Genomic DNA, 57671 nt, shown 5'->3' with positions numbered 1-57671 from the left:
CGACCATCAGGATTGGACGCTGCGGCGCTCTGCAGGCCGCGCCGCGCCGCACACCGAAGTCCGCATTGTCGACGAGAACGACGTCGAGGTGCCCCGTGGCACGGTCGGGGAGATCATCGTGCGCGGCGACAACGTCATGCTGGGCTACTGGAACAAACCGGAGGCCACCGCTGACGCGGTGCGCAACGGTTGGATGCATACCGGTGACGGTGGCTATATGAACGACGCCGGCTATGTCTTCGTGGTCGACCGGATGAAGGACATGATCATCACCGGTGGCGAGAACGTGTACTCGGCGGAAGTCGAAAACGCCGTGTCCAAGCATCCGGCTGTCGCACAAGTGGCGGTCATCGGTGTGCCGGACCCGAACTGGGGCGAGCGGGTGCACGCCGTCGTGGTGCTCCGCGACGGACATAGCGTCGAGGCCGAGGAGCTGCGTGCGCATTGCAAGGAACTCATCGCGAACTACAAGGTGCCGCGCAGCGCAGAATTCGTATCAGAACTGCCGATATCCGGGGCTGGGAAGATCCTGAAGAAGGAACTGCGCAAGAAGTATTGGGACAAGGCCGGGTCGGGCGTGTCCTGAAGGGCCTTAACCTGCACCTGCTTGGTGCCCTCGGTGAGACTCGAACTCACACTGGACGGGTTTTGAATCCGTTTCCTCTGCCAATTGGGATACGAGGGCATGGCGCGGCGGCGCGCCGGTACACCACTGTAGAGAATGCGCCCGCGCAGTCAACCACCGGTACCCTTGCATATCGCGTGTGTTCGGCTTCGCGCCGATGATCTAGAGGGGACGAGGCAAATGACCGCTGCAGAAGGTGTTGGGGCTGCCACCAAGGCCGGCAAAGGACCGCGGCGCGTCGTTATCGCCGAAGACGAAACCCTGATCCGGATGGACCTGGCCGAGATGCTCGCCGAAGAGGGCTACGAGGTGGTCGGGGAGGCCGGCGACGGTCAGCACGCCGTCGATCTCGCCGAAGAACAGCGTCCGGATCTCGTCATCATGGACGTGAAGATGCCGCGTCGCGACGGTATCGACGCGGCCGCCGAGATTGCGTCGAAGCGAATTGCGCCTGTTGTCATCCTGACGGCCTTCAGCCAGCGTGACCTGGTCGAACGCGCCCGTGACGCTGGCGCTATGGCCTACCTAGTCAAGCCGTTCTCCAAGACCGATCTGGTCCCGGCCATCGAGTTGGCGGCCAGCCGATTCTCCGAGCTCACCGCCCTCGAGGACGAGGTACGCGGCCTGAACGACCGCCTGGAGACCCGCAAGCTGGTCGAGCGCGCCAAGGGCATTTTGATGCGCAAGCAAGGCCTCAGCGAACCGCAAGCGTTCAAGTGGATTCAGCGCACCGCCATGGATCGCCGCACCACGATGAAGGCGGTCGCCGAGGTCGTCCTGGACAACCTCGGTACCGACTGACGCCGGACGAGTTCGGCCGAAGCGGGACCTGTCGGTATGTGTTTCTAGACTCGACTGCGTGAGCCCAGCCACCGCCACCGGTCCGCGGTCGACAAGTTCGACCACCCCCGTCGCAGAACCCGCCCAGCCGACTCTGATGCTGCTCGACGGCCACTCACTGGCATATCGAGCGTTCTTTGCGTTGCCGGCGGAGAACTTCAAGACGCAAAGCGGCCAGACCACCAACGCGGTCTACGGGTTCACGGCCATGCTCATCAACATCCTGCGCGACGAGCAGCCCACCCACATCGCCGCTGCGTTCGACGTGTCGCGGCAGACGTTCCGGTCGGAGGCTTATCCGGAGTACAAGGCCAACCGCAGCCGCACCCCGGACGAGTTCAACGGCCAGGTCGAGCTCACCAAAGATGTGTTGGGTGCCTTGGGAATTCCGGTGATGGCGCTGTCGGGCTATGAGGCCGATGACATCATCGCCACACTCACCACCCAAGCCGTGCCGATGGGCTTCAAAGTCCTAGTGGTCACCGGTGACCGGGATTCCATCCAACTGGTCAACGAGAATGTCACGGTCCTCTACCCGCGCAAGGGCGTTTCGGACCTCACCCGATTCACTCCCGAAGAGGTGTTCAGCAAGTACGGACTGACGCCGACGCAGTACCCCGACTACGCGGCGCTGCGCGGCGACCCGAGCGACAACCTGCCCGGCATCCCGGGCGTCGGGGAAAAGACCGCGGCCAAGTGGATTCGCGAATTCGGTGACCTGAATGCGCTGGTGGACCGCGTCGACGAGGTGCGCGGCAAGGTCGGCGACGCGCTGCGCGCAAACCTGTCGAGCGTGTTGCTCAACCGCCAGCTCACCGAGATGGTCCGTGACGTGCCGCTGCCGTACACACCGGATCAACTCGAACACGGCGCGTGGGACCGCGATCGCATCCACCGACTCTTCGACGACCTCGAGTTCCGTGTGCTACGGGACCGACTCTTCGAGACACTTGCGTCCGCGGAACCTGAAGCCGACGAGGGTTTCGAAATCAGCGGCGGTGCCATCAGCCCGGGATTACTCGCAGACTGGTTGAAAGCCCACGGGAGTTCCGGTCGGCGCAACGGACTTTCGGTGGTGGGGTCCGGTGTCCCATACGGCGGGGACGCGACGGCGATCGCGATCGCGGCGGCCGATGGTGAGGGTGGCTACGTCGACCTGACCGCGCTGACCCCGGAGGACGAGCGGGCGCTCGGCACGTGGCTGGCCGACCCGGAACAACCCAAGGCTTTGCACGAGGCGAAGGCTGCGATGCACGCCCTGCGTGGTCGCGGATGGACGCTCGCCGGGCTCACCACCGACACGGCGCTTGCCGCATATCTGGTGCGGCCCGGACAACGGACGTTCAACCTCGACGACTTGTCCTTGCGCTACCTCAAACGTGAGTTGCGCGTCGAGAAATCCGAGCAGGGGCAGCTCTCGCTGTTCGATGACGATGACCAGTTGCGCGCCGAAACCGCCGAGACCGAGATTCTGCGATCGCGTGCAGTCGCCGATCTCGGTGACGCGCTGGACACCGAACTCGACGAGATCGAATCCAAGCCGCTGTTGTCCGACATGGAACTGCCGCTGTCCGCCGTTCTCGCGGACATCGAGTCGTTCGGCATTGCCGTCGACATCGATCACCTCGAAGCGCTGCAATCCCGATTCGCCGCCGAGATCCGTGACGCCGCCGAGGCCGCCTACAGCGTGATCGGTGAGCAGATCAATCTGGGGTCGCCGAAGCAGTTGCAGGTGGTGCTGTTCGAAAAGCTGAACATGCCCAAGACCAAGCGCACGAAAACCGGTTACACCACCGACGCCGACGCGCTGCAAGGCTTGTTCGAGAAGAACCCGCACCCGTTTCTCGAACACCTCCTGCGGCACCGGGACGTCACCCGGCTCAAGGTGACCGTCGACGGCCTGCTCAAGGCGGTCGCCGACGACGGCCGGATCCACACGACGTTCAACCAGACCATCGCCGCGACCGGTCGGTTGTCGTCGACCGAACCGAACCTGCAGAACATTCCGATTCGGACCGACGCCGGCCGCGAGATTCGCGACGGCTTCGTGGTCGGCCCGGGTTACGACATGCTGATGACCGCCGACTACAGCCAGATCGAAATGCGGATCATGGCTCACCTATCCGGCGACGAGGGGCTCATCGAAGCGTTCAACACGGGGGAGGACCTGCACAACTTCGTTGCGTCCAAAGCCTTTTCGCTGCCGATCGACCAAGTGACGCCGGAACTGCGCCGCCGGGTCAAGGCCATGTCCTACGGCCTCGCGTACGGCCTGAGCGCCTATGGACTCTCGACACAGCTGAAGATCACCACCGAAGAAGCCAAAGACCAGATGGAGACGTACTTCGCGCGCTTCGGCGGAGTCCGCGATTACCTGCGCGAGGCTGTCGACCAGGCCCGCAAAGTGGGTTACACGTCCACGCTGTTCGGCCGGCGCCGCTACCTGCCGGATCTCACGAGCGACAACCGGATGCGACGCGAGTCAGCCGAGCGGATGGCGTTGAACGCGCCGATTCAGGGCACCGCAGCCGACATCATCAAGGTCGCGATGATCAACGTGCACAAGGCGCTGGCCGAAGCCGGACTACGGTCGCGCATGCTGCTGCAGATCCACGACGAATTGGTGTTCGAGGTGGTCGCCGACGAGCGCGAAGCCGTTGAGGCGCTCGTGCGCGACAAGATGGCCTCGGCGATTTCGATGTCGGTGCCGCTGGAGGTGTCGGTGGGCACCGGACGCAGTTGGGATTCCGCGGCGCACTAGGCGCCGCGGCACCGACAAACTACTTGGCCCCGTCCTGCTGACTGGCGATTTGCTCGCGCACTTTCTCCATGTCGAGGCCCTTGACCTGGGTGACCAGGTCCTCAAGGGAGGCGGGTGGCAACGCGCCGGGCTGTGCGTAGACGAGCACACCTTCGCGGAACGCCATGATCGTCGGGATGGACCGGATGTTGGCCGCAGCCGCGAGACCCTGCTCGGCCTCGGTGTCCACCTTCGCGTGCACCACGTCGGGGTGCTTGTCCGAGGACTGTTCAAACGTCGGTGCGAAGCTGCGGCACGGCCCGCACCAGGAAGCCCAGAAGTCGACCAGCACGATGTCGTTGCTGGTGACGACCTCGTCGAAGTTGTCCTGGGTCAGGGTCATGGTTGCCACGGTGGTCCCTTTCGGTTGTCGTATCGGGCTGCGACATGCGTTCCAACGCTCGTCGAGCCGCGTTTCTTCCGGTGAACCGCCAGGCTCAGCCGGAGGCGATCAGCCATTCTCGGCGATTTTCGCCATCCCAGCGCCGGATACCCACGACGCTACCGGCCATGTCCCGCGCGCGCAGGACCGTGCTTACCGCTGGGCCGATCTGCTCCGGCCCGACGCGGCGCGCGAGCGTGATGTGCGGTGTCCACTCACCGGGTGCGGTGTGCGCGGCTACCCCGCGGCTGGTGCGAACAAGTTCGTAGATCTGGCGGTGCAATTGCAATAAGGCTTCGGACGGCACGACCAACCGCACAAGGATCGCGCGGTGTCCGCCGAACACCACCACACCGCCGAGCCGGACGGGGATGGGGGAGAACTCCAGCGACCGCTCCAATGCGCGGTCCACCCGTGGCCAGATCTCGTCAGCCACCGCGGCGGTGATATGCGGGCGGTTGGTTTCGGCCTGGTTGCGGGCGAGGCTCGGTAGCCCGGCCCGGGCGAGCGCCTGCCACTGGGCGCGAATCTTCGCGTCGGTGGCGTCGTCGAGCAGCAATTCCACCGACTGCACCATGATCAGCAATGATGGTCCGGTGAGTGCTCAGCGAACAAGCGGCGGAGTGCGACTCGGGCTCATCGAGGGTGACGGCATCGGTCCCGAGATCGTCGACGCGACCCGTCGGGTGGTCGACGAGGCGCTGTCGGTCGTCAGTGCCGATCCGGTGCGGTGGGTCCCTTTGCCGTTGGGGCACAAGGCAATAGCCGAGCATGGGGTTCCGGTGCCGGACTTCACCCTCGATCAACTCGAGGAGTTGCCAGGCTGGGTGATGGGCCCGCACGACAGCGCGTCGTACCCGGCGCAGGTGCGCGGCAAGGCGCCCGGCGCCATCATCCGCAAGCGCTTCGACCTGTTCGCCAACATTCGGCCGGCGCGGGCCTTCCGTGGGGTGCGCGCGGTGACGCCCGGCATGGACCTCGTGATCGTGCGGGAAAACAGCGAAGGCCTGTACGGCGACCGGAACATGTATGCGGGGGCGGGGGAGTTCATGCCGACGCCGGATGTCGCCATGTCAGTTGGTGTCGTCACAAGAACCGCGTGTGAACGCATCGCGCACATGGCCTGTCGGCTCGCAAAGGATCGGCGCAAACGGGTGACCGTTGTGCACAAGGCCAACGTTCTTACCCTCACTACCGGGTTGTTTCTCAACGTCTGCCGGGAGGTGGCGCAGCACTACCCGGACGTCGCTGTCGACGACGAGCACGTTGACGCGATGGCCGCGCACCTCGTCCGCCGCGGCGACACGTTCGACGTGGTGGTGACCGAGAATCTGTTCGGGGACATCCTGTCGGACCTGGCTGGCGAGCTCAGTGGGTCGCTCGGTCTGGCCGCGTCGCTGAACTGTTCGGAGAATCGGGCGATGGCCCAGGCCGCGCACGGGGCTGCGCCAGACATCGCCGGACACAATCGAGCCAACCCGACCGCACTGATGCTCTCGGCCGCGATGCTGCTGCGCTGGCTGGCCGAACACGGTCACGGTGCGTCGCTCGGTTTGGCGGCGAAGCGCATCGAGCACTCGATTAGCGAAACATTCGCAGCCGGTGTCGCGACGGCAGACCTCGGCGGAAGGGCGTCGACGAGTGAATTCACTGAGCGCGTGCTCGCCCAGTTGCGGCGGCTATAAGTTGCACTGAACCAACGACAGGGGAGGCTGCCGTGGCAATGGATTCCACGTTCGTTCGCTGCGCGGCGATCACGGTCACCGCCGCAGTGGCGACCATGCTGACCGGCTGTGTGACCAACAACGAGGACGCCGCCACGATCCCGAAGGTCAACGTCAATGTATCCAAGGTCAATTCCATCGCTGCGGTACTGCCGACGGAGATCAGGGACTCTGGCAAGCTCGTAATCGGCGTGAATATTCCTTACGCGCCAGACGAATTCAAGGACTCCGCCGGCAACATCGTCGGGTTCGACGTCGACTTGATGAATGCGGTCAGCAAGGTGCTCGGCGTGACGCCGGACTACGTCGAGTCGGACTTCGACAAGATCATTCCGGCCATTCAGGCCGACACCTATGACATGGGGATGTCCTCGTTCACGGATTCGGCGGAGCGGGAAAAATCCGTCGACTTCACTACATATTTCCGCGCCGGTGTGCAGTGGGCCCAACGTCCAAGCAAACCGGTAAACCCGAACGACGCCTGTGGCAAAAAGGTCGCCGTGCAGACCACCACCGTCGAGGACACCGACGATGTGCCCGATCGCAGCGCTAGATGCGTCGCCGCCGGCAAGCCGCCGATTGACAAGGTCAAATTTGATCGGCAGGACGATGCGACGACGGCGCTGATTCTCGGCAAGGTGGATGCGATGTCAGCGGACTCGCCGGTCACCGCGTACGCGATCAAACGCAGCGGCGGGAGGATCGAGGCGGCCGGTCCGATTTTCGATTCCGCGCCCTACGGGTGGCCGGTCGCCAAAGGCTCGACGCTAGCCAGAGCACTGCAACAGGCGCTACAGCACCTGATCGACGACGGCACGTACAAGACCATCGCGACCGCGTGGGGAGTGCAGCAGGGCATGATCGTCAAGTCCGAAATCAACGGCGCCACACAGTAAGAGAGGTCAACGGTGACCGAGGTCAGCACCCGCACGACTGAGCCGGCAGCAATCGAGGCAGTACCGTTGCGACGGCCGGGACGATGGATTGCGGCGGCTGTCGTCGTGATCCTGGCTGGGCTGTTCGTCTATGGCGCCGCGACCAATGCGGCCTACGGTTGGGACATTTACGGCCGCTACCTGTTCGACCGCAGGATCTCCGCTGGTGCCTGGCGCACAATAGAATTGACGGTACTGGCCATGGCGATCGCCATCGGGCTCGGCATTCTGCTGGCCGTGATGCGCCTCTCGCCGAATCCAGTGCTGCGCTGGGCAAGCTGGGTGTATCTGTGGATCTTCCGCGGCACCCCGGTGTATGTGCAGCTGGTGTTCTGGGGCCTGTTTCCGTCGCTGTACAAGACGATCACCCTGGGCGTGCCGTTCGGACCACAGCTGGCGCACTTCGATATTCAGGACCTCGACGCCGCCTTCTTTTTTGCGATGATCGGGCTGGGGCTCAACGAAGCGGCATATATGGCCGAGATCGTTCGCGCGGGAATCAATTCCGTCAGCGAAGGTCAGACCGAGGCGTCTATGGCGCTCGGCATGTCATGGTCGCTGACGATGCGCCGCACCGTGTTGCCGCAGGCGATGCGGGTGATCATTCCGCCTACCGGCAACGAACTCATCAGCATGCTCAAGACCACGACCCTGGTTACCGCCGTGCCCTACAGCAAGGAACTCTACGGCGTCGCTCGCGACATCTCCGGCGTGAACTTCGAGCCAATTCCGTTGCTGCTGGTTGCCGCAACCTGGTATTTGGCCATCACCAGCGTGCTCATGGTCGGCCAGTACTATCTGGAACGCTATTACTCCAAGGGCATTTCGCGCCGACTCACCACAAAACAGTTGCAGGCCCTGGCCGATGCGCAGGGTGAGCACCAATGACGCCGATGGTGCAAGCCGAACAGGTCTGCAAGAACTTCGGGGCATTGCAGGTGCTGAAGGGCATCACGCTGCAGGTCGAGCGCGGTCAGGTGCTGTGTCTGGTCGGTCCGTCCGGCTCGGGGAAGTCGACGTTTCTGCGGTGCATCAACCACCTCGAGCAGGTGAACGCCGGGCGGCTGTACGTCGACGGCGAACTGGTCGGCTACGCGGAACGCAACGGCAAGCTCTATGAATTGCATCCGCGCGTGGCCGCCCGCCAGCGCCGCGACATCGGCATGGTGTTCCAGCACTTCAACCTCTTTCCGCACCGCACGGCGCTGGAGAATGTGATCGAGGCGCCCGTCCATGTGAAGCGGGTCCCGAAGGACAAGGCAGTGCGGCATGCTCGGGAGCTGCTGGATCGAGTCGGCTTGGCGGACAAGGCCGATGCCTACCCCGCGCAGCTCTCTGGCGGTCAACAGCAGCGTGTTGCGATCGCCCGTGCGCTGGCGATGGAGCCGAAGCTCATGTTGTTCGACGAGCCGACGTCGGCACTGGACCCGGAGCTCGTCGGCGAAGTTCTGCGGGTCATGCGCGAGCTTGCGCGCGAAGGGATGACCATGGTCGTCGTCACCCACGAAATGGGATTCGCCCGCGAGGTCGCCGATCAATTGGTCTTCATGGACGGTGGTGTCGTCGTAGAAGCGGGGGATCCGCGTGCGGTGCTGTCCAATCCGCGGCACGAGCGCACGCAGGCCTTCTTGTCCAAACTTCTCTGACTAGCTATCGTCGTGATATCACTTCGATAGCTAGGAGCTGAGATGGAGCGTCGTGCCCTGCGGGTGAACGGGTTTGTGGTGCTGGGCCTGTGGGTTCTCGTGGCGATCGCGATCGGCGTTGCCGCCGGGGTCACCCAGAGCCCGGTCGCGGCAATCGTCGCGGTGGTGGTTGGGGTGATCCTCGTGCTGACCGCGACGGGTTTCGTGATCATCAACCCGAACGAGGCCAAGGTCGTGCAGTTCTTCGGCCGTTACGTCGGGTCGGTGAGTGACGCCGGCTTCCAGTGGGTGGTGCCGCTGAGCACCAAGCGGCGAATCAGCCTGCGGGTACGCAACTTCGAGACCGCCAAGCTGAAGGTCAACGACGCCGATGGCAACCCGGTGGAAATCGCGGCTGTGGTGGTCTACAAGGTCACCGACACTGGCAAGGCGGCGTTCGCCGTGGACGACTACGAGCTGTACGTGGCCATTCAGTCCGAAGCGGCGGTGCGCCACCTCGCCACCACGCATCCGTACGACTCGCACGACAACGAGCGGACCAGCCTGCGCGACGGCGCTGAGGTCGCCAGCGAGCTCACCATCGAACTGCGTGAGCGCACGGAAACCGCGGGTGTGGAGGTCATCGAGGCGCGGATCACGCACCTGGCGTACGCACCGGAGATTGCGCAGGCCATGTTGGTGCGCCAGCAAGCCTCCCAGGTGGTGGCGGCCCGCTCGCGGATCGTCGAGGGCGCGGTCGGCATGGTGGGCATGGCGTTGGACAAGCTGGCCGAACAGGGCGTGGTCGAACTCGACGAGGAACGCAAGGCGTCGATGGTGTCGAATCTGCTGGTGGTGCTGTGTGGCGACCGGGCGACGCAGCCGGTGGTCAACACGGGAACGCTCTACGCCTGAGCTCGTGGTCGATCGAAAGAAACTGCTGCTGCGGCTGGATCCGGCCGTCTACGACGCGATGGCGAAGTGGGCGGCCGACGATCTACGCAGCGTCAACGCGCAGATCGAATACGCGCTGCGGCGGGCGTTGGACGAGGCGGGGCGCAAGATTCGGTGAGTGTTCGCGGCTCCAGTGCACACTTCGCGTTTCGCGCACGGGGAGCGAACTGCTCAGTCGAAACGCGAAACTAGGGCAGCTGGCACACAAAGATGGCCGTCCCCGGAAACAGCTCGCCGCGCAGCGGCGACCACTGCCCCCATTCCCGGTCGAACCCCTCGGGCCACTCCGGTTCGATGATGTCGAGCAACCGAAACCCGGCGCCGACGATCTCGCGCACCCGGTCGCCGATGGTGCGGTGGTGCTCCACGTAGGTGGGGACGCCATCGGCGTCGACCTCCACATACGGTGTCCGGTCGAAGTACGGAATGGTCGCGGTCAAACCGGCCGGGCCGGGGTCGTCGGGAAAAATCCAGCGGATCGGGTGGTTCACGGCGAAGACCCAGCGTCCGCCCGGTCGCAGCACCCGGGCGACCTCCCGCATCACGCCGGCCGAGTCGGCCACAAAGGGGATCGCGCCGAAGGCCGAGCACGCCGCGTCGAAGCTCGCGTCTGCAAAAGGCAACGCCTCGGCGTTCGCCTGGACCAACGGCACACCTCCGGCGCCGAATGCAAGCATCCGCATGGAGATGTCGATGCCCACCGGCGAGGCACCGTGGGCCGCGAGCCAACGGGAGCAGGGCGCCGAACCGCACCCGACCTCCAGGATCCGCTTGCCGACGACGGGCCCCAGAAGTTCCACATCCTCCTCGTGCAGACCTTCGGGGCACCAGACGAACTCGCCCTCGGCGGTATCGACGCCGAGAAACTCGCCGTGGGTGCGGTGATAATCGGCCGCATCGGCGTCCCACCAGGCCCGGCTGGCACGCGCACTGGCCTGCGAATCGAGTGTGCGCCGATCCACACCGACCGCGCCCAACAGGGCGTTTGCCTGCGCATGCCGGTCTTCGCGCGCATCGTGTGGTGGCTCCTCGACGGACATGCGCTTACGATAGATCTTTGGGCGCGTCCCGGTTTGCCCAGCTTGAACGGGGTCGCGTACCCTGATCCGCGCGAGTGTGATCGCGCTGCGCTGATGTTGGTCGCTGATTGTTGGTTGCTGGTGTTGGTTCAGAGCGCATGCCCGCGCAATGAACTGTCCATCTATCGACCCACAACCTGTCCGGAGCAACCCAACACATGCCCTCCACCACCGTCACCTCGCCGCAGGTAGCCGTCAACGACATCGGCTCCGCCGAGGACTTTCTCGCCGCCATCGACAAGACGATCAAGTACTTCAACGACGGAGACATCGTCGAAGGCACCATCGTCAAAGTCGATCGGGACGAGGTTCTGCTCGACATCGGTTACAAGACCGAAGGCGTCATCCCGTCTCGCGAACTCTCCATCAAGCACGATGTCGACCCGAACGAGGTCGTTTCCGTGGGCGATGAGGTCGAGGCCCTTGTTCTCACCAAGGAGGACAAGGAAGGCCGGCTGATCCTGTCGAAGAAGCGCGCGCAGTACGAGCGGGCGTGGGGCACCATCGAGGAGCTCAAGGAGAAGGACGAGGCCGTCAAGGGCACCGTCATCGAAGTTGTCAAGGGTGGTCTGATCCTGGACATCGGCCTGCGCGGCTTCCTGCCCGCGTCGCTGGTCGAGATGCGCCGGGTCCGTGACCTGCAGCCGTACGTCGGCAAGGAGATCGAAGCCAAGATCATCGAGCTCGACAAGAACCGCAACAACGTGGTGCTGTCGCGGCGGGCTTGGCTCGAGCAGACCCAGTCCGAGGTCCGCAGCGAGTTCCTGCACCAGCTGCAGAAGGGCCAGGTCCGCAAGGGTGTGGTCTCCTCGATCGTCAACTTCGGTGCGTTCGTCGACCTCGGCGGTGTCGACGGTCTGGTGCACGTCTCCGAGCTGTCCTGGAAGCACATCGACCACCCGAGCGAGGTTGTTCAGGTCGGCGACGAGGTCACCGTCGAGGTGCTCGACGTCGACATGGACCGCGAGCGCGTGTCGCTGTCGCTGAAGGCCACCCAGGAAGACCCGTGGCGTCAGTTCGCCCGCACCCACGCGATCGGCCAGATCGTGCCCGGCAAGGTCACCAAGCTGGTGCCGTTCGGCGCGTTCGTCCGCGTCGAGGAGGGGATCGAGGGCCTGGTGCACATCTCCGAGCTGGCCGAGCGCCACGTCGAGGTGCCGGACCAGGTCGTTGGCGTGGGCGACGACGCGATGGTCAAGGTCATCGACATCGACCTCGAGCGTCGCCGTATCTCGCTGAGTCTCAAGCAGGCCAACGAGGACTACCACGCCGACTTCGACCCGTCGAAGTACGGCATGGCCGACAGCTACGACGAGCAGGGCAACTACATCTTCCCCGAGGGCTTCGATCCCGAGACCAACGAATGGCTCGAGGGCTACGACAAGCAGCGGGAAGAGTGGGAGTCGCGCTACGCGGAGGCCGAGCGGCGCCACAAGATGCACACCGCGCAGATGGAGAAGATGGCCGCCGACGCCGCCGCCGAGGCCGCGGCCGGTGGTTCGGGCAACTACTCCTCGGAGAGCGCCGAGCGGGCCGAGACCGGCGCCGCCCCGACGGGTGGTTCGCTGGCCAGCGACGCCCAGCTCGCCGCGCTGCGTGAGAAGCTGTCCGGCAACAGCTAAATAGCGGACGAAAAGGTCCCGGGTCGCAAGAGCGCGGCCCGGGACCCTTTGTCTCGGTTGAAAACTGTGTCTCGGTTGAAAACTGTTTCTCGGGTGGAAACCGGAGGCGAGATCAGCCGACTGGCGCCGGTACCCAGCGCTGTGCGGGAGCCGTACTGGCGCGTTTGCGAATGGCGGCGAAGCTATGCCGTGCCGGATTGACCAACGCCGACACCCAGTTTCGGCGATGCGCGGCCAATGCCGCTGCAACCTCGGGAATCTGAATGCAATGCACACCGTGTTCCATGCCTAGACGGTGCTTGCCACCGTGGATCGTGCTGCGCATGCGATTCCCTTTGCTCTTCGCCACTCCGCCAAATATTTCCGATAGGAATTGCCGAGCTGAAGATAACCGAGTGACTGTCGCATCCGTTGTATTTGCGCGCTAAGCCCGTTCGGCGTGTTGTGCCTGGTAAGCACGAGATCGTCGGGCGCGCCCGTCGGTGGTTGCGGCGGGAGTTGTGTATACGAGTGTGTGCCGGAGCCGCTGGTTGCGGCGCGAAATATGTATGGTCGCTTCTCCCGCGCGGGCGCTCATTCGCTCCGGATGATATCCACACCCGCCCGCCGACTTTTTCGGCGCAACCTATTCCGCCGCGCGGTAAACAGTGGTCTGCTCTGGGGATGAATCAGGTTCATCTCGGACATATCTTCCATATTGCGGGCAACCCGCAGGTCACGGAGGCCGCGGCTGCGCTCGCGTCGTTTCCGGATGGCGCACTGGTCATCGACGAGTCCGGCCGGATCACCTATTGCGGTGCGCGAGAGAATGTTCCGCCGCAAGACAATGCCACCGTCTTCGATCATCATCCGGGGTTTTTGCTGCCCGGCTTCGTCGATACGCACATCCACTTTCCGCAAACCTATGCCGGCGACTCCTATGGCGGCGGTCAGCTGCTCGAATGGCTGACGCTGTGCATGTTTCCGTCGGAGGCTCGATTCGCCGATCCAGGGTTCGCGCAGCAGGCAGCGGTGCAGTTCTGCTCGCGTCGCATCGCCGTCGGGACCACCGCGGCCATGGTCTTCGGGTCGGCCTTTCTGCATGCACAGGACGCTCTGTTCACCGAGACCCAGCGAGTGGGCCTGCGTATCGTCAGCGGGCGCGGGATCCAGACGGTGGGCCCGGAATCCGCGGAGCCGTTGATGACCTCGGAAGCCGATGCCATTCGGCTCACCACGGAGGAGATCGACAAATGGCATGCCGCCGACACCGGCGATGTCGCTACTGCGCTGCTACATGTGGCGATCGTCCCCCGGTTCTCGTTGTCGGTAACCCCGGAGACGCTGAAAAGCCTTGGCGACCTATATGATTCGGTTCGCGACCGGGGGGTGTACTTCCACACCCACCTCAACGAAAACAACCGGCCCGGCACCGGGGAGGTCGACTCCACGAAGCAGGCCTACCAGGTGGACAGCTACCTCGACACCTACGACGGCAAGTTTCTGCCGGGGTCCAGTGTCGGCGGAAAGAGCCTGTTGGGCAGGCGCTCGATTCTCGCGCACTGCGTGCACTGTCAGGACGTCGAGCTCGAGCGGATGGCTGAAACGGGCACGTCGGTGGCGCACTGCCCAGTGTCGCAGCAGTTCCTCGGCTCCGGCACCATGCCGTGGCTGCGCACCGTCGCATCCGGGGTGAACGTCGCCGCGGGCACCGACTTCGGCGGCGGCGACGAATGGGGAATCTTCCGGGTGCTCGCCGAGGCGTTCAAGGTGCACATCTCCGAGCCGGGTGCTGCCGGAGTGTCGATGCATCCAGCCGAGATGCTGTTCACCGGAACGCTCGCCGGGGCACGCGCATTGGATATGGAAGACCGGTTCGGCAACTTCGATATCGGCAAGGAGGCCGACTTCGTCGTCATCGAGCCGGCCGCGGTTCCGGCACTGCAGGCGGCGCTCGACTACGGCGTGCGCTCGGACGATCCGGGCCTCGCGCGTGACCAGACGCTGTTTGCGCTGCTGATGGGACTGCGTGAACCCGCGGTAGCCGAGGTGTACGTCCAAGGCCGCCGGGTGCGGGCAGACTAGCAGCTGGATCTGGAGAACCTCGCGAAATGCACACTGCCACTGCGATTTCGATGTTCCACCCGGTGCCAGATCGCGCGGGGTTCGCGGCGTGGCTCGACGACTGTGCCGCCGATGCGCACGCCGCTGGATGTCTGGAGGCTCGCTGCGCCGTTACCGGTGAGGCAATGCTCGATTGGGGTTTCGCGACTACGTTCGCGACTGAGGACCAACTCCATGACTGGCTCGACAGCCCGGCGTGGAAGCGGCTGGTCACGATGGGTGAGACGCGAGGCTATCTGCGCAAGACGACCGACCTCGTTGTCGTCGACGGTGGTCTGCCCCCGGCTGGCGTGGGTGTCTTCCGCCACCGCGTCTCTTCCGGAAAGGAGGCCGAATTCCTTGCCGCTCAGCACGAGTTGATCGAGCTCACCACCGGCTTCGCGGGATTCGAGGGCACCGGGGTTTTCCCGCCGGAAACGGGCGGGGAGTGGTTGTCGGTGTTGCGGTTTCGCACCGGTCACCAACTGCTCAACTGGTTGCGGTCACGCGAGCGCGCTGCGGCGCTGCCCGGGCTGCGGCGAAATCTGGTCGAGGACTTCGCCGAGGTCACTCACACCACCACGCCGTTCGGTTCGACGGTGCGCACGGAGAATGGCGCCACCAAGGTCACGCCGCGGTGGAAGACGGCGATGATCGTGCTGCTGGTCCTGTACCCGACGGTGTTGACGCTGTCGCGATTTCTCGGCCCGGTCATGGACGGCGCCGGCATCCCGCAATGGCTTGCGCTGTGGCTCAGCCAAATATGCAGTGTGGCGGTGATGACGTGGTTCCTCATGCCGCTGGTCTCGGGCTGGTTCGGCAGATGGCTCGATCCCATCGAGGGTGCGGGGGTGAAGGCGAGCGTCCTGGGCGCGGGAGTTGTACTGGTTGTCTACGGTGCTTGCCTGCTGCTGTTCGGGTCGGTGAAGTGGTTGCAGTTCTGGGATTACAACCATTGAGTGCGACACTGTTTCAGTGCTACGAATTGGGCTGACCGGTGGGATGGGCGCGGGCAAGTCGACGGTCGCGACAGCACTCGCCGAACATGGTGCGGTGGTTGTCGATTCAGATCGCATCGCCCGCGAGGTGGTCGAACCCGGCACACCGGGACTGGCGGCGCTGGTGGAGGCGTTCGGTCCAGACATCCTCGACGGCGACAACCTGGACCGAGCCGCATTGGCGGCCAAGGCCTTTGCTGATGACGCCGCGCGGCTGCGGCTGAATTCGATTCTGCATCCGCTGATCGGGCAGCGCACCGCCGAGACCATTGCCGCCGCGCCCGCGGATGCCATCGTGGTGCAAGACATTCCGCTGTTGGTCGAGAACCACCTGGCGCCGCTGTTCAACCTCGTCATCGTCGTGCACGCTGACGCGGACGTTCGCATACATCGACTCGCCCAGCACCGGGGCGTCACCGAGGCCGACGCGCGGGCGCGAATCGCCGCGCAGGCCAGCGACGAGCAACGCCGCGCTGTGGCCGATGTGTGGCTGGACAACGGTGGTGCGGCGGCGGCGCTGCGTGCACACATCGACGAACTGTGGCACGAGCGACTGGTGCCTTTCGAGCAGAATGTCCGGCTGCACAACGTCGTTGAGCCCGCACCGGAACTTCGGCAGCCGAACCCGGACTGGGCGGTGCAGGCCGAGCGTCTCATTGCCCGGCTCCGGCTGGTGTGCGCCGATAAGGCGCTACGGGTGGACCACGTCGGATCCACCGTGGTGCCCGGGCTGCCAGCGGTCGACATGATCGACCTACAAGTCACCGTTGCTGATCTCGAGACCGCCGATGGCTTGGCACCTGTGTTGGCGGAGGCCGGGTTTCCGAAGATCGACGACGTCACGGAGGACTCGACGGAGCCGTCGCTGGGTGGCGAAGTGGACCCCGGAGTGTGGGCGCTACGCCGGCACGGCGGCGCAGATCCGGCGCGTCCGGTCAGCATCGACCTGCGGGTGGCAGGCTGGCCCGGCCAGCAGTTTGCACTGCTACTGGCTGATTGGCTACGCGCCGACGCCACGGCCCGCGACGATTACGCCGCCCTGAAACGAACAGCGAGCGGCGCCCACGCCACGCTGCCGGACTACCGAGCGGCCAAGCAGCCGTGGTTCGACACGGCGTACCGGCGTGCGTGGGACTGGGCCCGGCAAACCGGTTGGACTAGTGCCAGGTGAGTTGCATGTCCATGGAGGCCAGCCACCTGTCGAGGCGGTAGCCGTGCTGGGCCAATCCGGCCACCGCGGCGAACGCATGCTCGAATGCCTTCGAGGCGGACTTGATGTCCAAGTAGCCGAGCTTGACCGCCGCGAGCAACTCGTCGGTGTCGAGAACCTCCACATCCTGCATGCGGTGCACGACGATGTCGAGGTAGTGGTCGACGGACGTCCACGACTTCTCTCCCGGGGTGAACTCGCCAACGTCCAGGTAGAAGTTCTTGTGCAGGTCGTTGTAGTGATAGTGGAAGACCGACGCCCGTAGCCCTAACGACGGAATCAGCCAGGACTCGAGGTAATGAAAGCGGGGATGGTCGGCGGTTCTGGCCATGTACAGACCCCACGGGGTCACCTTGAATTCCTGGACCGGTCGCACGAATCCTTTGGGATCGGTATTCGTGCGTTCGACGAGGTTGAACACCTCGGTTTTGGGTTGGTGTACGTGCAGCTCTTCGTCTTCGAGAGCAGTATCGACCGATCGATCCACGCGCTTCATATCGCCAACTTACCGCTACACCGGCCGGGTTGGGGGCTGCTCGGCGAGCAGTACTTGTCGGTGTCTCGACCTAGTCTTGTCACATGGCGTTTGCAACGGAAATTCCGCAATCCGACGATGCGCATACCGAGCTGCCGGTGGCCCATTCGGAGTTCCGGCCAGTCGGACAAATCGAGCGAACCGAGGGCCGGTTCCAGGTGGTCAGCGAGCATCAGCCCGCCGGTGACCAACCGGAGGCCATCGCCGAACTCGAACGGCGAATCCAGGCGGGTGAAAAGGATGTAGTGCTGCTCGGCGCCACCGGCACGGGTAAGTCGGCGACCACGGCATGGCTCATCGAGCGGCTGCAGCGCCCGACGCTCGTGATGGCACCGAACAAGACGCTCGCCGCCCAGTTGGCCAACGAGCTACGAGAGATGTTGCCGCACAACGCAGTCGAGTACTTCGTGTCGTATTACGACTACTACCAGCCCGAGGCCTACATCGCGCAGACGGACACCTACATCGAGAAGGACTCCTCGATCAACGACGACGTCGAGCGACTGCGGCATTCGGCGACGTCGAGCCTGCTGTCCCGACGGGACGTGGTGGTGGTCGCGTCGGTGTCGTGCATCTATGGCCTAGGTACGCCGCAGTCGTACCTGGATCGTTCGGTCCAATTGGAGGTCGGCCGCGAGGTGGACCGCGACGCGCTGTTGCGGCTGCTCGTGGATGTGCAGTACACGCGCAACGACCTGTCGTTCACTCGCGGTTCGTTCCGGGTGCGCGGGGACACTGTCGAGATCATTCCGTCCTACGAAGAGTTGGCGGTGCGGATCGAGTTCTTCGGCGACGAGATCGAGGCGCTCTATTACCTGCATCCCCTCACCGGCGACGTGGTCCGCAAGGTGGACATGCTGCGGATCTTCCCGGCAACCCATTACGTGGCCGGCCCGGAGCGGATGGAGCGGGCGGTTCGTGACATCGAGGCCGAACTCGAACAGCGCCTCGCCGAGCTCGAGCGGCAGGGCAAGCTGCTCGAGGCCCAGCGGCTGCGCATGCGCACCCAGTACGACCTCGAGATGATCCGCCAAGTCGGCTTCTGCTCAGGCATCGAAAACTATTCGCGCCACATCGACGGCCGCCCGGCAGGCTCGGCGCCGGCGACGTTGATCGACTATTTTCCCGACGACTTCCTGCTCGTCATCGACGAGTCGCACGTCACCGTGCCGCAGATCGGTGGCATGTACGAAGGTGACATGTCGCGCAAGCGCAACCTGGTGGAGTACGGGTTCCGGTTGCCTTCGGCGGTCGACAACCGGCCGCTCACCTGGGAAGAGTTCGCCGACCGGATCGGCCAGACCGTTTACCTCTCGGCCACTCCGGGGCCTTACGAGCTCGGCCAGACCGGTGGCGAGTTCGTCGAACAGGTGATCCGGCCCACCGGCCTGGTCGACCCCAAGGTGGTGGTGAAGCCGACGAAGGGCCAAATCGATGACCTGGTGCACGAGATCCGGCAACGCACCGAGCGCGACGAGCGGGTCTTGGTCACCACGCTGACCAAGAAGATGGCCGAAGATCTCACCGACTATCTGCTCGGCTTGGGCGTGCGGGTGCGCTACCTGCACTCCGAGATCGACACACTGCGCCGCGTCGAACTGCTGCGGCAACTGCGGCTCGGTGAGTACGACGTGCTGGTCGGCATCAACCTGCTCCGGGAAGGCCTCGACCTGCCGGAGGTGTCGCTCGTCGCGATTCTGGACGCGGACAAGGAGGGCTTCCTGCGCAGCAGCACCAGCCTGATCCAGACCATCGGCCGCGCGGCCCGGAATGTGTCCGGCGAAGTGCACATGTACGCGGACAAGATGACCGACTCGATGAAGCACGCCATCGACGAGACCAAACGCCGTCGCGCCAAGCAGATTGCCTACAACGAAAAAATGGGCGTCGATCCACAACCACTGCGCAAGAAAATTGCCGACATCCTCGACCAGGTCTATCGGGAGGCGGACGACAGCGAGGTGGCCGTCGGTGGCTCAGGTCGAAACGCCAGCCGCGGCCGACGTGCCCAAGGTGAGCCGGGCCGCGCGGTCAGCGCCGGCGTATATGAAGGGCGCGATGTGAAATCGATGCCGCGGGCCGAACTCGCGGATCTGGTCAAGGAGTTGACCGACCAGATGATGAGCGCGGCGCGAGACTTGCAGTTCGAACTTGCCGGCCGGTTGCGGGACGAAATCGCCGACCTCAAGAAGGAGTTGCGCGGAATGGACGCCGCGGGCGTGAAATGACCAGCTAATCGCCGTGTGTGTTCTCCCTCAAATCCGCCTATAGCGGTGCCGATGCCGATATGGTCAGCAGGATCGCATACTTGCCCAATTGGAGGAATGAATGAGCGCCTACCGGACCATTGTCGTAGGTACCGATGGCTCCGAATCGTCGTACAAGGCCGTCGAAAAGGCTGGTTCGCTGGCTAGTGACGCGGATGCCAAGCTGATCATCGCCTGCGCGTACTTTCCGACCGACGAGCGTGAAGTCGGCGCGGCCGCCGATGTGCTGAAGGACGACGCCTACCAGGTTCGGGGTTCCGCCCCGACCAACGAGATTCTGCGCACGGCCAAGGAGAAGGCCACTGCCGTTGGCGCGAAGAACATCGTGGAACGGCCGATCGTCGGCGCTCCGGTGGAGGCGCTGCTCGAACTCGTCGAAGAAGTTGACTGCGACCTGCTGGTGATCGGAAACCGCGGGCTCAACAGCTTCACCGGTCGCCTGCTCGGCTCCGTGCCCTCCGATGTCGCGCGTAAGTCCAAGTCCGACGTTCTGATCGTGCACACCGTCCGCTAGTTCAGCGGGCGGAGTCCCGAGAGAACCTCCGGCAGTTCGCCGGAGTAGACAACGCCCAGACGTTGCGTCGCGCGGGTGAGCGCCACATAGAGGTCGTTCATCCCGCGCGGCGATTCAGCGAGAATGTGTTTCGGCTCGACGATCAGCACCGAGTCGAATTCCAGGCCTTTGGCGTCGCGGACCGTGGTCACTCGCACGTCATCGCTGGCGAGGTCGGCCAGCTTCGCGACATCAGCATGCGATGCAATAACCGCGGTGAGTCCGGGCTGTCGCTCATCCTGGAGACGTCGCCGCGTTTCTGCCGCGATCTCCTCTTGCGCTACCTGGCGGGCCCACGGCTTGATGCCGGTGTCGCGCACCGACTTCGGGACTTCGCTCGCCGGGTCGATCGCGCGCAGCACGTCGGCGGCCACCGCCATGATTTCGCCGGGCGTACGGTAATTCACCGTGAGTTCGGTGAGCTTCCAGCGTTGCGCCACATACGGTTCCAGCGACCTGCTCCACGCGGACGACCCCGCCGGATCACCGGTCTGCGCGACGTCGCCGACTACTGTCAGCCAGCGATTCGGTATGCGGCGCATAACCATTCGCCAGGCCATCGCCGACAATTCCTGTGCCTCGTCGACGATGACATGGCCATAGGTCCAGCTTCGATCGCCGGCGGCGCGCTCGGCGGTGGTCAGCCGCGAGCCCACGGTATGGCGTTGAGCTAGCTGGCTGGCGTCGATGAGGTCGTAGGCCATCAAGATTTCCGGATCCAGTTCGTCCTCCAGATCCTGCGGCGCCGATCCGGTGAGGATGTCCAATGCGCCCTGCGCTTCGGCGATCTGGGCGCGCCAGCGCCGTCGGGCCCGCTCGCGCTCCGCCGTGTCGTCCACACCCAACAGTTCGGCGAGCTCGTCGAGCAGGGGTGCGTCGGAGCCACTGAACTGACCATCGTTGCGGAACAGGCACTCGCGATCCGCGGGGGACAGGTCCGGGGCCGCGGCGGCAAGCAGTTCCGGCGAACTGAACAGATCGATGAGGACCTGCTGCGGGGTGAGCTCCGGCCACAACTCGTCGATAGCGGCCATGACGCGCGCATCGGAGCGCATCTCGGCCCGAATGTCGGCGATGTCGTCGCGGCTGAGCAGATTCGTGCCACCGACGACGTTTTCGCCCAAGGTCGCCGCGAGCTGGTCCGCGAGCGCATCCACGACCGCCGTGATGAAAATCGGCCGGGCCAAATTGTGCGGCCGCCGTGACGACCGCGCCCGACCCCGGGCCCTCGAGACCGTTTTGCGGTCCAGCGTCACCACATACGAGTCGAAGCGCAGCGGTATCGCGGCATCGGGTAGCCGCTGATACTCCCGCACCGCATTCTTGAGCACATCGATGAAGGCGAGCGAGCCCTTCAGTTCGCTGCCCCGCAACGACTCTTCGACGGTCGCCTGCACGCCCGGATACAAGTCACCGATCGTCGACAGCAGCACCCCCGTTTCGCCGAGCGACGGCAGCACCTGACTGATGTAGTCGAGGAACGTCGAGTTGGGACCGATGATCAGTACGCCGCTCTTGGCCAACTGTTGCCGGTAGGTATAGAGCAGGTACGCCGCGCGGTGCAGCGCGACGGCGGTCTTGCCCGTACCTGGTCCACCCTGCACCACCAAAACGCTCTTGTGCTCGGAGCGAATGATCGCGTCCTGCTCGCGCTGAATGGTTTCGACAATGTCGATCATGTGGCCCGTGCGGGCCGCATTGAGTGCCGTCAGCAGCGCACTTTCGCTGCCGACGCCACCGTCGGCCGTGGACATCCCGGCCAGTTCGGCAGCGTCGAGATCCAGATACTCGTCGGTGACTCGGGTGACCCGCCGGTTGCGGCTGCGGATATGCCGGCGCCGGATTACCCCGTCCGGGGCGGCTGTCGTAGCCAGGTAGAACGGGCGGGCCATCGGCGCACGCCAGTCGAGCAGCAACGTCTCGAAATCGTTGGCTTCGTCGAGAATGCCGAGCCGGCCGACGTAGCGGCGTTCGCCGTCCACGAGATCGATGCGGCCGAAGCAGAGGCCGTTCTCCGCCGCGTCGTACTTGGCCAAGTCGTCCGAGTACAGGTGGGTGAACGATTCCCGCTCACTGCGAGCCTGCGGAGTGCCGCCCCGCTCCAGCAGGACCTCGCTCAGCCGCTTCTCCGCGTAGGCGCGCATGCCGTCGAGATGCTCGTACAGATTCGACACGTACGCCTGTTCATGGGCCTGCTCGCGTTCGAGTAGCTCGTCGCGGCGGTCCTGCACCAACACGTCTCCTCGGTAGCTTCGGCTTGAAAAGTGCCTTGCGGAGTCTAGTGCGAATCCGCTCAGCGCGCCGAAGCAGCAGCTAAACCGGCTAGCGTTGCCAGCGCGACTTTGCCTTCTTGCGCGCCGTGTCGGCCAAGTCGACACCGCGTTCACGAGCGAGGTCGGCGAATTCGGGCCCGCGGTCTCGGGCCGTCTCGGCTAGCTCCCGGCCGCGGTCGCGGGCGAGTTCAGCGAATTCCGGCCCGCGTTCGCGCGCGACTTCGGCGAGCTTGGCGCCGCGTTCGCGAGCCAGGTCGGCGAATTCGGGCCCGCGTTCCCGCGCTATCTCCGCCAGTTCGCGGGCGCGCTTCCTGGTCACCTCGGCGAGTTCCGGCGCGCGATCGCGGGCGGCGTCGGCCAGTTCGGGTGCCCGGTCTCGGGCAGCATCGGCCAGTTCGGCGGCGCGCTGTCGGGCTATTTCGGCGAGTTCCGCGGCGCGCTCACGTGCAGCGTCCGCGAGGCCCGGTGCGTGCTTCTTGGTCGCCTCGCCAAGCTCGGCTCCGCGCTTTCTGGTCACCTCGCCAAGCTCGGCTCCGCGCTCCCTTGCTACCTCGGCGAGCTCAGCTCCGCGCTTCTTGGTCGCTTCGCCAAGCTCGGCTCCGCGCTCCCGGGCGGCGTCCGCAAGCTCAGGTCCCCGCTCGCGCACGACTTCGGCCACGTGGTGCAGCCGCTCCCGCAACCGCTCGGCATTGTCACCGTCGGCCGCCATCCCCGCCGGCAACGCCGCAGACACCGCCGCAGTGGCCCGACCCGCGGCCTTCCGTCCGCGCCACGCCAGCGATGGCTTGCCTTCGGTGTCAGCCGCCGCGATCATCAGTCCACCGAGCAGGCTGACGCTCTTGATGAACTCTGAACGCTTCTCGGCCTTGCGGACCGGGTCCTTTTCCTGCCAGAAGTCATGTTCGGTGATCGCTGTCGGGATAACCGTTCCAGCGAGTGCGAGCGACGCCAGCCGCGGCGCCTTGCCGAGCGCGAGAAGCGCGCCGCCACCGAGTTGGACGGCGGCGTTGATCCGGACGAGAGTGACGGGATCGGTCGGCACCTTTGCGGTGACGTTGCTGGGCAGCGACTGCTCACCCTTCTGAACGATCGGGGCGGCCGCTTCGGCGCGCTGCTGCGGATTGCGCAGTGCCTCAATACCTCCGGCGATGAACACGGACGACAGTAGCGGACGGGCGATGCGGCGGACGAGCATCTGGCAACCTCCATCGTGAGTCACACGGACCGTCCCCGCATTCCCCGACAGCTCCGCAACGAAACGTTCAGCGCAGGCTGCGGACATCGAGTTGATGCAGCACCCGGTCCACCAACTCCGGATCGCTGCCCGGCTGATGACGAGCCGCGAGTACGGCTTGCCTTGCGGCCGACATGATCTCGGATTGGGCGCGCCGGAAGGCGCGAACGCGGGCCAGGCGTTCCCGGTGGCTTTCCCGCCGTTCGTCGTCGCCGATGTCCGGGTCGATTCGGACACCCATCTCGATGATGCGCCGGGTGAGCAACTCGACAAGGTCATCGGGCAGCTCTTCCGACTCGGCGAGTTCGTGCAGCCGAGTTCGGGCCGCACTCATAGCGGATTGCGCGAGCTGGCTCTCCAGGGCACGTTCCCGCGCGGTGTCGGCGGTGACGCGGAGTGTCCTGACCAGCCAGGGCAGCGTCAGGCCCTGCACCACCAGTGTGGCGATGATGACCGTGAAGGCGATGAAGATGATCTGATTGCGCCCAGGAAACGCCGAGCCCTTGTCGATCTGTAAGGGAACGGCCAGCGCCAGGGCGACCGTCACCACCCCGCGCATGCCGGACCACCACATCACGATGGTCTCGCGAAAGTTCGACGGAAGTTCGGCGTCCGGGTCGAGGGCCTGCTTGGTCCGGCGCACCGCGGCGGCAGCCGGCACCAGCCAGGCGAACCGCACCGCGATGACAACGGCCGAGACGATGATTCCCCACACCAGCATTTGCCCGAGTTCACCGCTGGCGGTGCCCAGCACGGTATGCAGTTCGAGGCCGATAACGCCGAACGCGACGCCGGTCACCAGTGTGTCGATCACCGTCCAGAACGACCTGCCGGTCAGGCGGCCCTCGATATCGTCGGCGTCCGAACGCTTCTCGTTGAGGAAGAGCGCCGTCACCAACACGGCGAGCACGCCCGACCCGTGCAACTGATCGGAAATCACGTAGCTCGCGTAGGGGAGCAGCAAAGTCAGCCCCACCCGGAGCGTCGCGTCGCCGAGCAATGTCATCAAGCGGGCGCCCGCGAACCCGACCAGCACGCCCACGGCTACCGCGACAATCGCTGAGAGGGCCAACTCGGCGGCGGCGACCGACCAGGTGAAGGAGCCGCTGACTACGGCGGCGATGGCGACGTTGTACAGCACCACCGATGTGACGTCGTTGAACAGCCCTTCGCCCTCGAGGATCGATACGAGCCGGCGCGGCAGCCCGAGCGATCCGGCGACCGCGCTCACCGCGACCGGATCCGGCGGCGCGACAAGCGCGCCCAGCGCGACCGCCGCGGCGATGGGCAGCCCCGGCACGATCGAATTGGCCACTACCGCCACCGCCGCGGTGGTGACGAAGACCAGCGCCACCGCCAGCAGGAAGATCGGTTGCCAGTTCGCGGCAAACTGCCGCCACGACGTTCGCTGCACAGCCGCGTAGAGCAGCGGCGGCAGCAGTAGCGGGAGGATGTACTCGGGGGAGATGTCGATGTCCGGCACAAAAGGCAACAGCGCCAACACAATTCCGGCGAGCGTCATCAGCACCGGTGCCGGCAGCCCAAGTTTGTCGCCGAGCGGAACTGTCAGCACAGCCCCGAGCAACAGAATGAACAACAGCGCGAATTGGTGCATGCGATTAGTTTGACTGCCATGCCGGACAAAACCGCCTCGCCCGCTGTCGAGTTGCGCGTCGGCGAGCGAACGGTGCGACTAACCAACCCGGACCGCGTGTACTTTCCGGAACTCGGCGCGACAAAGCTCGACCTCGCCAACTACTACATCTCCGTGGGTGACGGCATTGTCCGTGCGCTGCGGGAGCGCCCCTGCATGCTGCACCGGTTCCCCAGCGGTCTGAGCGGCGACAAGGTGCACCAGAAGCGGTTGCCCACCGGAGCTCCGGACTGGGTGCGCACCGTGCGGGTCACCTTTCCGCGCTACGGACGGCACGCGGACGAGCTGTGTGTCACGGAGTTGGCGCAGGTCGTCTGGGCGGTGCAGATGTCTACGGTCGAGTTCCATCCCTGGAACACGAGAGCGCCCGCGGTCGAATTCCCCGACGAATGGCGCATCGACCTCGACCCCGGGCCGAAGTGCGGATTCGACAGGGTGCGGCGGGTGGCCGCGGTTGCGCATGAGGTGCTCGACGAACTCGGCGCCGTCGGGTGGCCCAAAACGTCGGGCGGCAAGGGGATGCACATCTACGTCCGGATCAAACCGGAATGGGGATTCTCCGATGTGCGCCGGGCCGCGTTGGCGTTCGCACGCGAGGTCGAGCGCCGCGCTCCCGAGGACGTGACGACGACGTGGTGGCGCAAGGACCGCGACCCGCACAAGTTGTTCGTCGACTACAACCAGAACGCGCGCGACCACACCATCGCGAGCGCATATTCGGTGCGTGGTGTGCCGAGGGCTACCGTGTCGACGCCGGTGACGTGGGACGAAATACCCGCCATCGAGCCTGCCGATTTCACTATTGCCACAGTGCCGCAACGCTTTGCGCGGCTAGGCGATCTCGACGCCGGCATCGACGACGCGGTGTACCTCCTCGATGAACTCCTCGACTGGGCCGCGCGAGACGAACAAGCGGGCGCGGCGGATCCAGGCGGCTCCGACTAGTTACCTAGTGGCCCGCGTGGCTGTTCGGTAGCGGATAGCTTTCCGACGTGCCGTCGCCCGCGGTCAGGGTGATCTTGGAGAATCCGCCGTCCTGCGGGTTCGACAGCGTGACCGTCACCGGTCGGTGCTGGATCTTGCCGGCCGCGCAGGTGGGTTCGCAGAGATTCTTGTTCTCCGTGCCGGTGCCGACGGCGTTGTTGTCGCCCCACGACTGCCAGGTGATCGAGGTGACGGTGAGACCCATGTCGGCGCAGAAGACCGAGTCGATGGTCGCCGGTCGAACCTGCGGCTCGCCGCGGCAGGTGAAGACGGCCGCTTTCGTCGCCGGCGTGGTGGGCGCACCGGATGCCTGGTTGTTTCCGTCGCCGCCCGAGCACCCGGAAACAGCAAGAGCGAGGGCGCACGCACCGAGGAGAGTTGTTGTGCGGAGCATCCGGTCACCAGCCCCTCTCGCGCCACTCGGTCAGCTTCGGCCGCTCGTCGGCCAGCATGGTGTCGTCTCCGTGGCCGGGATAGATATGCGCGTCTGCATAGCGGTTGAAGAGCTTCGACTCGACGCCGCCGAGCAGGCTGGCGAAGTCCGTCGGATTCGTCGTTTTGCCGACGCCACCGGGGAAGAGACAGTCCCCGGTGAAGATATGTACCTGGCCGTCGCGGTCGGTCAGTACGAGTGCGATGGACCCGGGCGTGTGTCCCTGCAGGTGGATAACGTCGAGGGCCATCTCTCCTACGTGAACTGTGTCCCCGTCGTTCAGCAGGCGGTCCGGCTTGACCGGCAGCGGTTGCGCATCGAGCGGGTGCGCAGCCGTGGCGGCCCGGGTCGTCGCGGCCACCTCCTGCAGCGCCTGCCAATGGTCGGCGTGCTGGTGGGTGGTGATGATGAGCTCGAGGGCGGGGGCTTCCTGTTCGAGCAGCCAGATCAGCCGGTCCGCGTCGTTGGCCGCGTCGATCAGCAGGCACAGCCCGGTCTCGGAACAACGCAGCAGGTAGGCGTTGTTATCCATGGGGCCGACGGACATTTTGATGATCGTCGCGCCGGGGACGTCGCGCTGCTGCGCTGCCGACCCGGCGGAAACATGACCGGTGTAGGTGGTGTCGATCGGTACCGAATGGGACTCCATAGGACCGCACGCTACCGTCGATGGAGGGCCGCCAACAGGGCTTGGGGTGGTCGGCGTTTCTCCCCTCACGCTCGGCCGTCGAAACTTGTCGGTGGGTGCACATAGCATGGCGACCAGGGCGGGCCTGGAGTCTCGCCGGTTCGAAATTGCGGAAGGATGCTTGTGGCGGATCGCCTGGTTGTACGTGGCGCGCGCGAACATAATCTGCGCGGCGTCGATCTGGATTTGCCGCGGGACAGCCTCATTGTCTTCACCGGCCTGTCCGGTTCCGGCAAGTCGAGCCTTGCGTTCGACACGATCTTCGCCGAGGGCCAGCGACGGTATGTGGAGTCGTTGTCTGCGTACGCCCGGCAGTTCCTCGGCCAGATGGACAAGCCGGACGTCGACTTCATCGAAGGCCTCTCGCCGGCGGTGTCGATCGACCAGAAGTCGACCAACCGCAACCCGCGTTCGACGGTCGGCACCATCACGGAGATCTACGACTACCTGCGGCTGCTGTACGCGCGGGCAGGAACGGCGCATTGCCCGGTGTGCGGCGAGCGCATCGCCAAGCAGACGCCGCAACAGATCGTGGACCAGGTGCTGGCCATGGAGGAGGGCATCCGCTTCCAGGTGCTCGCACCGGTGGTCCGGACGCGCAAGGGCGAATTCGTCGACCTGTTCGACCAGTTGAACTCGCAGGGTTACGCCCGCGTGCGGGTGGACGGCGTCGTGCACCCGCTGACCGACCCGCCGAAGCTGAAGAAGCAGGAAAAGCACGACATCGAGGTCGTGGTGGACCGATTGACGGTCAAGCCGAGTTCGAAGCAGCGGCTCACCGATTCCGTGGAGACCGCGCTGCGGCTGGCCGACGGCATTGTCGTGTTGGATTTCGTCGACCGCGACGAGCACGCCCACGACCGGGAACGTCGGTTCTCCGAGCGGCTCGCGTGCCCCAACGGGCACCCGCTGGACGTCGACGATCTGGAACCGCGGTCGTTCTCGTTCAACTCGCCCTACGGTGCCTGCCCGGACTGCACCGGCCTAGGGATTCGCAAGGAGGTCGATCCGGACCTGGTGGTGCCGGATCCGGAACTGAGCCTCGAGGACGGCGCGATCGCGCCGTGGTCGATGGGTCAGACGTCGGAGTACTTCGGCCGGCTGCTTTCCGGCTTGGCGGAGATCCAGGGCTTTTCGATGTCCACCCCATGGAAGGATCTGCCGGCCAAGGCGCGCAAGGCGGTGCTGGAGGGCAGCGCCGACCAGGTACACGTGCGGTACAAGAACCGCTACGGGCGGGTGCGCTCCTACTACGCCGACTTCGAAGGCGTCATGCCGTTCCTGCACCGACGGTTGGAGCAAACTGAGTCGGAGCAAATGAAGGAGCGCTACGACGGCTACATGCGGGACGTGCCCTGTCCGGCATGTAGCGGAGCCAGGCTGCGCCCCGAGATCCTTGCGGTGACCATTGCGGCGGGGGCGGAGCGCAAGTCGATCGCCGAGGTCAGCGAACTTTCCGTCGCGGAATGCTCCAAGTTCCTCAACCAGCTGACTCTGGGAGCGCGCGAGCAAGCGATCGCCGGCCAAGTCCTCAAGGAAGTACAGGCACGGCTGGGATTCCTGCTCGACGTCGGCCTGGAGTACCTGTCGTTGTCCCGGGCCGCGGGGACGTTGTCCGGCGGCGAGGCCCAACGAATCCGGCTGGCCACCCAGATCGGGTCCGGATTGGTGGGCGTGCTCTACGTGCTCGACGAGCCATCGATCGGGCTGCATCAGCGCGACAATCGACGCCTCATCGACACGCTCACCCGGCTGCGCGACCTCGGCAACACGCTGATCGTCGTCGAGCACGACGAAGACACGATTCGTGCGTCGGACTGGGTTGTCGACATCGGGCCGCTGGCCGGTGAGCACGGTGGCCGCGTCGTGCACAGCGGTCCCTACCAGGAGTTGCTCACCGATCCGGAATCGTTGACCGGCGCATACCTGTCCGGTCGTTCCGAGATCGCCGTGCCGATGGTGCGCCGGCCCGTGAACAAACGTCGCCAAGTCACCGTCGTGGGCGCGCGCGAACACAACCTGCGCGGCATCGACGTGAGCTTTCCGCTCGGGGTACTGACCTCGGTTACCGGCGTATCCGGGTCGGGTAAGTCGACGCTGGTCAACGACATTCTCGCGACGGTGCTCGCGAACAAGCTCAACGGCGCACGGCAGGTCCCTGGGCGGCACACCCGCGTCAACGGCCTCGACCACCTCGACAAGCTCGTCCAGGTCGACCAGTCACCGATCGGGCGTACGCCACGATCCAACGCGGCGACGTACACGGGCGTGTTCGACAAGATCCGGACGCTGTTCGCCGCGACCACCGAGGCGAAAGTCCGCGGCTACCAGCCGGGGCGCTTCTCGTTCAACGTGAAGGGCGGTCGCTGCGAGGCCTGTTCGGGGGACGGCACCATCAAGATCGAGATGAACTTCCTGCCGGACGTGTATGTCCCGTGCGAGGTCTGCCACGGTGCGCGGTACAACCGGGAAACGCTCGAGGTGCACTACAAGGGCAAGACGATCGCCGAGGTGCTCGACATGTCCATCGAGGAGGCAGCGGAATTCTTCCAGCCGGTCACCTCGATTCACCGCTACCTGAAGACGCTCGTCGACGTGGGGCTCGGCTACGTCCGGCTCGGCCAGCCGGCGCCGACACTGTCTGGTGGCGAGGCGCAACGCGTCAAGTTGGCGGCCGAATTGCAGAAGCGGTCCACTGGGCGAACCATCTACATCCTCGACGAGCCCACCACCGGCCTGCATTTCGAAGACATCCGCAAGCTATTGGCCGTCATCAACGGACTTGTTGACAAGGGCAACACGGTCATCGTGATCGAACACAACCTCGACGTCATCAAGACGTCGGACTGGGTGATCGACATGGGGCCCGAGGGTGGCTCGGGCGGCGGAACCGTCGTCGCGCAAGGCACCCCCGAAGAGGTCGCCGCGATCGAGGAGAGCTACACGGGCCAGTTCCTCCGGCACGTTCTCAAGCCACGGCGCACTGCCGCCTCGCCGGGGAAACGCACCGCTAAGCGAAACCCGAAGAAGGCGTCACCCAGCCGAAGGGCCGCCGCGGTCGGTTGATGTAACTGCCGAATAACGTCTTCTAGCTGCGCAAAACTGCCGTTCGCCGCAAGCTCCCGACCTAGTATCGAGCCAGCAGGGCCGAACAGGGAGGTATGCGATGGCGGAAGCGGCGCAGTACAAGGGTCGCCGCCGGAAACGCGGTGCGTGCCTGCTGGAATTTCTGGTGCTCGCCGGCATCGTCGCGATCGTGGCACTCGCGATCGTGGTGCTGGTGTTCTATCTGCTCATCCAGCGCTACAACCTGAGCAACACCTTGCTGTGGACGGTGGCTGTGGTGGTCTTCGGCGGTGGACTGGTGCTGACTTACTGGTTCTGGGTCACTGATCACTGGGACGGCGAGCCGTGGCGGCTGCTTGCACACAAGGGTCGGGCCGGGCGGGTGGCCAACGTGGAAACCGCCGACCGGACAAAGCTGCACGTCGAAATGCAGGGCCCCAGCGACGCGTTGGTCACCTTGCTGTTCGTTCACGGCTTGGGATTGAGCGCAGCAGCGTGGCGGGAACAACGCGCGGCGCTTGCTGACTACCAGGTCCGGATGGTCAGCTACGACGCGCGTGGCCACGGCCGTTCGGGAAAACGAAAGCTGGACCAGAACATTCGCGGCGTTCGTCAGTTGGCCGACGACCTGGGCCGGGTGATCGACCAGACGGCGCCGCGTGGGCCGCTGGTCATCGCCGGGCACGGGATGGGTGGCATGACCGCGTTGGCATTGCCCGCGGTGCGGCCCGACCTCGCCGAGCGCATCGGCGGCTACGTGTTGTGTTCGACCACCGCCGGCCCGTTGGGCAAAACCGCCAGGTTCGGGTTGTGGCGCATCCTGGCGCCCGTCAGTTGGGCCATGCGACGCGAGGCAGTCGGCATCTTCCGCCTGCTCGACCTCTTGCCACGGTTTGTCGCGCACCTGATTGGGCTGGCGCCCTATGAACTCGGTGTCCGCTATTTCGCCGTTGCCCACCGCAGTTCGAAGACGGCGGTTCGCCCGACCGTTGCGATCATGTACGACAATGGTTTTCGGCAATTCGGTGACCTGCTCGCCGCCGCCATGGATCACGACGAACGGTCCGGACTGCCCGCGCTCAGCGCGCATGTTGCCGTGATCAAGGGCGAAAACGACAGGATCGTGCCGCCCAAGGACCAAGACGCCCTCGCGTCGGCGATTCCCAACGCGACATTGCGATCCGTGCCCAAGTGCGGCCATCAGACCCCGTTCGAGGCCGCGGCCGAGGTGAACGAGGAGTTGTTGCGAGTTCTCGGACTGGTGCACGAAGAGGCCGAGAACGAGATTCGGGCCGCCGAAGAGGCCAAGGCAGCGCGGGCCGCGGCCGCCGCGGCGCACTCGACCGCCTACGAGACCGCGCGAACGGCGGCGGCAACGGCCGCCTCAGCGGTCGGTTCGGCGACATCGACAGCGGCTTCAGCCGTCGGAACCGCGACAAGTACCGCCGCATCTGCCGTCGCCGGCGCATCCTCGGCAGTACGGGCACCGGCGTCGGCGGTCGCCCACGCCGCGCCGTCCACGGTCGATCAGATTCGCGACGCCCTCGGCGAGATGCTGGAAGCCTTCGAGGACATCTCACCCGAAGGCCCAGTGCGCAGTGGATTGCACACCATTCACCGGGTGCTAGGCGTCAATCACGCCGACGCCGAGCGGCCGAATACCGACCGGCGGCGCGACGACGGTCAGTAGACCGGCCCGGTCAATTTTTCGCCCGGTCCCTTGCCGGGTTCGTCGGGGTGCGCCGATGCTTCCCGAAACGCCCGCTGCAGGGACTGCAATCCGTCGCGCATCGGACCGGCGTGCGGACCGAGGTATTCCACCGACGCGGTGATCAGGCCAGCCAGCGCAGTGATTACCCGGCGCGCCTCGTCCAGGTCACGGTGCGGGCTGGACTCCGGGTCGGCATCGGAAAGCCCGAGCTTCTCGGCCGCGGAGCTCATCAGCATGACGGCCGCGCGGCTGATGACCTCGACGGCGGGGATGTCGGCAAGCTCGCGGACCGTAGCGTCTGCGTTCGCCTGGGTGTCATCGGTGTGGGTCACGGTACGAGCATCGCACCCTGCGAAGTCACCCACTACTTCGCGTCGTGCTGCAGTCGATCGACTGCAGCGCCGCGACAAGTACCGGGTGACTTGCGGGGAGGGCGCTGATTTCTGTGCTGACGTCGAGTAATGCTAGGCTTTTGGGCACGACCGCCCTGGGTATGTCCAGATTCGCTTTCGGATATGTTCAGGGCAGACAAGTGGAGCCCGCTCCCACCGTTGTTTGGCGCAGACTGATCAGCGGTCCGGTCACCATGCTGGCGCATGGGTCCCCAGGCATGGGGAATGTTCGCGCACCCGCGGGTGTTGTGTTCGATGACCGGTCGACGGGCCCCGTGTCGGTGTGTTCACCGCCGCGGGGTTTTTTCGTCGCGGACCTGGTCTCCACACAACTGGACACGACAACTACGCAAGCGACAAACGTCCCCAAACCTAGGAGGTCCCATCAGCACTGAGACTCGCATCAACGATCGCATCCGCGTCCCCGAGGTCCGCCTGATCGGGCCGGGCGGTGAGCAGGTTGGGATCGTGCGTGTTGAAGATGCACTCCGCGTCGCCTTCGAGGCAGACCTCGATCTGGTCGAGGTCGCACCCGATGCCCGTCCGCCGGTCTGCAAGATCATGGACTACGGCAAGTTCAAGTACGAGACGGCGCAGAAGGCGCGCGAGTCTCGGAAGAATCAGCAACAGACGGTCATCAAGGAGCAGAAGCTTCGGCCCAAGATCGACGACCACGACTACGAGACCAAGAAGCGCAACGTTGTTCGTTTCCTCGAGGCCGGGTCCAAGGTCAAAGTGACGATCATGTTCCGCGGACGCGAGCAGTCGAGGCCCGAACTGGGCTTCCGGTTGCTGCAGCGCCTGGCGGCAGACGTCGCTGAGTTGGGCTTCGTCGAAACCTCTGCCAAGCAAGACGGCCGCAACATGACCATGGTCCTCGCACCGCACAAGGGCGCGAAGACCCGAGCGAAGGCCCAGCAGGGCGCCGCCAGCGCGCAGCGGCCCGCCAGTCACCCCGCCGAGCCGGGCGACGCGACGGCGAGCTGAGCCAACTAAGGCACTTCGCGCATATCAGAGCCTGCTCGCAGGCGCCGACAGATCGTGCCTGCGGGCATATGGAAGATGGAAGAACTGAGGGACTCATGCCCAAGATGAAGAGCCACAGCGGCACCTCGAAGCGTTTCAAGGTTTCCGGTCGCGGAAAGTTGCTGCGTCAGCAGGCCAACCGTCGCCACTTGCTGGAGCACAAGCCCACTCGCCGCACCCGCCGCCTCGACGGCAAGGACGTGGTGAGCCCGCAGGACGCGCCGCGGGTGAAGCGCCTGCTCGGCATCTAGATCCGCACGGGATCCACCGAAACTCTCCCCGACCATTCGGCGCCCTTGCGGCGCCCCTTGAACCCGACAGGATTTGACCAGTGGCACGCGTCAAAAGAGCAGTAAACGCACAGAAGAAGCGCCGCAGCGTACTCGCCGCGTCCAGCGGCTACCGGGGGCAGCGTTCGCGTCTGTACCGCAAGGCCAAAGAGCAGCAGCTGCACTCGCTCAACTACGCCTACCGCGACCGCCGTGCGCGCAAGGGTGACTTCCGCAAGCTGTGGATTGCCCGCATCAACGCCGCCGCGCGCGCCAACGACATGACCTACAACCGCTTCGTCCAGGGCCTCAAGGCCGCGGGCGTCGAGGTCGACCGCAAGATTCTGGCCGAGCTTGCCGTCTCCGACGCGGAGGCGTTCGCCGGCCTGGTTGCGATCGCCAAGGCAGCGCTGCCCGCCGACGTCAACGCCCCGGCCGGCGAGGCTGCCTGACACCCACCACTAGACGACCCGCGATGTCGCGCTCAGTGCCTCCGTCTCCGGAGGCGCCACTCACCGAGCGCACCCCGCGGGTCGTTTCTGCTGTCAAGCTGCAGCGTGCCGCGCAGCGCCGCAAGACGGGACTCTTTCTGGTCGAGGGCGTGAACTGCGTGGAAGCGGCCATCGAGCACGGAAAAGTTCGCGAGATTTTCCACACGGGGATGGGTGGGCGCCGCGTCAACGAGGCGCTCACCCGTGCGCGGACCCTCGGCGTCACGGTGTCGCTGGTCTCCGAACGCGCTGCGAAGGCCCTCGGTGATGCCGTCACCCCGCCGAGCGTGGTCGCGGTCTGTGAACTCCTCGACGCGCCGATCGAGAAAGCGGTGGAACCAGCACCGAGGCTGGTGGCCGTGCCCGTGGAGATCGGTGAACCTGGCAACGCCGGCACCCTCATCCGCACCGCCGATGCGGTAGGCGCCGACGCCGTGATTCTCGCCGGTGACAGCGTCGACCCGCATAACGGCAAGTGCGTCCGGTCCTCGGCGGGCAGCATTTTTCACCTGCCGATAGTCCGCGACCGCGACGTCTACGGCGTGCTCGACCGGCTCCGCGGCGCCGGGCTCACCATTGCGGCCACCGCTGCCGACGGTGACCTCGATCTCGACGACGCCGACAGCATTCTGGCTACCCCCACCGCATGGCTGTTCGGCAACGAGGCACACGGGCTGGATCCGGCGATTTCCGCCGCGGCGGACCATCGGGTTCGGATCCCCATCCGGGGACGTGCCGAGAGCCTCAATCTCGCCTCAGCAGCGGCGATCTGCCTCTACGCCAGTTCGCGGGCCCAACGTCACCGCTGACGTCGCCCGATGGTGATCGCCTAGGATGGGCAAGTTGAGCCGAGGCGAACCAGGAGCGTGCACCGCCGGGGCGAGCGAAGCGACGGGAGATTCACAATCAGTGGCAAAGAACGAGGGATCAGACAAGCAGCCGATCGACCCCGCCAGCTTGACCGCGGAGGCGCTCGACGCCGCCGCGACGGCGGCGGAGCGGGCGTTTGCTGCCGCGTCGACGCTCGAGGCGCTTGCCGAGGCAAAGACCGCGCATCTCGGTGAACGCTCGCCGATCGCGCTGGCCCGACGCGCGCTCGGTTCGCTGCCCGGCAATGAACGAGCCGACGCAGGCAAGCGGGTGAACGTCGCCCGCCAGCAGGTCGCCACCGCCTACGACGCCAGGTACGCCGATCTCCTCGCCGAACGCGACGCTGCGGTCTTGGTGGCCGAGACGATCGATGTGACGCTGCCGGCCCAGCGTCGTCCCCTCGGCGCCCGTCATCCGATCACGGTCATCGCCGAGGAGGTGGCCGACGTCTTCGTCGCCATGGGCTGGGAAATCGCCGAGGGTCCGGAGGTGGAGACCGAACACTTCAACTTCGACGCGCTGAACTTCCTGCCGGACCACCCGGCGCGGACGATGCAGGACACCTTCCACATCGCGCCGGAAGGCTCCCGTCAGGTATTGCGCACCCACACCTCGCCGGTGCAGATCCGTGCAATGCTGACCCGCGAGCTGCCCATCTACATCGCCTGCCCGGGTCGTACCTTCCGGACCGACGAACTCGACGCGACACACACCCCGGTGTTCTCCCAGGTCGAAGGGCTGGCTGTGGATAAGGGGCTGACCATGGCGCACCTGCGCGGCACGCTCGACGCGTTCGCCCGCGCCTTGTTCGGCCCCGACGCCCACACCCGCATGCGTCCGAACTACTTCCCGTTCACCGAGCCGTCGGCCGAGGTCGACATCTGGTTCCCGCAGAAGAAGGGCGGCGCCGGCTGGGTCGAATGGGGTGGCTGCGGCATGGTCAATCCGAACGTGTTGCGTGCCTGTGGAATTGACCCGGAAGAGTACAGCGGGTTCGCGTTCGGCATGGGCCTGGAACGAACCCTGCAGTTCCGCAACGGCATTCCCGACATGCGCAACATCGTCGAAGGCGACGTTCGCTTCACGTTGCCGTTCGGCGTCCGCAACTGAAATCCGACCGACTAGAGAGCGAATCACACAGTGCGAGTAGCGCAATCGTGGCTCACCGAGATCCTGCAGCGAGCCAACCCCGGCTGGTCGGTGAGCGCGGCGGAACTCGACGCCGGGTTCGTGCGAGTGGGTCTCGAGGTCGAAGACGTCCATCAGCTGACGCCTATCCAGGGACCGCTGGTGGTGGGACGTGTCGAGGACATCACCGAACTGACCGAGTTCAAGAAGCCGATCCGGTACTGCCAGGTGGCGGTCGGCGAAGAGCAGCCGCGGGGAATCGTCTGCGGCGCCCGCAATTTCAAGGTTGGAGACCTCGTGGTCGCGGCGCTGCCGGGTGCGGTGCTGCCGGGCGGCTTCGCGATCGCCTCCCGCAAGACCTACGGTCACGTCTCCGACGGAATGCTGTGCTCGGCATCGGAAATCGGGATCGGCAAGGATCACTCCGGAATCCTGGTGTTGGAAGCGGGTTCCGCGGAACCGGGCGCCGACGCGAACACGCTGCTCGGCCTCGATGACACGGTGATCGAGCTGAACATCACGCCCGACCGCGGCTACTGCTTCAGCGTGCGCGGCCTCACCCGCGAGCTCGCCTGCGGGTTCGATCTCGACTTCGCCGATCCGGCGGTGGAGTCCTTGCCCGGCTCCGATGTGCTGGCCTGGCCCGTCACGCTCGAGCCGGAGAGCCTGGCGACCCGCTTCGCGCTGCGCAAGGTCAGCGGCATCGATCCGAAGGCCGTCAGCCCGTTCTGGCTGCAGCGCCGCCTGCTGCTGGCGGGTGTGCGCCCGATTTCGCCGGCCGTGGACGTGACCAACTACGTGATGCTCGAACTCGGGCAGCCGCTGCACGCCTTCGACGCGGAGAAGGTGCAGGGCCCGTTGGTGGTTCGCCGCGCCGAGGCGGGGGAGAAGCTGCGCACCCTCGACGACGTCGAACGCGCCCTCGACCCCGAAGACGTGGTCATCGCCGACGATTCCGGCGCGATCTCGCTCGCCGGCACGATGGGTGGCGCCAGCACAGAGGTCGGGCCCGGGTCGACGGAGATCCTGCTCGAGGCCGCGACCTGGAATCCCCTGGCGGTCTTCCGCACCACCCGGCGTCACAAGCTCACCTCCGAGGCCAGCAAGCGATTCGAGCGCGTAGTCGATCCGCAGGTCAACATCGCCGCGCTTGACCGGGCAGCGGAATTGCTGGTCGAGATCGCCGGGGGCCGGGTGGAACCGGCGCTCACCGACGTCAGGGTTGATTCGGGCGAGACCGAGCGCACCATCCTCATCGATCCACACCTGCCCGACCACGTGGCAGGAGTGGTCTACCCGGACGGCACCGCGGCCCGGCGACTGCGTCAAATCGGCTGCGCCGTAGCGGAATCCGATGGGCACCTGGCGGTGCGTCCGCCGAGCTGGCGGCCCGATCTGATGCAACCAGCGGACCTCGTCGAGGAAGTCCTGCGGCTCGAGGGGCTCGAGCAGATCCCGTCCTTGCTGCCCAGCGCGCCGGCCGGTCGCGGCCTCACCCCGCAGCAGCGCCGCCGCCGCGGTATCGGCCGGGCGCTTGCCTACAGCGGCTATGTCGAGGTTCCGCCGCCGGTATTCCTGCCGCACAACGTCTTCGAATCCTGGGGGCTCGATAGCGACGATCCGCGACGGGCGACCACCCGGGTGCTCAATCCGCTCGACGCCGATCGTCCCGAACTCGCCACCACGCTGTTGCCGGGCTTGCTCGAGGTGGCCGCCCGCAACATCGCGCGGGGACAACGGGATCTGAGCATCTATGGGCTCGCCCAGGTGGTGCTGCCCGGACCCGACACCCGCGCTGTCGAACCGTTACCCGTCGACCGGCGGCCGAGCGACGAGGAGTACGACGCGCTGCTGGCCTCGCTGCCGTCGCAGCCGCTGCATGCCTGTGTGGTGCTGACCGGCCTACGCGAACTCAATGGCCCCTGGGGCGCGGGGCGGCCTGCCGACGCCACGGACGCATTTGCCGCGGCGGATGTCATCGGTGCGGCTGCCGGGGTGGCGATCGAGCGGCGGCCTGCCCAGTACGCGCCCTGGCATCCGGGACGATGCGCCGAGCTGGTCGTCGACGATGTGGTCATCGGACATGCCGGTGAGCTGCATCCCGCCGTGCTCGAGCGGGCCGGATTGCCGCCCCGGACGTGCGCGGTCGAGATCGACATCGACGCCATCCCGCTGAGCGAGGTCCTGCCCGCGCCGAGGATCTCCGCGTACCCGGCCGTGCTGCAGGACGTTGCGGTCGTCGTCGACGCGAAGGTGCCCGCGGCATCGGTCGCCGCGGCGCTGCGCGACGGCGCGGGCGAGTTGCTCGAGGACATTCGCCTCTTCGACGTCTTCACCGGAACCCAACTTGGTTCCGGGCGTAAGTCGCTTGCCTTCGCCTTGCGCTTCCGCGCTGACGACCGCACGCTCACCGAAGACGAGGCCAGCGCGGCCCGCGACGCCGCGGTTGCGGCAGCCGCGAGCGCCGTCGGCGCGGAGCTGCGCGGCTAGAGGTGCTTGTCGATGACCACTCCGGACGCGCTGGCTGAGCAACTCCTCGATGCGCAGGTCGAGTTCATCCTCGACGAACTGAGCGGCGACCGGTTGCACGAGGTGATCTCGGAAATCACGGTCGATGTCCTGGCCGTTGCGGACACGATGATCGTCAGCGACGTCATCGACGTGACTGCGGTCAAGCAGACAGCCCGGGTCGCCGTCGACCGAATCGGCGGCAGTGCGATGGTCGAGGACATGGTGGCGATCTTCGCCGATGCGGTCTACGACGCTTCGGCGAACGAGAAACATCACCTGGGCGACGTGATCGATCGCGACTCGGTCTCCGACCTCGTGCAGAAGTTTCTCGAGATGCACACCTTGCACGACCTGCTGTTGGAGCGGTTGACCGAGAGCCCGCTGGTGGCCAACGTGGCCTCGCGCTTTGTGAACAAACTTGTCACCGATTTCATGCAGTCCAGCCGGGAACGCGCCGAGCGGGTCCCTGGGGTCGCCTCGGTGTTGTCCATGGGTCAGCGGGCCGCCGCGCGGATGCGGTCCACGGAGGAGCGCCACTTTCTCGGTGACCTGGCCGGTCGCAGCGCGCAATTTGCCTTGCGCCGAACAAACAACGCGATCAAGGAGCTGATCCGGGATGCTCCGCTGCACGGCGCGGCCATGGAAATCTGGGACCTGCACGCCGACGAGCCGGTGAGTGGGCTGCGTGACTACCTCTCACAGGCCGAACTACGCGACCTGATCGTCACCATCTACGCCATCGTCGAACACGCCCGCAACACCGACTACCTCGCCGAGATGATCGACGAAGGCATCGACGCGTTCTTCGATCACTACGGGCATCGCAGGGTGGCGGAGCTGCTGCCGGAGATCGGCCTCGACGGTGAGACGGTGGCGGCCGAGATTTCCCGGTATGCGCCGGAGATTCTCGAAGCGGCCAAGGCGAACGGGGTGCTGGCGGGTTTGGTGCGCGAGCGGCTGGCGCCGTTCTTCCGCTCGGAGCGCACGCTAACTCTGCTGGCTAGCGCCCGAGATCATGGCTAGGCACTCGACTACTCGGCAAACGCCTCCGCAGCCATGAACTCGGCCAGCCGCTAGGCGCCGCCCGACTGAATCGCGGCCGCCACGGTCTGCGCTGCGGCGGCCTGACCGGCGGCGTTCGGGTGTGCCGGGGTCGCGTTGAGGTGGCCCATCACGGGCGGCTCAACCCAGCGCACGGTGCGGGACTTGCACGCGTCGTGGCCGATGCTGGGCGTGTAGAGGTCGACGTAGGTGGCGCCGTTGGCCGCGGCCTGATCGTGCAGCACCTGGTTGAGCTGCAGCTCGATCCCGTTGGCGTAGGCCATGTCCGCGCTGGTCAGAGTGATCTGCGGGTAGCAGCGGCCGCTTTGCGGCAGCACGTCGGGATAGCCGACGACGAACACCTTGGCTGCCGGCGACAGGACGTGAATCTGATGTATCGCCGCGCCGATGTTCGGCGCGTCCGCAGCTATCGTGTCCGAGAATTTCGAGCCGTTGACCGCTTTGCACGGCGCGCCCTTGTCGATGATCGATGCCGCGTTGAGCACAGTGCACTCGATGACCATGTCCATGAAGGTGTTGCCGTCGTTGCCGCCGATGCCGACGGTCACCACCTTGGTGTCGGGAGTCAGTGCGTTGAATTGCGGCGGAACCAGGGGGTATTGCGACTTCGACAGGTCAGCGGTGGTGGCCGAGGCGCAGCTGACGTCCTTGAGCGTCAGCCCGAGTTGCTGGGCCACCAGGTGCGGATAGTTGATAGCGGACTGCGTGCACAGCAGCGGGGCGCCCGCCGCCGGGCGAAGTAATCCCGGCGCCGCTGTGTAGGAGTCGCCGAGTGCGACATACTTGTCTCCGGGCGCGGCGCCGGCCACGCCCGCGAGGAGCAAAGCCGTGGTCGCGAGCGCCGCAATGGTGGCCAGTCCGGCGATTCTCATGCCCTACTCCTGAATGTAGTTGCACGATGGTGCATAATCATCACATGGTGGAAACGAAGGGCGCGGCCTGGCGCGTGGCGGTCGCCGGTGCCAGCGGGTACGCCGGTGGTGAGATCCTGCGTTTGCTGCTCGATCACCCCGCCTACCGGGACGGAAGGATGGAGATCGCCGCGTTGACCGCTGGGGGTAATGCCGGCAGCACTCTCGGCGAGCATCATCCGCACCTCCTGCCGCTTGCCGACCGCGTCTTGGCGCCGACCACGGTAACCGAGCTCGCCGCCGCGAATGTCGTCTTTTTGGCACTACCGCACGGCAATTCGGCAACGATTGCAGAACAGTTGCCCGATTCGACGGTGGTCATCGACTGCGGCGCCGATTTCCGGCTGACCAGTGCAGATGACTGGCAGCGCTATTACGGCAGCGAGCATGCGGGCAGTTGGCCCTACGGTTTGCCGGAACTACCGGGCGCGCGCGAGAAGTTGCGCGACGCTACTCGCATCGCGGTGCCGGGTTGTTATCCGACCGCGGCCACTCTGGCGCTGGCACCGGCGGTTGCGGCCGGGATCATCGAGCCCCGCGTCACCGTTGTCGCCGTCAGCGGCGCCTCGGGCGCGGGCCGGTCGCTGAAGACGAACCTCCTCGCGTCGGAGGTAATGGGCTCGGTGCGCGCGTACGGAGTTGGCACGCATCGGCACACGCCCGAGATCAAGCAGAACCTGAGCACGCTTACCGATGCCACGGTGGCCGTATCGTTCACGCCGGTGCTCGCGCCTATGCCCCGCGGCATCCTCGCAACCTGTACCGCGCCATCGAAGGTTGGCGCCGAGGAAGCGCGGGCCGTGTACGAAAAGGCCTACGTCGATGAGCCTTTCATCCACGTGCTGCCCGAAGGGGTGTTCCCGCAAACCAGTTCGGTGGTCGGTTCCAATGCCGCGGTGCTCGGCGTGACGGTAGACGCCGATGCCGAACAGTTGGTGGTGGTGTGTGCGATCGACAACCTCACCAAGGGAACCGCCGGCGGCGCAATCCAATCCATGAATTTGGCGCTCGGGTTGCCCGAGACCGCGGGACTGTCGACTGTGGGGGTGGCGCCATGAACGGCAGACTGGTTCGCACGCAGGGCGTTACCGCGCCGTTGGGATTTCGGGCCGCGGGGATCGCGGCGGGCATCAAGGCCAACGGAAAACCGGACTTGGCCCTCGTCTTCAACGAGGGGCCGGACTACCCGGCAGCGGGTGTCTTCACGACGAACAAGATCAAGGCCGCGCCGGTGCTGTGGACCCAGCAAGTGCTGAGTACCGGGGAACTTCGTGCGGTCCTGCTCAACTCCGGCGGCGCCAACGCGTGCACCGGCCCTGGCGGGTTTCAGGACACCCATCGCAGCGCGGAGGAACTTGCTGAAGCGCTGAGCAATTGGGGTACCGAAACTGGTGCAGGTGAGGTGGCGGTGTGCTCCACCGGTCTGATCGGGGACCGGCTGCCGATGGACAAGGTCAGCAAGGGCATCACCGAGATCGTGCACGAACTCGCGGGCGGTCTGACCGGTGGCGACGACGCGGCGCGCGCGATCATGACCACCGACACCGTGCCCAAGGAGGCGGCGTTTCACCACGACGACAAGTGGAACGTCGGCGGCATGGCCAAGGGCGCGGGAATGCTCGCGCCCGCGCTGGCCACGATGTTGTGCGTGCTGACCACCGACGCGGTCGCGGATGCCGCCAGCCTCGACAAGGCGCTGCGGGCCGCCACTCGGCTCACCTTCGACCGACTCGACGTCGACGGCGCCTGCTCTACCAACGACACCGTCTTGCTGCTGGCATCGGGCGCCAGCGGGGTCACGCCGTCCCAAGAAGAGCTCGAGGCGGCCGTGCTGGCGGTCTGTGACGACCTCGCCGAGCAGTTGATGGCCGACGCCGAGGGCGTGACCAAGCGGATCAAGGTCACCGTCGCCGAGGCAGCCAGTGAGGACGAGGCCGTGGTCGCCGCCCGCGTCGTCGCGCGCGACAGCCTGGTCAAGACAGCACTGTTCGGCTCGGACCCCAACTGGGGACGCGTGCTTGCCGCGGTGGGCATGGCGCCGGTGCAGCTGGATCCCGAACGAATCTCGGTATCCTTCAACGGCAATCCGGTCTGCATCGACAGCGTCGGTGCGCCGGGTGCGCGCGAGGTGGACCTGAGCGGGTCCGACATCGCCGTGCACATCACCCTCGGTGCCGGCGACGCCGCGGCCACGATCCGGACCACCGATCTGTCGCACGGTTATGTCGAAGAGAACTCGGCGTACAGCTCATGAACGTCGGTGAACTGACCGCGGCCGAGAAGGCGCAGGTACTCGCCGAAGCGCTGCCGTGGCTGCAGAAGTTCCACGGCAAGATCGTCGTGATCAAATACGGCGGCAACGCGATGGTCGACGACGAACTCAAGCGGGCGTTCGCCGCAGACATGGTCTTTCTGCGGACCATCGGCGTGCACCCGGTGGTGGTGCACGGCGGCGGACCGCAGATCACCGCGATGCTGAATCGTCTTGGCTTGCAAGGCGAATTCCGCGGTGGCTTCCGGGTGACCACGCCTGAGGTGATGGACGTGGTCCGGATGGTGCTGTTCGGTCATGTGGGTCGCGAGCTGGTCGGCTTGATCAACGCGCACGGCCCGTACGCCGTCGGCATTTCCGGGGAGGACGCGCACCTGTTCACCGCGACCCGGCGCACGGTGCAGGTGGACGGCCAGGCCACCGACATCGGCCTGGTCGGTGACGTGACCACGGTGAACCCCGCGGCCGTCCTGGATCTCATTGCCGCGGGACGCATTCCGGTGGTCACCGGGATCGCACCGGACGCGGACGGGGTGGTGCACAACATCAACGCCGATACCGCAGCCGCCGCGCTGGCGGAGGGGATCGGCGCCGAAAAGCTGGTGGTGCTCACCGATGTCGAAGGCCTGTATACCGATTGGCCCGATCGGGGGTCGCTGACGACCAAGATCGATGCGGCCGCACTGGAAGTGCTTTTGCCGACACTCGACGCCGGGATGGTGCCGAAGATGGAAGCCTGCCTGCGGGCCGTGCGCGCCGGGGTGCCGTCGGCGCACGTGATCGACGGGCGGGTAGCGCATTCGGTGCTGCTGGAGCTTTTGACCGGGGAAGGGATCGGGACCATGGTGGTATTGAAGGACCTCGACTCATGACTCTGTTTCCCGTCTCGGTCCTTTGCTCCGCTCCTCGCTCCGTTCCTCGCTGCGCTGCGGTACTCGCTGCGATGCTCACAAAGGACCTCGACTCATGAATACCGAAGAGCTGCAACACCGCTGGGCCGACGCCCTCATGCCGAACTATGGCGTCCCCAAGGTAGCGCTCGTTCGCGGTGAGGGCGCCGTCGTCTACGACGCGGACGGCAAGCAGTACCTCGACCTGCTCGGTGGTATCGCGGTCAATGTCCTCGGGCATGCTCACCCAGCTGTGCGCGACGCGGTGGCCCAACAGCTTTCGACGCTCGGGCACGTCTCGAACCTCTATGCCAGCGAGCCGGCCATAGCGCTGGCCGAGCAGCTGCTCGCGCATTTCGGTGTCACCGACACCCATACGGCGCGAGTGTTCTTCTGCAACAGCGGCGCCGAAGCCAACGAGGCGGCGTTCAAGATCGCCCGCGCCACCGGCCGGCCCAAGATTGTGGCCGCCGAGAAGGCCTTTCACGGGCGCACCATGGGCGCGCTTGCCCTGACCGGCCAGCCCGCCAAGCGGGCACCGTTCGAGCCGATGCCGCCCGGCGTCGTGCATGTTCCCTACGGGGATGTGCAAGCGCTCGACGAGGCCGTCGATTCCGACACTGCCGCAGTGTTTCTGGAGCCGATCATGGGGGAGAGCGGCGTGATCGTCCCGCCCGAGGGCTATCTGGCGGCGGCCCGGGAGATCACCGCGCGCCACGGCGCGCTGCTCGTGCTCGACGAGGTGCAAACCGGCATCGGTCGCACCGGCTGGTTCTACGCCCACCACGCGGTGGGCATCGTGCCGGACGTCATGACGCTGGCGAAGGGCCTCGGCGGCGGTCTGCCCATCGGCGCCTGCATCGCGGCCGGACCAGCCGCCGAGCTGCTGGGGCCCGGCTTGCACGGCACCACGTTCGGCGGTAACCCGGTGTGCACGGCCGCCGCGCTCGCGGTGTTGCGGACCATTGCCGAGGAAGACCTGGTCAGCCACGCAGCAGCTTTGGGCAAGACCATCACCGACGCCATCGAGGGTCTGCATCATCCGCTGGTCGATCATGTCCGCGGTTCTGGCCTGCTGCTCGGTATCGTGCTGACCGCCGATGTCGCGCCCGCCGTCGAGGCCGCTGCCCGGGAGGCCGGGTTCCTCATCAACGCGCCCGCCCCGAACGTGATCCGGCTCGCGCCGCCGTTGATCCTCACCGAGACGCAGGCGGAAAGTTTCGTCAACGCGCTACCCGGCATCCTCGATCAAGGCGGTGGCCAGTGACCGTGCGACACTTCCTGCGCGACGACGACGTCACCCCCGCCGAGCAGGCCGAAATCCTGGCATTGGCCGCCGAACTCAAGAAGGCGCCGTTCTCGCGGCGCCCGCTCGAGGGCCCACGCGGGGTGGGCGTGATCTTCGACAAAAACTCCACCCGCACCCGGTTTTCCTTCGAGCTCGGCATCGCTCAGCTCGGCGGGCACGCGGTGGTGGTCGACGGCCGCACTACGCAACTCGGTCGCGACGAAACCCTGCACGACACCGGCGCCGTGCTGTCGCGTTACGTCGACGCGATCGTGTGGCGCACCTTCGAACAGCAGCGGCTCATCGACATGGCCGCTGGCGCAACGATTCCCATCGTCAACGCGCTGTCCGACGAGTTTCACCCCTGCCAGGTGCTCGCCGACCTGCAGACGCTGACCGAACACAAGGGCAGGCTCGCCGGACTCAAGCTGACCTACCTCGGTGACGGCGCCAACAACATGGCGCACTCGCTGCTGCTCGGTGGCGCCACTGCGGGCGTCGACGTCACGATCGGTGCACCGGAAGGGTTCATCCCTTCGCCGGACGTCATCGAGGCGGCCCGGCGCCGCGCATCCGACACCGGCGCGACACTGACCGTCACCACCGACCCGGTCGCCGCGGTCGATGGCGCGGACGCGGTCGTCACGGACACCTGGACCTCGATGGGGCAGGAGGACGACGGCCGCGACCGCATCGGTCCGTTTCGGCCCTTCCAGGTGAACGCCCAGCTGCTGGCCAAAGCCGACCCGAACGCCGTTGTCCTGCATTGCCTGCCGGCGCACCGCGGCGAGGAGATCACCAACGATGTGATCGACGGCCCGCAGAGTGTGGTGTGGGACGAGGCCGAAAACCGGCTGCATGCACAGAAGGCGCTGCTGGCTTGGCTGCTCGAACGGAGCGGGTCATGACCGTCAGCCCGGTGGCGCGCACCCGGGCCGGCCGGCAGGCGCGCATCGTGGAAATCCTCGCGGCCCAGCCCGTCCGCAGCCAGACCGAGCTGGCCGCGCTGTTGGCGGCGGAAGGCATCGAGGCAACGCAGGCGACGCTATCGCGCGACCTCGAGGAACTCGGTGCCGTGAAACTTCGTGCAGCCGACGGCGGTACCGGCGTGTACGTGGTGCCGGAGGACGGCAGCCCGGTGCGCGGCGTATCCGGCGGCACCGACCGGCTCGCCCGACTGTTGGGCGAACTGCTGGTGTCCACCGACGCCAGCGCAAACCTGGCCGTACTACGCACCCCGCCGGGTGCGGCGCACTACCTGGCGAGCGCGCTCGACCGGGCCTGCCTACCCGAGGTGGTCGGCACCATCGCGGGGGATGACACCATTCTGGTGATCGCGCGCGAGCCAACCACCGGCGCAGAGCTCGCCGCCAAGATCGAACAACTCGCCTGACCAGGCGCAAGCAGTAAGGAGCACATAACCATGGCCGATCGCGTCGTCCTCGCCTACTCGGGCGGACTGGACACTTCGGTTGCCATCAGCTGGATCGGCAAGGAGACCGGCGCCGAAGTGGTCGCGGTCGCGATCGACCTCGGCCAGGGCGGCGAGGACATGAACGTCGTCCGTCAGCGCGCGCTGGACTGCGGTGCCGTCGAATCCATCGTCATCGACGCCCGCGACGAATTCGCCGACGAATACTGCCTGCCCACCGTGCAGGCCAACGCGCTGTACATGGACCGCTACCCGCTGGTGTCGGCCATCAGCCGGCCACTGATCGTCAAGCACCTCGTCGAGGCGGCCGAGTACCACGGTGCGAACACCGTCGCGCACGGCTGCACGGGCAAGGGCAACGACCAGGTGCGCTTCGAGGTCGGTATCGGTGCACTGGCTCCGGACCTGAAAGTAATTGCGCCGGTGCGGGATTACGCCTGGACTCGGGAGAAGGCCATCGCCTTCGCCGAGGAGAACAACCTGCCCATCAACGTGACCAAGAAGTCGCCGTTCTCCATCGACCAGAACGTCTGGGGCCGGGCCGTGGAAACCGGGTTCCTCGAGGACCTCTGGAACGAGCCCACCAAGGACGTCTACGACTACACCGACGACCCCACCCTCAACTGGCAGGCCCCCGACGAGCTGATCATCACCTTCGAAAAGGGCAAGCCGGTCGCGATCGACGGCAAGCACGTCACCGTCCTCGAGGCGATCCAGCAGCTCAACCGGCGGGCCGGCCGGCACGGCGTCGGCCGCATCGACATGGTCGAAGACCGCCTCGTCGGCATCAAGAGCCGCGAGGTGTACGAGGCGCCAGGCGCCATGACACTGATCACCGCGCATCGCGAGCTCGAGAACGTCACCATCGAGCGTGAGCTGGCCCGGTTCAAGCGGGTCGTCGAGCAGCGCTGGGGTGAACTCGTTTACGACGGCCTGTGGTTCTCGCCGCTCAAGTACGCCCTCGACGCCTTCCTGGCCGAAACGCAGCAGCACGTCACCGGCGACATCCGCCTCACCCTGCACGGGGGCAACGCCGTGGTGACGGGCCGGCGCAGCGAGCACTCGCTGTACGACTTCAACCTGGCCACCTACGACGAGGGCGACACGTTCGATCAGTCGTTGGCGCGCGGATTCGTGCAGATCCACGGTTTGTCATCGAAGGTGGCCGCCAAGCGCGACCAAGGCATCAGCGGGGTCACGGGCAGTTGAGCGGCACCGTTGCAGGAGCCTTGTGGGGCGGGCGGTTCGCCAGCGGACCTGCCGAGGCGATGGCCGCGCTGAGCAAGTCGACCCACTTCGACTGGGCGTTGGCGCCGTACGACATTCGCGCATCCAAGGCACACGCCCGCGTACTCAACCGCGCGGGACTGCTCACCGATACGGACCTCGCGGCGATGCTGGCCGGTCTCGACCAGCTCGCCGCTGATGTCGCCAGTGGCGCGTTCGCGCCGGCCGAATCGGACGAAGACGTGCACGGTGCGTTGGAGCGCGGGCTCATCGAGCGCGTCGGCGCCGAGCTCGGCGGACGACTGCGCGCCGGTCGTTCCCGCAACGATCAGGTGGCCACGCTGTTTCGAATGTGGCTGCGCGACGCGATTCGCCGGGTCGGCGCCGGTGTTCTCGACGTCGTCGACGCATTGGTCGGCCAGGCGGCCGCGCATCCCGACGCCGTCATGCCGGGCAAGACCCACCTGCAGGCCGCCCAACCGGTGCTGTTGGCACACCACCTGCTCGCCCACGCGCACCCGCTGCTGCGCGACATCGACCGGTTGCAGGACGTCGACCGGCGCGCCGCAGTCTCGCCGTACGGCTCCGGCGCGCTGGCCGGATCGTCGCTCGGCCTGGATCCCGACGCCATTGCCGCCGACCTCGGGTTCGACGCCGCCGCGGAGAACTCGATCGACGCCACCTCGGCGCGCGACTTCGCCGCCGAGGCCGCATTCGTCCTCGCCATGATCGCGGTCGATCTGAGCCGGCTGGCCGAGGAAATAATCCTCTGGAGCACAGCGGAATTCGGCTACATCACGCTTGCCGACGCGTGGTCGACCGGCTCGTCGATCATGCCGCAGAAGAAGAACCCGGACGTCTCGGAGCTGACCCGCGGGAAGGCCGGCCGACTCATCGGCAACCTGACGGGTCTGCTGGCCACGCTCAAGGCCCAGCCGCTCGCCTACAACCGCGACCTGCAGGAGGACAAGGAGCCGGTCTTCGATTCGGTGGCCCAGCTGGAATTGCTGCTGCCCGCCATCGCCGGCCTCGTCTCGACTCTCACCTTCCACACCGACCGGATGGCTGCGCTGGCTCCCGCAGGCTTCACGCTGGCCACCGACATCGCTGAATGGCTGGTGCGGCAAGGGATTCCGTTCCGAGTCGCGCACGAATCCGCGGGTGCCTGCGTGCGATTGGCCGAATCCCGCGGTGTCGGGCTCGACGAGTTGACCGATGCAGAGCTGGCCGGCATCAGCCCGGCCCTGACGCCGCAGGTTCGCGAGGTGCTCACGGTTTCCGGGTCGATCGCCTCCCGCGACGCCCATGGCGGCACGGCCGGCGTGCAGGTCGCCAAGCAACTCGCCGGTGTCACCGAGCGTGCCGAGCAACTGCGAAGCTGGTTGGCGTAACCAATACAACCCATATCCGCGCGGCCGTAAGGCGCGGATATGGGAAGCTTCTACCCAGGCGGTGAAATCGCAGTGGATGTGCGTGGGCGGGAGTGTCTGGTGGAGATCAAAGCAACGTCGTTAATCGGTCCGCTGCAGCGGCTGGTGGCCACCGCCCAGAACGGACTCGAGGTGATGCGCTACGGCGGCCTGGAGACCGGTCGGGTGCCCGCCCCGTTCGAGATCATCGAGCGCAAGCCGATGTACCGGCTGCGCCGCTACTTCCCGGACGTCGCGCCCGGCGAGCGCCCGCCGCTGGTGCTGGTCCCCCCGATGATGCTGTCCGCCGATGTCTACGACGTCACCCAAACATCCAGTGCGGTAACGATTCTGCACGAGCACGGCATCGATCCGCTGGTCGTCGACTTCGGCTCGCCCGCCACCGAGGAAGGCGGCCTCGACCGCAATCTCGCCGACCACGTCGTCGCGGTCAGCGAGATCGTCGACACCATCCGCCGCTACACCGGACGCGACGTGCATTTGGGCGGCTACTCGCAAGGCGGCATGTTCTGCTACCAGTCGGCCGCGTACCGGCGCAGCAAGAACCTGGCGAGCCTGGTGACGTTCGGCAGCCCGGTGGACCTGGTCGCTGGGTTGCCCCTCGGGCTCCCCGCCGGCTTTGCGACCCGCAGCGCCGGGTTCCTGGCCGACCACGTGTTCAACCGGATTCCGATCACCGACCGGATGGCCGCCACCGGCTTCCAGTTGCTCGACCCGGTCAAGACTCTCAAGTCGCGGATCGACTTCGTCCGCCAGCTGCACGACCGTGAGGCGCTGTTGCCCCGCGAGCAACAGCGCCGATTCCTCATGGGCGAGGGTTTCGTGCCGTGGTCCGGACCCGCGGTGGCCGACGTGCTCAAGCAGTTCGTCGTGCACAACCGGATGATGTCGGGCGGGTTCATCATCAACGACCAGGTCGTCTCGCTTGCCGAAATCACCTGCCCGATACTGTCTTTCGTCGGCGAGGTGGACGACATCGGGCAACCGGTGGCCGTGCGCGGTATCCGCCGCGCGGCACCGCACGCCGACGTGTACGAGGTCACGCTGCGTGCGGGGCACTTCGGCCTGGTCGTGGGATCGTCGGCCGCCCGGCAGACCTGGCCCGCCGTCGCCGACTGGGTCAAGTGGCGCGAGGACGAGGGTCCGCAGCCGGAAATCGTGCATCCGATGGAGTACCAGGAGCCCACCTCGGAGTCGGGCGTCACTGCCGCTGCGCGTATCGCGCACACGGCCGCCTCGGTCGTCGAGGTCGGCGCGGGTGTCGGGCGGGAACTGATGGGGCTTGCCAATAACGCCATGCGCGGCACGGTCGAGCTTTCGGGTGAGGCTGCGCGCGCATTGCCGAGATTGTCCCGGTTGGGTCAGATTCAGCCGCACACCAGAATTTCGCTCGGCAGCCTGCTGGCCGAGCAGGGCCGGCGGGCGCCGGTGGGTGAGTGCTTCCTCTTCGACGACCGGGTGCACACCAACGCCGCCGTCAACACCCGTATCGACAACGTGGTCCGCGGCCTGATCGAGGTGGGCGTCCGCCCCGCCGTGCGGATCGGTGTGCTGATGGAAACCCGCCCGAGTGCGCTGGTCACCGTCGCAGCATTGTCGCGACTCGGCGCCGTGGCCGTGCTGCTCTCGCCCGGCAGCGACCTGGCCGCCGCGATAGACCTGACCGAGATCGACACCGTGGTGACCGACCCGGACAACCTGAAGGAGGTCGCCGCCACCGGTAAGCGGGTGCTGGTCCTCGGTGGTGGTGAGTCGCGCGCGCTCGAGGTCGAGATCGGCGAGGACATCATCGACCTCGAACAGATCGATCCGCACGCGGTCCGGTTGCCGGGCTGGTATCGCCCGAACCCGGGCCGGGCGCGCGAGCTCGCTTTCATCCTCGTCAGCGGCCTCGGGCGCCGCCTCGAGGCGAAGTACATCACCAACTACCGGTGGGCCGTATCGGCCTTCGGCACCGCCTCGGCCGCCGACCTCGATCGCAACGACACCGTCTACTGCCTTGCGCCGCTGCATCATTCGTCCGGTCTGCTGGTGAGCCTCGGCGGCGCCGTAGCGGGTGGTTCGCGCATCGCGCTGGCGCGCGAACTGGACCCGGCGCGTTTCGCCGAAGAAGTCGAGCGCTACGGCGTGAGCGTCGTGACCTACACCTGGACGATGATGCGGGAGGTGCTCGACGCGCCGGGATTCGTCATGCCGCAGGGCCATCCGATTCGGTTGTTCATCGGCTCCGGTATGCCGGTGGGGCTGTGGCAGCAGACCATCGAGAAGTTCGCGCCGGCGCGGGTCCTGGAGTTCTATGCCTCCACCGAGGGTGACGTGGTGCTGGCCAACGTCGCCGGCACGAAGATCGGCTGCAAGGGCCGACCCGTTCCCGGTACCGCGCCGATCGAGTTGGCCGCCTACGATCCGGTCACCGGCCGGCTGATCGAGGATCCCGACGGTTTCGTCCGCCGCTGCGAAGACGGTGAGGTCGGGCTGCTGCTGGGGCGGGTGTCGGCGAATATCGACATCAGTAACGGCACCGGTTTCCTACGCGGCGTGTTCGCTCAGGGCGACTCGTGGACGTCGACGCAAGGATTGTTCCGGCGCGACGCCGACGGCGATTACTGGCTGGTCGATTTCCAGCGTTCCGTGGTGATCACGCCGCACGGACCGGTATATGCCCAGCCGGTGGTCGATGCTCTCGACACCATCGGGCAGGTCGATCTGGCTGTCGTGTATGGCGTCGACGTGCAGGATCACAAGGCCGCCGTGGTGGCGCTGACGCTGCGTGAGGGTACCGAATTGTCAGTGGACGTGATCACCGATGCGATGCGCCGAGTCTCGCTCGACCAGCGCCCGGACTTTGTGCAGATCGTCGATGACATTCCCGTCAGTCCGTCGTTCCGGCCCAGTGCGTCGTCACTGCGCGAGGAGGGTGTGCCACAGCCGGGCTACCGCAGTTGGTACTTCGACAACGAATCGCAGACCTATCAGGTGCTGACCGACGCCGTCCGCAACGATTTCCTCGACGGCCCGGCCTGACCCAGGAGAATTTATGTCTTCGATCGACGACGACCTGCTCGCCATCCTGGCGTGCCCGAAGGACAAGGGGCCACTGATTTATGTGGCCGACGAGGTGCTGTACAACCCGCGGCTCCGGCTGGCGTATCCGATCGAGAACGGCATCCCGGTCCTGCTGATCGACGAGGCGCGCGAGGTCGATGAGACCGAGCATCAGGCCTTGCTGGCCCGCGGGAGGGGGCCGGTCAAGTAGCGCTGCAGCGTCGGGCCGATGTGGTCGACAACCTCATCGAGCGGCATCGACGCCAGCGGTTCCACCTCGAGGATCTTGCGCGCGGCGAGCAGGCCGACCATTTGCGAGGCGACCAACGCCACCCGGGTCCGACCCGAGCCGGGTGGGTCGTCGACGCGTTCACCCACGTTCTTGAGGGCGATGTCGAGGAGAAAGCTGCGGATCAGCGATTCCTGACCGCCCGCCATGACCCCACGCAAGGCCGCGACGAGTCCCGCGCCGGCGGGTGAATCCCACACCCCGACAACCGTCCGCACGATCGTCGCGCCGAGTTCGTCGACGGGCGCGCCCTGCAGTGCTGCGAGGACCGTTTCCGGGTTCACCGGTATCCGCGCAACCGCAATGAAAAGGTTCCGCTTGGTGCCGAAATAGTGATGCACCAGCGCCGAATCGACCCCCGCACCGCTCGCGATCGATCTGATCGACGCCTTGTCATAGCCAACCTCGGCGAATCGACTCCGTGCGGCGGCGAGAATTGCCTCCCGAGTTGCGGGTTGCCCGGGCCGGCGTCCTGACCTCGCGCGCACGGGCTGTGCCTTGATCATGGCGTCCGGCGTCGCAGCGTCGCCGCGCCCAAACCGAGCGCGACCACCGCGAACACCGCGACTATGACGAGGTCACGCCACATCTGTGCGGTCGCACCCTGATCCGAGACCTGTTGCAGCGCATCGACCGCGTAACTCAACGGCAAGACGTTGCTTATCCATTCGAGCCAGTCCGGCAATTGACCGCGCGGCACCAGCAGGCCACACAGAAAGAGCTGCGGCAACACGATGACCGGCATGAACTGCACGGCCTGAAACTCGGTCTGCGCGAACGCGCTGCACAACAGCCCGAGCGCCACACCGAGAGTCGCGTCGACGACAGCCACCAGGACGATCCACGCCGGGCTGCCCACGGAGTCGAGCCCGAGCAACCCGAAGCTGACCACGCAGGCCACCGTTGCCTGCACGATCGCGGCCACCGAGAAGGCGGTGCCGTAACCGCCCAACAGATCCAGCTTGGACAGTGGAGTGGTCATCAGTCGTTCCAGAGTTCCCGAACTTCGCTCACGCTGCATTGCGATAGCCGTGATCAGGAACATCACCACGAAGGGCAGGATGCCCAGCATGCTGATGCCGATCCGGTCGAACAGCGATGGCTGGCCGGGCATGGTCGGCCAGTTCTGGTAGACGAAATACAGCAGGGCCATCAGCGCCGACGGAACGACGACGATCATGGCGACCGTCCGGCGGTCGGAGCGCAACTGGCGGAGTACGCGCACGCTCGTGGCGGTGTAGCGCGTCGTGGTGAGGGTGGTCATGCCGCGTGCTCGCTTTCGGTGCTCCTGATCAAGGCCAGAAATGCGTCCTCGAGGCTGGATTCGCGCGTGCGGCAGCGTAATTCGGCTGGGCTCAACTGCGCGAGCAGGTGTCCGTCGCGCATCAGCAGCAATTGGTCACAGTGCTCGGCCTCGTCCATCACGTGACTGGAGACCACGAGGGTGCGGCCCGATCTGGCCATCGCGGCGAACCGATCCCACAGGTCCGCGCGCAATACCGGGTCGAGGCCGACCGTCGGCTCGTCGAGGATCAGCAGCGCCGGATCCGCCACCAGCGCGCAGCCCAGGGACACGCGGGTGCGTTGCCCGCCGGAGAGTGCATCGCCGCGCTGCTCGGCCCGTTCGCCGAGGCCGACCGAGTCGATCGCCTCTTGGACCGCACTGCGGGGACGTCCGTAAAGCGCCGCAAAGTAGGTGACGTTGTCGCGTACGGACAGGTCGTTGTAGATGCTGGGGGACTGGGTGACATAGCCAACGCGCCGGCGCAACGCGGCGGAGCCGGCTGGCTGACCGAGCACCGTGACGGTCCCCGATGCCACGATCTGGGTGCCGACCAGGCTGCGCATCAGCGTCGTTTTTCCGCATCCCGACGGTCCGAGCAGGCCGGTGATGGATCCCTCGGTGACAGTGAGATTGATGTCGTTCAGCACGTGGTTCTTTCCACGACGCACGTTCAGACCGCGAACGTCGACGGCGGTGACAGATCCAATGACGGGCATCGAGACCTCCACGGTCTAGGAATTCATCGACTGATGAACTCATCGGATAGTGAATTTATAACCCTCGCCGTGGGCGTCGTCAACAGGCGAGTCGGCACAATAGGCAGGTGTCCGTCGACGAACTTGCCGCACTCGATCCGCCGCGTGCCGCCGCCCGATTGCTCGGTGCGACATTGTCTGGCCACGGCGTGTCAGTACGGGTCGTCGAGGTGGAGGCGTACGGATCTGACCCGGACGGGCCGTGGCCGGATCCGGCAGCGCATTCGTACCCTGGCCCAACCAAGCGCAATGCGGTGATGTTCGGTCCCGCTGGCTCGCTGTATGTGTATCTCAGCTACGGCATGCACACCTGCGTCAACGTGACGTGCGGGCCGGACGGTGTCGCCGGAGCGGTTCTCATTCGTGCTGGTGAGGTCATCGATGGCGAGGAACTCGCCGCATCGCGCCGTCCGACAGCGCGGCGCCCGGCGGACTTGGCGCGCGGCCCGGGAAATCTCGGCGCGGCACTGGGAATCACGATGGCGGACTACGGGACTCGACTCTTCGAGCCGGACTCGGCTGTGCGGCTGGCGCTGGCCGACGAACAGGTATGGGCGAGTGGACCGCGCGTCGGCGTGAGCACCGCCCACGACCGGCCGTGGCGGTTGTGGCTGCCGGAATCTCCGGCGGTTTCGGCATATCGGCGCAGCCCGCGCGCCGGTGGTGCGGGCCCGAGTGAGCGTCCCCGTGCGCGGGTCGCGGGTCCGGACCCGGACGCCAATCGGGGTGCGGAAAGATTGGCCGAGTGAACGGCATCATCGACGAGTTGACCTGGCGCGGGCTGATCGCACAATCCACCGACCTGGACGAGTTGCGCCAGACGACCGAGTCCGGACCGCTGACTCTCTATGCCGGGTTCGACCCGACCGCTCCGAGCTTGCACGCCGGTCATCTCGTCCCGTTGCTGGCACTGCGCAGATTCCAGCGGGCCGGGCATCGGCCCCTTGTCCTGGCCGGTGGTGCGACGGGGATGATCGGCGATCCCCGCGACGTCGGGGAACGAACGATGAACTCGGCGGACACCGTCGCGGCGTGGGCGCAGCGAATTCGCTCTCAGCTGGAGCGCTTCGTCGATCTGGGCGACGGGCCGACCGACGCGCGAATCGTCAACAACCTCGACTGGACGGCGGGGCTCGGTGCCATCGAGTTTCTGCGTGACGTCGGCAAGCACTTCTCCGTCAACGTGATGCTGGCGCGCGACACGGTTCGGCGTCGCCTCGAATCCGACGGTATCTCGTACACCGAATTCAGCTACATGCTGTTGCAAGCCAACGACTTTCTGCATCTGCGGCGCGCCTACGGCTGCACGCTGCAGGTCGGCGGTTCGGATCAGTGGGGCAACATCATTGCCGGGGTGGAGCTGAACCGCCGGGTGGACGGCGCGCATGTGCACGCGCTGACGGTGCCGCTGGTGACCTCGTCGGACGGCAAGAAGTTCGGCAAGTCCACGGGCGGTGGCAGCCTGTGGCTCGATCCCGAGATGACCTCGCCGTACGCCTGGTACCAGTACTTCGTCAACACCGCAGACGCCGACGTGATGCGGTACTTGCAGTGGTTCACGTTCTTGCCTCCTGACGAACTGCTCGACCTTGCCAAGGCGACCGAGGAGCGCCCGCAGGCCCGGGAAGCGCAACGCCGACTCGCCGCGGAAATGACGAATCTCGTTCACGGCGAGGCCAATACTCGCGCGGTGGAGCACGCCAGCCGAGCGCTGTTCGGCCGCGATGACCTGACGGCCTTGGACGAGCCGACGCTTGCCGCGGCGTTGGCCGAGGCGTCGATCACTGAACTGCCGGATTCGGAATCGCCGACGGTGGTCGATCTGTTGGTGTCCACGGGCCTGTGCGAAAGCCGGGCCGCTGCGCGCCGGACCGTGAAGGAGGGCGGGGCTTCGGTCAACAACCAGCGGATCAGCGATGAGGCTTGGACGCCGGGAGCGACGGATTTTCTGCACGGCAGGTGGTTGGTGCTGCGGCGCGGGAAGCGCAACTTCGCCGGAGCTCGGCGCCACTGAGAAGTGAACCGAATCACATCGATGTGATTCACCGGCGATGGCCCTGCACGCCGGTGCCGGTTACCTGCGTGTTTCCGCCTAATTACGCCGGTGAACTGCGGATTTGACGAGCGAGGTTCGGGCGCGTAGTTTTCTTCGAGTCAGAGCGACACGGACGCCGACCCGGAGCGCAAGCCCGGGAGACGAGGTCGGACGAGTTTGCTCGAAGATCCGAGCTCAGGCGGAAGTGATTCCGCTGTGGCTTGCCCTCCGGAAGTGCTGGGCTTCGACATCGCGTCGAGGCTGATGTACTGTGGTGGGGTTGCACTGTTGATGCCTGGTGGTGTTGGTGGTGTGTGTTGTTTGAGAACTCGATAGTGTGTCGATGAATGTCAGTGCCAAATTTGTTTTTGTGCCTGCCCTCCTTTTTTTCCCTGTCTTTGGGGGGTGGGTTTTTGCTGGCTGAAATTGTTTTTTGGTCAGCGTTTTTTCGAGTGGATTGTTTCTCTCGTTTGTTCTGATTGCGCCCTGTGGGGTGTGGTTGTGAGTTTTCAACGGAGAGTTTGATCCTGGCTCAGGACGAACGCTGGCGGCGTGCTTAACACATGCAAGTCGAACGGTAAGGCCTTTCGGGGTACACGAGTGGCGAACGGGTGAGTAACACGTGGGTGATCTGCCCTGCACTTCGGGATAAGCCTGGGAAACTGGGTCTAATACCGGATAGGACCATGGGATGCATGTTCTGTGGTGGAAAGATTTATCGGTGTGGGATGGGCCCGCGGCCTATCAGCTTGTTGGTGGGGTAATGGCCTACCAAGGCGACGACGGGTA

52 protein-coding genes, 1 tRNA gene and 1 rRNA gene (1 of these 54 running past the window's edge) are annotated in these 57671 nt (G+C 65.9%); 38 read left to right on the top strand and 16 right to left on the bottom strand.

What is annotated here, in order from left to right; genetic code table 11:
- Positions 1-586, top strand: partial view of a long-chain-fatty-acid--CoA ligase gene (locus FOS14_RS13750; protein WP_143771381.1) — the 3' portion only. It extends 962 nt beyond the left edge of the window; only the last 586 of its 1548 coding nucleotides appear in the window; its start codon lies beyond the left edge, outside the window; it ends in the stop codon at positions 584-586.
- 22 nt (positions 587-608) lie between these two features.
- Here the strand turns inward: FOS14_RS13750 and FOS14_RS13745 are convergent.
- A tRNA-Leu gene (locus tag FOS14_RS13745) sits at positions 609-685 on the bottom strand.
- 120 nt (positions 686-805) lie between these two features.
- Between FOS14_RS13745 and FOS14_RS13740 the strand changes: the two genes are divergently transcribed.
- On the top strand, positions 806-1426 hold the full coding sequence (locus FOS14_RS13740; RefSeq protein ID WP_143771380.1) for an ANTAR domain-containing response regulator: 621 nt from the start codon (positions 806-808) through the stop codon (positions 1424-1426).
- A 58-nt stretch (positions 1427-1484) separates the two neighbouring features.
- Positions 1485-4226: a DNA polymerase I gene (gene polA, locus FOS14_RS13735; RefSeq protein ID WP_143771379.1), complete on the top strand. Its 2742-nt coding sequence runs from the start codon at positions 1485-1487 to the stop codon at positions 4224-4226.
- A 19-nt stretch (positions 4227-4245) separates the two neighbouring features.
- On the opposite strand, the gene trxA is transcribed toward polA, so the two are convergent.
- Together trxA and FOS14_RS13725 are read right to left on the bottom strand one after the other, a co-directional pair.
- Complete coding sequence (trxA, locus tag FOS14_RS13730; protein ID WP_143771378.1) at positions 4246-4617, bottom strand: thioredoxin; 372 nt, start codon at positions 4615-4617, stop codon at positions 4246-4248.
- Positions 4618-4702: 85 nt separating this feature from the next.
- Positions 4703-5224 (bottom strand): 2'-5' RNA ligase family protein, encoded by a 522-nt coding sequence (locus FOS14_RS13725; RefSeq protein WP_143771377.1) that lies wholly within the window; start codon positions 5222-5224, stop codon positions 4703-4705.
- On the opposite strand from FOS14_RS13725, the gene FOS14_RS13720 reads away from it, so the two are divergent.
- The 6 genes from FOS14_RS13720 to FOS14_RS24755 are packed head-to-tail and all read left to right on the top strand — an operon-like array spanning position 5223 to position 10003.
- Positions 5223-6332, top strand: coding sequence for an isocitrate/isopropylmalate dehydrogenase family protein (locus FOS14_RS13720; protein ID WP_143771376.1), 1110 nt, complete (start codon positions 5223-5225; stop codon positions 6330-6332). The two genes, FOS14_RS13725 and FOS14_RS13720, sit on opposite strands and share 2 nt — an antisense overlap.
- Before the next feature lie 38 nt (positions 6333-6370).
- Positions 6371-7267, top strand: coding sequence for an ABC transporter substrate-binding protein (locus tag FOS14_RS13715; protein ID WP_143771522.1), 897 nt, complete (start codon positions 6371-6373; stop codon positions 7265-7267).
- Positions 7268-7279: 12 nt separating this feature from the next.
- Complete coding sequence (locus FOS14_RS13710) at positions 7280-8194, top strand: amino acid ABC transporter permease (protein WP_143771375.1); 915 nt, start codon at positions 7280-7282, stop codon at positions 8192-8194.
- The gene (locus FOS14_RS13705) at positions 8191-8952 is read left to right on the top strand and encodes an amino acid ABC transporter ATP-binding protein (RefSeq protein ID WP_143771374.1); all 762 of its coding nucleotides are present in this window, start codon (positions 8191-8193) and stop codon (positions 8950-8952) included. Before FOS14_RS13710 ends, FOS14_RS13705 begins: the two co-directional genes overlap by 4 nt.
- Positions 8953-8994: 42 nt before the next feature.
- Entirely contained in the window at positions 8995-9846 is an 852-nt protein-coding gene (locus FOS14_RS13700; protein WP_143771373.1) for an SPFH domain-containing protein, read from the top strand.
- Between the two features lie 4 nt (positions 9847-9850).
- Positions 9851-10003 carry a hypothetical protein gene (locus FOS14_RS24755; protein WP_185981766.1) on the top strand — a complete coding sequence of 51 codons (153 nt, stop codon included), beginning with the start codon at positions 9851-9853 and terminating at the stop codon, positions 10001-10003.
- A 70-nt stretch (positions 10004-10073) separates the two neighbouring features.
- Here the strand turns inward: FOS14_RS24755 and FOS14_RS13695 are convergent, their stop codons facing one another.
- Positions 10074-10925, bottom strand: coding sequence for a class I SAM-dependent methyltransferase (locus FOS14_RS13695; protein WP_143771372.1), 852 nt, complete (start codon positions 10923-10925; stop codon positions 10074-10076).
- A gap of 197 nt (positions 10926-11122) precedes the next feature.
- Between FOS14_RS13695 and rpsA the strand changes: the two genes are divergently transcribed.
- The gene (gene rpsA, locus FOS14_RS13690) at positions 11123-12586 is read left to right on the top strand and encodes a 30S ribosomal protein S1 (RefSeq protein ID WP_143771371.1); all 1464 of its coding nucleotides are present in this window, start codon (positions 11123-11125) and stop codon (positions 12584-12586) included.
- Between the two features lie 112 nt (positions 12587-12698).
- Here the strand turns inward: rpsA and FOS14_RS13685 are convergent, their stop codons facing one another.
- Positions 12699-12911 carry a hypothetical protein gene (locus FOS14_RS13685; protein ID WP_143771370.1) on the bottom strand — a complete coding sequence of 71 codons (213 nt, stop codon included), beginning with the start codon at positions 12909-12911 and terminating at the stop codon, positions 12699-12701.
- 338 nt (positions 12912-13249) lie between these two features.
- Between FOS14_RS13685 and FOS14_RS13680 the strand changes: the two genes are divergently transcribed.
- Genes FOS14_RS13680 through coaE form a run of 3 tightly spaced genes read left to right on the top strand, consistent with a single transcriptional unit; the run spans position 13250 to position 16837 of the window.
- Complete coding sequence (locus FOS14_RS13680; RefSeq protein WP_143771369.1) at positions 13250-14650, top strand: amidohydrolase family protein; 1401 nt, start codon at positions 13250-13252, stop codon at positions 14648-14650.
- A 26-nt stretch (positions 14651-14676) separates the two neighbouring features.
- Positions 14677-15627, top strand: a complete 951-nt coding sequence (locus tag FOS14_RS13675) for an antibiotic biosynthesis monooxygenase (protein ID WP_143771368.1) — start codon at positions 14677-14679, stop codon at positions 15625-15627.
- A gap of 16 nt (positions 15628-15643) precedes the next feature.
- Complete coding sequence (gene coaE / locus FOS14_RS13670; RefSeq protein ID WP_143771367.1) at positions 15644-16837, top strand: dephospho-CoA kinase; 1194 nt, start codon at positions 15644-15646, stop codon at positions 16835-16837.
- Here coaE and FOS14_RS13665 read toward each other — a convergent pair.
- Positions 16824-17372 (bottom strand): DUF402 domain-containing protein, encoded by a 549-nt coding sequence (locus tag FOS14_RS13665; protein ID WP_143771366.1) that lies wholly within the window; start codon positions 17370-17372, stop codon positions 16824-16826. The genes coaE and FOS14_RS13665 overlap by 14 nt on opposite strands.
- An 83-nt stretch (positions 17373-17455) precedes the next feature.
- On the opposite strand from FOS14_RS13665, the gene uvrB reads away from it, so the two are divergent.
- Positions 17456-19639 carry an excinuclease ABC subunit UvrB gene (gene uvrB / locus FOS14_RS13660; RefSeq protein WP_143771365.1) on the top strand — a complete coding sequence of 728 codons (2184 nt, stop codon included), beginning with the start codon at positions 17456-17458 and terminating at the stop codon, positions 19637-19639.
- A 100-nt stretch (positions 19640-19739) separates the two neighbouring features.
- Positions 19740-20192, top strand: coding sequence for a universal stress protein (locus tag FOS14_RS13655; protein WP_143771363.1), 453 nt, complete (start codon positions 19740-19742; stop codon positions 20190-20192).
- On the opposite strand, the gene FOS14_RS13650 is transcribed toward FOS14_RS13655, so the two are convergent.
- From FOS14_RS13650 to FOS14_RS13640, 3 genes are all read right to left on the bottom strand, one after another.
- The gene (locus FOS14_RS13650; RefSeq protein ID WP_255450323.1) at positions 20189-22468 is read right to left on the bottom strand and encodes an ATP-binding domain-containing protein; all 2280 of its coding nucleotides are present in this window, start codon (positions 22466-22468) and stop codon (positions 20189-20191) included. The genes FOS14_RS13655 and FOS14_RS13650 overlap by 4 nt on opposite strands.
- A gap of 85 nt (positions 22469-22553) precedes the next feature.
- Positions 22554-23699: a DoxX family membrane protein gene (locus FOS14_RS13645; RefSeq protein WP_143771361.1), complete on the bottom strand. Its 1146-nt coding sequence runs from the start codon at positions 23697-23699 to the stop codon at positions 22554-22556.
- Between the two features lie 67 nt (positions 23700-23766).
- Entirely contained in the window at positions 23767-25353 is a 1587-nt protein-coding gene (locus FOS14_RS13640) for a Na+/H+ antiporter (RefSeq protein ID WP_143771359.1), read from the bottom strand.
- Positions 25354-25371: 18 nt separating this feature from the next.
- On the opposite strand from FOS14_RS13640, the gene ligD reads away from it, so the two are divergent.
- A complete protein-coding gene (ligD, locus tag FOS14_RS13635) occupies positions 25372-26337 on the top strand; it encodes a non-homologous end-joining DNA ligase (RefSeq protein WP_143771357.1) in 966 nt (321 codons plus the stop codon).
- Positions 26338-26341: 4 nt separating this feature from the next.
- Here ligD and FOS14_RS13630 read toward each other — a convergent pair whose 3' ends face one another.
- The gene (locus FOS14_RS13630; protein ID WP_143771355.1) at positions 26342-26770 is read right to left on the bottom strand and encodes a hypothetical protein; all 429 of its coding nucleotides are present in this window, start codon (positions 26768-26770) and stop codon (positions 26342-26344) included.
- Positions 26771-26774: 4 nt separating this feature from the next.
- Positions 26775-27458 (bottom strand): MBL fold metallo-hydrolase, encoded by a 684-nt coding sequence (locus tag FOS14_RS13625; protein WP_143771353.1) that lies wholly within the window; start codon positions 27456-27458, stop codon positions 26775-26777.
- A gap of 162 nt (positions 27459-27620) precedes the next feature.
- On the opposite strand from FOS14_RS13625, the gene uvrA reads away from it, so the two are divergent.
- Together uvrA and FOS14_RS13615 are read left to right on the top strand one after the other, a co-directional pair.
- Positions 27621-30563 (top strand): excinuclease ABC subunit UvrA, encoded by a 2943-nt coding sequence (uvrA, locus tag FOS14_RS13620; protein ID WP_143771351.1) that lies wholly within the window; start codon positions 27621-27623, stop codon positions 30561-30563.
- Positions 30564-30663: 100 nt separating this feature from the next.
- Positions 30664-32253 carry an alpha/beta fold hydrolase gene (locus FOS14_RS13615; protein WP_143771349.1) on the top strand — a complete coding sequence of 530 codons (1590 nt, stop codon included), beginning with the start codon at positions 30664-30666 and terminating at the stop codon, positions 32251-32253.
- Here FOS14_RS13615 and FOS14_RS13610 read toward each other — a convergent pair.
- Positions 32247-32510 carry a DUF1844 domain-containing protein gene (locus tag FOS14_RS13610; protein WP_370512234.1) on the bottom strand — a complete coding sequence of 88 codons (264 nt, stop codon included), beginning with the start codon at positions 32508-32510 and terminating at the stop codon, positions 32247-32249. The two genes, FOS14_RS13615 and FOS14_RS13610, sit on opposite strands and share 7 nt — an antisense overlap.
- 540 nt (positions 32511-33050) lie before the next feature.
- Here FOS14_RS13610 and infC point away from each other — a divergent pair.
- The 7 genes from infC to FOS14_RS13575 all read left to right on the top strand — a co-directional run bounded on the left by infC (position 33051) and on the right by FOS14_RS13575 (position 39984).
- Entirely contained in the window at positions 33051-33653 is a 603-nt protein-coding gene (infC, locus tag FOS14_RS13605) for a translation initiation factor IF-3 (protein ID WP_143771520.1), read from the top strand.
- Positions 33654-33748: 95 nt separating this feature from the next.
- Positions 33749-33943 carry a 50S ribosomal protein L35 gene (gene rpmI / locus FOS14_RS13600; protein WP_143771345.1) on the top strand — a complete coding sequence of 65 codons (195 nt, stop codon included), beginning with the start codon at positions 33749-33751 and terminating at the stop codon, positions 33941-33943.
- An 80-nt stretch (positions 33944-34023) separates the two neighbouring features.
- The gene (gene rplT, locus FOS14_RS13595; RefSeq protein WP_143771343.1) at positions 34024-34413 is read left to right on the top strand and encodes a 50S ribosomal protein L20; all 390 of its coding nucleotides are present in this window, start codon (positions 34024-34026) and stop codon (positions 34411-34413) included.
- 23 nt (positions 34414-34436) lie between these two features.
- Positions 34437-35261, top strand: a complete 825-nt coding sequence (locus tag FOS14_RS13590) for an RNA methyltransferase (protein WP_143771341.1) — start codon at positions 34437-34439, stop codon at positions 35259-35261.
- Positions 35262-35361: 100 nt separating this feature from the next.
- Positions 35362-36432 (top strand): phenylalanine--tRNA ligase subunit alpha, encoded by a 1071-nt coding sequence (pheS, locus tag FOS14_RS13585; RefSeq protein WP_143771339.1) that lies wholly within the window; start codon positions 35362-35364, stop codon positions 36430-36432.
- A 30-nt stretch (positions 36433-36462) separates the two neighbouring features.
- Positions 36463-38940, top strand: a complete 2478-nt coding sequence (pheT, locus tag FOS14_RS13580; protein ID WP_143771338.1) for a phenylalanine--tRNA ligase subunit beta — start codon at positions 36463-36465, stop codon at positions 38938-38940.
- 12 nt (positions 38941-38952) lie between these two features.
- Positions 38953-39984, top strand: coding sequence for a hypothetical protein (locus tag FOS14_RS13575; protein WP_143771336.1), 1032 nt, complete (start codon positions 38953-38955; stop codon positions 39982-39984).
- 50 nt (positions 39985-40034) lie between these two features.
- Here FOS14_RS13575 and FOS14_RS13570 read toward each other — a convergent pair whose 3' ends face one another.
- Positions 40035-40895, bottom strand: a complete 861-nt coding sequence (locus tag FOS14_RS13570; RefSeq protein WP_143771334.1) for an SGNH/GDSL hydrolase family protein — start codon at positions 40893-40895, stop codon at positions 40035-40037.
- A gap of 44 nt (positions 40896-40939) precedes the next feature.
- Between FOS14_RS13570 and argC the strand changes: the two genes are divergently transcribed.
- The 10 genes from argC (at position 40940) to FOS14_RS13520 (ending at position 52729) form a co-directional block, all read left to right on the top strand.
- Positions 40940-41992, top strand: coding sequence for an N-acetyl-gamma-glutamyl-phosphate reductase (gene argC, locus FOS14_RS13565; RefSeq protein WP_143771332.1), 1053 nt, complete (start codon positions 40940-40942; stop codon positions 41990-41992).
- A complete protein-coding gene (gene argJ / locus FOS14_RS13560; RefSeq protein ID WP_143771330.1) occupies positions 41989-43188 on the top strand; it encodes a bifunctional glutamate N-acetyltransferase/amino-acid acetyltransferase ArgJ in 1200 nt (399 codons plus the stop codon). Before argC ends, argJ begins: the two co-directional genes overlap by 4 nt.
- Positions 43185-44078, top strand: a complete 894-nt coding sequence (gene argB, locus FOS14_RS13555) for an acetylglutamate kinase (RefSeq protein WP_143771328.1) — start codon at positions 43185-43187, stop codon at positions 44076-44078. The genes argJ and argB overlap by 4 nt, the downstream gene beginning before the upstream one ends.
- 94 nt (positions 44079-44172) lie before the next feature.
- On the top strand, positions 44173-45363 hold the full coding sequence (locus tag FOS14_RS13550; RefSeq protein ID WP_143771326.1) for an acetylornithine transaminase: 1191 nt from the start codon (positions 44173-44175) through the stop codon (positions 45361-45363).
- Positions 45360-46292: an ornithine carbamoyltransferase gene (gene argF / locus FOS14_RS13545; protein WP_143771325.1), complete on the top strand. Its 933-nt coding sequence runs from the start codon at positions 45360-45362 to the stop codon at positions 46290-46292. The genes FOS14_RS13550 and argF overlap by 4 nt, the downstream gene beginning before the upstream one ends.
- Positions 46289-46777 (top strand): arginine repressor, encoded by a 489-nt coding sequence (locus tag FOS14_RS13540; protein ID WP_143771323.1) that lies wholly within the window; start codon positions 46289-46291, stop codon positions 46775-46777. The genes argF and FOS14_RS13540 overlap by 4 nt, the downstream gene beginning before the upstream one ends.
- Before the next feature lie 30 nt (positions 46778-46807).
- A complete protein-coding gene (locus FOS14_RS13535) occupies positions 46808-48025 on the top strand; it encodes an argininosuccinate synthase (protein WP_143771321.1) in 1218 nt (405 codons plus the stop codon).
- On the top strand, positions 48022-49434 hold the full coding sequence (gene argH / locus FOS14_RS13530; protein ID WP_255450322.1) for an argininosuccinate lyase: 1413 nt from the start codon (positions 48022-48024) through the stop codon (positions 49432-49434). Before FOS14_RS13535 ends, argH begins: the two co-directional genes overlap by 4 nt.
- Before the next feature lie 39 nt (positions 49435-49473).
- Positions 49474-52497 carry an acyl-CoA synthetase gene (locus FOS14_RS13525; RefSeq protein WP_143771319.1) on the top strand — a complete coding sequence of 1008 codons (3024 nt, stop codon included), beginning with the start codon at positions 49474-49476 and terminating at the stop codon, positions 52495-52497.
- Positions 52498-52510: 13 nt separating this feature from the next.
- On the top strand, positions 52511-52729 hold the full coding sequence (locus tag FOS14_RS13520; protein ID WP_143771318.1) for a Trm112 family protein: 219 nt from the start codon (positions 52511-52513) through the stop codon (positions 52727-52729).
- On the opposite strand, the gene FOS14_RS13515 is transcribed toward FOS14_RS13520, so the two are convergent.
- From FOS14_RS13515 to FOS14_RS13505, 3 genes are read right to left on the bottom strand one after another with little or no spacing between them, the layout of a single operon-like run.
- Positions 52690-53313, bottom strand: a complete 624-nt coding sequence (locus FOS14_RS13515; protein ID WP_143771317.1) for a TetR family transcriptional regulator — start codon at positions 53311-53313, stop codon at positions 52690-52692. The two genes, FOS14_RS13520 and FOS14_RS13515, sit on opposite strands and share 40 nt — an antisense overlap.
- Complete coding sequence (locus tag FOS14_RS13510; protein WP_143771316.1) at positions 53310-54071, bottom strand: ABC transporter permease; 762 nt, start codon at positions 54069-54071, stop codon at positions 53310-53312. The genes FOS14_RS13515 and FOS14_RS13510 overlap by 4 nt, the downstream gene beginning before the upstream one ends.
- Positions 54068-54808: an ABC transporter ATP-binding protein gene (locus FOS14_RS13505; protein WP_143771315.1), complete on the bottom strand. Its 741-nt coding sequence runs from the start codon at positions 54806-54808 to the stop codon at positions 54068-54070. The genes FOS14_RS13510 and FOS14_RS13505 overlap by 4 nt, the downstream gene beginning before the upstream one ends.
- Positions 54809-54915: 107 nt before the next feature.
- Between FOS14_RS13505 and FOS14_RS13500 the strand changes: the two genes are divergently transcribed.
- The 3 genes from FOS14_RS13500 to FOS14_RS13490 form a co-directional block, all read left to right on the top strand.
- A complete protein-coding gene (locus tag FOS14_RS13500) occupies positions 54916-55596 on the top strand; it encodes a DNA-3-methyladenine glycosylase (protein ID WP_143771314.1) in 681 nt (226 codons plus the stop codon).
- The gene (tyrS, locus tag FOS14_RS13495; RefSeq protein ID WP_143771313.1) at positions 55593-56861 is read left to right on the top strand and encodes a tyrosine--tRNA ligase; all 1269 of its coding nucleotides are present in this window, start codon (positions 55593-55595) and stop codon (positions 56859-56861) included. Before FOS14_RS13500 ends, tyrS begins: the two co-directional genes overlap by 4 nt.
- A 530-nt stretch (positions 56862-57391) precedes the next feature.
- Positions 57392-57671: ribosomal RNA gene (locus FOS14_RS13490) — 16S ribosomal RNA — on the top strand; the annotation flags it as partial.

Origin of the sequence: Skermania sp. ID1734 (assembly GCF_007489285.1) — a bacterium.
In the GTDB taxonomy this organism is placed as follows: Bacteria; Actinomycetota; Actinomycetes; order Mycobacteriales; family Mycobacteriaceae; genus ID1734.
This window is presented reverse-complemented; position numbering and strand designations above follow the sequence as displayed.

Bases quoted from the DNA above. Each gene is read 5' to 3' on its own strand.
- FOS14_RS13740 (WP_143771380.1), top strand. From the start codon at position 806: ATGACCGCTGCAGAAGGTGTTGGGGCTGCCACCAAGGCCGGCAAAGGA.
- FOS14_RS13720 (WP_143771376.1), top strand. From the start codon at position 5,223: ATGATCAGCAATGATGGTCCGGTGAGTGCTCAGCGAACAAGCGGCGGA.
- FOS14_RS13725 (WP_143771377.1), bottom strand. From the start codon at position 5,224: ATGGTGCAGTCGGTGGAATTGCTGCTCGACGACGCCACCGACGCGAAG.
- FOS14_RS13715 (WP_143771522.1), top strand. From the start codon at position 6,371: ATGGATTCCACGTTCGTTCGCTGCGCGGCGATCACGGTCACCGCCGCA.
- FOS14_RS13705 (WP_143771374.1), top strand. From the start codon at position 8,191: ATGACGCCGATGGTGCAAGCCGAACAGGTCTGCAAGAACTTCGGGGCA.
- FOS14_RS13700 (WP_143771373.1), top strand. From the start codon at position 8,995: ATGGAGCGTCGTGCCCTGCGGGTGAACGGGTTTGTGGTGCTGGGCCTG.
- FOS14_RS13695 (WP_143771372.1), bottom strand. From the start codon at position 10,925: ATGTCCGTCGAGGAGCCACCACACGATGCGCGCGAAGACCGGCATGCG.
- rpsA (WP_143771371.1), top strand. From the start codon at position 11,123: ATGCCCTCCACCACCGTCACCTCGCCGCAGGTAGCCGTCAACGACATC.
- FOS14_RS13685 (WP_143771370.1), bottom strand. From the start codon at position 12,911: ATGCGCAGCACGATCCACGGTGGCAAGCACCGTCTAGGCATGGAACAC.
- FOS14_RS13680 (WP_143771369.1), top strand. From the start codon at position 13,250: ATGAATCAGGTTCATCTCGGACATATCTTCCATATTGCGGGCAACCCG.
- FOS14_RS13675 (WP_143771368.1), top strand. From the start codon at position 14,677: ATGCACACTGCCACTGCGATTTCGATGTTCCACCCGGTGCCAGATCGC.
- FOS14_RS13665 (WP_143771366.1), bottom strand. From the start codon at position 17,372: ATGAAGCGCGTGGATCGATCGGTCGATACTGCTCTCGAAGACGAAGAG.
- uvrB (WP_143771365.1), top strand. From the start codon at position 17,456: ATGGCGTTTGCAACGGAAATTCCGCAATCCGACGATGCGCATACCGAG.
- FOS14_RS13655 (WP_143771363.1), top strand. From the start codon at position 19,740: ATGAGCGCCTACCGGACCATTGTCGTAGGTACCGATGGCTCCGAATCG.
- FOS14_RS13645 (WP_143771361.1), bottom strand. From the start codon at position 23,699: ATGCTCGTCCGCCGCATCGCCCGTCCGCTACTGTCGTCCGTGTTCATC.
- FOS14_RS13640 (WP_143771359.1), bottom strand. From the start codon at position 25,353: ATGCACCAATTCGCGCTGTTGTTCATTCTGTTGCTCGGGGCTGTGCTG.
- ligD (WP_143771357.1), top strand. From the start codon at position 25,372: ATGCCGGACAAAACCGCCTCGCCCGCTGTCGAGTTGCGCGTCGGCGAG.
- FOS14_RS13630 (WP_143771355.1), bottom strand. From the start codon at position 26,770: ATGCTCCGCACAACAACTCTCCTCGGTGCGTGCGCCCTCGCTCTTGCT.
- FOS14_RS13625 (WP_143771353.1), bottom strand. From the start codon at position 27,458: ATGGAGTCCCATTCGGTACCGATCGACACCACCTACACCGGTCATGTT.
- FOS14_RS13615 (WP_143771349.1), top strand. From the start codon at position 30,664: ATGGCGGAAGCGGCGCAGTACAAGGGTCGCCGCCGGAAACGCGGTGCG.
- FOS14_RS13610 (WP_370512234.1), bottom strand. From the start codon at position 32,510: ATGCTGATGAGCTCCGCGGCCGAGAAGCTCGGGCTTTCCGATGCCGAC.
- rpmI (WP_143771345.1), top strand. From the start codon at position 33,749: ATGCCCAAGATGAAGAGCCACAGCGGCACCTCGAAGCGTTTCAAGGTT.
- FOS14_RS13590 (WP_143771341.1), top strand. From the start codon at position 34,437: ATGTCGCGCTCAGTGCCTCCGTCTCCGGAGGCGCCACTCACCGAGCGC.
- FOS14_RS13575 (WP_143771336.1), top strand. From the start codon at position 38,953: ATGACCACTCCGGACGCGCTGGCTGAGCAACTCCTCGATGCGCAGGTC.
- FOS14_RS13570 (WP_143771334.1), bottom strand. From the start codon at position 40,895: ATGAGAATCGCCGGACTGGCCACCATTGCGGCGCTCGCGACCACGGCT.
- argC (WP_143771332.1), top strand. From the start codon at position 40,940: ATGGTGGAAACGAAGGGCGCGGCCTGGCGCGTGGCGGTCGCCGGTGCC.
- argJ (WP_143771330.1), top strand. From the start codon at position 41,989: ATGAACGGCAGACTGGTTCGCACGCAGGGCGTTACCGCGCCGTTGGGA.
- argB (WP_143771328.1), top strand. From the start codon at position 43,185: ATGAACGTCGGTGAACTGACCGCGGCCGAGAAGGCGCAGGTACTCGCC.
- FOS14_RS13550 (WP_143771326.1), top strand. From the start codon at position 44,173: ATGAATACCGAAGAGCTGCAACACCGCTGGGCCGACGCCCTCATGCCG.
- FOS14_RS13540 (WP_143771323.1), top strand. From the start codon at position 46,289: ATGACCGTCAGCCCGGTGGCGCGCACCCGGGCCGGCCGGCAGGCGCGC.
- FOS14_RS13535 (WP_143771321.1), top strand. From the start codon at position 46,808: ATGGCCGATCGCGTCGTCCTCGCCTACTCGGGCGGACTGGACACTTCG.
- FOS14_RS13525 (WP_143771319.1), top strand. From the start codon at position 49,474: ATGGGAAGCTTCTACCCAGGCGGTGAAATCGCAGTGGATGTGCGTGGG.
- FOS14_RS13520 (WP_143771318.1), top strand. From the start codon at position 52,511: ATGTCTTCGATCGACGACGACCTGCTCGCCATCCTGGCGTGCCCGAAG.
- FOS14_RS13515 (WP_143771317.1), bottom strand. From the start codon at position 53,313: ATGATCAAGGCACAGCCCGTGCGCGCGAGGTCAGGACGCCGGCCCGGG.
- FOS14_RS13510 (WP_143771316.1), bottom strand. From the start codon at position 54,071: ATGACCACCCTCACCACGACGCGCTACACCGCCACGAGCGTGCGCGTA.
- FOS14_RS13505 (WP_143771315.1), bottom strand. From the start codon at position 54,808: ATGCCCGTCATTGGATCTGTCACCGCCGTCGACGTTCGCGGTCTGAAC.